The following is a 57671-nucleotide window of genomic DNA, read 5'->3' on the forward strand; positions in this document are numbered from 1 at the left end:
CCCCCGCGAAGTCGATTGTCTCCGCTATCTTTTTGCTGTAGAAAGTCTGATAATCAATGACCTTGCCTTCAACGGCTATCGAACGGAAGAAATTTTCCTCCGAATGATCTCTCTCGGCCAGCGTCGGAATGCCAGCCGTTGTCAGCGTCACTCCGGAATCGTTCCACGCCGCTTGCAGCGCCGCGTCGGTCCCGTACTTGGCGGTCAGCCATTGCCGGAACGCCGCGACCATCGGAGGCGAATAATCCTCTCCCGCACCGATTCTGCCCTCGCTATTGGAGTCGAAGTACCATTCTCCGCTGTCCATATTCATAATCTGAAAGCCCAGAATCCGGTCCGCATAGGGCTGCTGCTTCAGCCAGGCAATATAGTCGACGACCAGGTCGTCCAGTTGATCCCGCCAATCCTGGGACGCCAACGACGGCCACCCGGAACGCAGCCCCCGCTCCGTCACCGCGTGCTGATCGGCCGCCAGATCGAAAAGCTGCCCGTCGGCGATGCCGATGCGCAAAATGCCGTAGGCTTGGGAGTCGCGAGCGAACACATCCTCATTAACCTGCTCGTTCCAGGCCATGTCGTCCAGCACGTTGATCCAGAACGTCACGTGCACGTCGCGCGATTCGGCCATCGTAATCGTATCCAGAAACGGACCGTAGTTCGGATGGATTTTCATCGTGCTGCCGTAGTTAAACTGCGGAACGACGGGCGTTCCGTTAATTTTGAACACCGGCCCGCCGTTCTCATTGGAGATCGTAGCGGTGACGGGCCAACCGGCCGAGGCGCTGGCCCGGGAAGAAGGCTTCGATGAAAGCGATAACGTTCCGGTCAAACTCAAAACAATGGCCAAGCAGATTCGAAGTGCCGCGGACAAACGGTTCATGTTGTTTCCTCTCCTCATCTTGGATTGTCGAGCGTTGTCAGCCTTTGACCGCGCCGGACATCAGTCCGGACACGAAATGCTTCTGCCCCGCGATAAACAAGACGACCACGGGCAGCGAAACTAAAATTAGAAACGCATACACCAGATTCCAGTTCCGCACGTATTGACTAATAAAATTGTAAACGAGCATCGGGAGCGTCCATTTGCTGCTGTCGTTCAGGAAAAACAGCGGCATGCTCAGATCGTTCCACACGCCGACCAGCATCAGAATCGATTGTGTTGCGATAACCGGCGCCAGCAAGGGCAGAATGATCGACCAAAAAATTCTCGTCGTGCCGAAGCCGTCCACGAAAGCCGACTCGTCCAGCTCGCGCGGAATGCCTTTAATAAAGCCGGTAAACAGAAAGACTGCGAACGGAAGATTCGTCGCGACGACGACCAGAATCAAGCCGGTGAACGTATTCATCAGGCTCAGAAATTGCAGCGTTTTGATCGTTGGAATGTACATCAGAGGAGCGACGAGGCCCGCGATGAACAAAAAATACGCTCCCGACGCAAACCGGCTTTGCCTTCTCGCCGTGACGAAGGATGCTACCGCCGCCAGTACGACCGTCAGCACGATCGAGAACAAAGAGATGATCACGCTGTTGCTCAGCGATTGCAGCATCCTCTCTCCGGACAGCACTTGCCGGAAGTTTCCGAACTCCCACACCTCGGGCCACAGCCGATCGAAGGCGGACGCCTCCATGCTGCTCTTGAACGAACCGAGAATCATCATCAGCACGGGAAAAAAGTAGAAGAAGGCGGCAACGGCGAGCACGAGCTCCAGTAGAGGCTTTCCTATCCGTTTTCTCATGCTAGATGTCCACTTCTTTTCTTTTGAAATAGGCCAGCATCAGGAAGGAGATGGCCGTAATGAGCAAAAACAGGATCAGGTTCATCGCCGTGCCGAGTCCCCAGCGGCCGTCCCCGAACATTTGGAAGGCGATCGAGTTCAGCACCGAGGAGGCATAACCCGGCCCGCCGTTCGTCAGCACGAACACCTGCTCGAACACCTTGAAGCCGGCGATCAGGCTGAGCACGACGTTGACGCTGACCGCCTGCATCATAAGCGGCAGCTTGATGCGGAAAAACTCCTGAAACGGATTCGCTCCGTCGATCTGCGCCGCTTCTCCGTAATCGCGCGGGATCGCGAGCAGACCGGCCATGAAAATAATCATGTGAAAGCCGGTGCCCTTCCACACGTCGACGAAGCTGACCGTATACATGACAATGCTTCGGTCCACCAGCCACTCCAGCCGTAGTCCTCCCAGTCCGATGAAGCCGAGAAACTGGTTAAGGAAGCCGTCGGGATGCAGCAGCGCCGTGAATAGTACGCCGACGACAATAAAGCTGAGCACGGTCGGAAGGAAAAAAACGGTGCGAAACAGCCGCTTGAATCCGATCCGGCTGCATAAGGCGACTGCGAGCAGCAGGCCAAGCACGTTTTTCCCGATGCTGGTCGCGAAGGCGAACAGAACCGTGTTGCCGATCGCCAGTCTCAGGTCGGCGTTGTTCGCGATTTTGAAGAAGTTGTCGAGCCCGGTAAACCGGATCGTATCGCGATAAGCGTTCCAATCCGTAAACGAGTAGACGAAGCTGAACAAGGTCGGAAAAATAAACAGCGCCAAATAAATCAGCATAGCGGGATACAGATAAAAAAGCGGGTAAAGCCGTCTAGCATTCATAGCGTCTTCCTCCGAGTCTGTGAATAAAGGAAGAAGAGGCTTCCTTGTCGTCGGCCTCTTCTTCGGCGGCTGCGCCTTATCGCTTACCAGCCCGGCAGCTCGGCGGCTTTGGCCAGCTCGGCGACTTTCTCGTCCCAAGCCTCCAGCACCTGCTTAGGCGTCTTGCCTTTGCCGAACATGTCCTGATAGAGCCGGAACAGCTCGGACGTATCTACGGCGATCAGATCGTTATATTGACGCACGACCTTGCCTTGGGAGATATACTCGTCGTATTCTCCTTGCATCAGCGGGTTAAAGCTGACCTGGACGTCCTTGAACGCCGAGAATCTCGGATCTTCCGCGTATTGAATGCCGATAATGTCCGGCTGGCTCCAGAAGTCCAGAAACTTCTTCGCTTCTTCGATGTTTTTGGAGTTTTTGGAGATGAACCAGCCGGTTACAGTGCCGACGGTCAGGTCGGGATTATCCACGCCAGGCGTGGCGAAAATGCCGTAGTCGCCCAATTGCTCTCCCGCTTCGATAAAGTCTCCAAGCACGGTCATGGCCGCTTTCCCCGAATTCATCGCCGCCCCCAGACCGTCGAATCCGACGGAGAGATGGTCTTCGTTCACGTAGCCTTTCTCGAACAACTGCATGATTTGTCCCAAAGCCTCTTCGAAGCCCGGAACGTCCGCATGCTTGAGCTGGTTGGCGTTGATCTTGTCCATGATGTCGGTGTCCTTGACGACTTCCGAGAACGTGGTCAATCCCCAGATTTGCGCGACCCAGCCGTCCTTGTTCCCCAGGTAGAACGGCGTAATGCCGTTCGTCTTCAACGTCTCGCTGACCTGCAACAGCTCCTCGAACGTTCTTGGCACGCTCAGGTTGAGATCTGCAAATATTTTCTTGTTATAGACGATGCCCAGCGCGGAGCCGGAAGCGGCGAAAGGCAGATTGTAAATCTTGCCGCCGATTTTGAGAATGTCGGGATTAACGAGACGGGCGACCCACGGTTCGCCGGACAAATCGACGAAATTGTCGGCCGGGTTGTATCTTCTCGCCATGTCGGAGACGTTATGTCCGATGATATCCGGCAAGTTCTTCGTCGCGATGCGCGTTCTGAGCAGCGTGTCGTACTGGCTTCCGTCGACCGTCTGCAGATCGAAGGTCACATGCGGATTGCGCTTTGTGTATTCCTTAGTAATCGTTTCATAAAATTTGTTGTTGCCTCCGACCATGATCGAAAGCGTCACTTTCTCCGGCGCCGTCTCCTGGCTGGCCGACGGCGTTTCGGATGCGGGCTGCGAGCCGCTGGCAGTCGGTTCTGCCTTATTCCCCGATCCGCATGCCGCGAGCATAATCAAGACGAAGCTCGTTAGAAGAGCTATCGCGGGTTTCCGTAGACGTAAATTCACTTGCCGATTCCCCCGTTCATATGGATGTCTGACTGTTTTTGTCGAGCTTCGGACATGTCCCGATTTCTATTGTAAACGCGTTCAGCGGGAAGAAGAATGGACTCGTTAGGAAAAACGCATGTACGATTCGGCACAAAAATAACGCGCGGGCCGGGCGTTTGACGAATCGTCGAGTCGTCTGGTACATTAGGCAGAAAAGTCGGAGCATTGCGAAAGCGAGGGCGGGCGGATGCTGAAAAACTGGAGCCTTCAGACGAAAATTTTCGTCACGTATTCGATTCTAATTCTGTTGATCATCGCCGGCTTTGTCGCCGCCTTGGCCGTGTACGCCTCGAAAATGGTCCAAAAAGAGGTGTATACCGGAACCGAACGCCTGCTTCAGAAAATAACGGAGCAGTTCGACGGGCGCGTGAAGGATATGGAACGGATCAACGTCAGCTTGTTGCTGGACGAAAATCTGGCCAAGCATCTCTATAACCCGGCCAGCCTTCCCGACCTTGGGGTTCAAGAGACGAGGAAGCTGGCCAATACGATTTTCTCGATCAACGGTCCTTTCAGCTCCGCCTATAAAATCGTCGCTTTTAATTTCGAGCATCGGTACGCCCTCTCCCCTCAGTCGGTAGACAATGCGGAAGCGCTCTTCCAAGCCGGATTGGAAAGCATCCCGGTCTTCGCACCGCTGGCGGACGGGGACGGCAGCTTCACGCTGCTTCCCCCGCATCTCGACAATTGGTCGCAGCTTCAGGTTCCGGTGTTTTCCCTTAGCCGCAAAATCAAGGATACGGCGGGCAAGGAATACGGCTATATCGAAGTGCAGCAAAGATATAGCGATCTGGCTCGCTTATATGAGCCCGACCCTGCGATCGATTCGGAGTTCTATATTTTCGACGCGAGCGGCGATCTGTTCTATCCTCGACCGTCCGTCGATGTCTCGGCCTCGGTCTCGGGTTCTGCCGAAGATGCTGCGTTTTACAAGCGTTACGTTGTGATAGGCTCCAGCGGGTCGGCAACGGTTCGCAACAGCGCGGGAGAACCGATGCTACTCGCCTACCGCCAATCTCCGCTGACCGGACATGTGCTGGCCATCGCTCAGTCTCGAGAGCAGGCGTTAGCTTCCGTTGGCCGGCTGAACGCGCTCATTGTCGGCGCAGGCTTGCTGTTCCTGCTGGCGACGCTGCTCGTCCTTCATCGCAGCTCGAAGCGGCTTACCCTCCCTCTTCGGACGCTGGGCAGCTCGCTTAAGCAGGTGACCTTGAGCAATTTGGCGCTGAATATTGATCATTCGGATAAAAACAACGAGCTTCAGCAGCTCGACCGGCTGTTTCGAAAAATGTTTTCGCGCTTGCAGCTTTCGATCGAGCAATTGACCGAGGCGGGCGAACGGGAGGCCAAGGCGCAGCTGCTGGCTCTCCAATCCCAGATTAATCCGCACTTTATCCATAACACGTTAGCGACGATCGGAGCCGCGGCCAAGCACGGCGAGCAGCCCGAGAAGGTCGCGGAAATGTGCAGGCAGCTCTCCTCGCTGCTTCGCTATACGACCTCCTCCTCCGACTTCGTTCGGGTCGAGGACGAAATCGAATATACGCGCAACTATTTGAATCTGTTGAAATACCGCTACGAGGAGCATTTCGAGTTTGAGATTGACATCGATTCCGAGCTGAAGAACATCGAGCTTCCGAGAATCACCATCCAGCCCTTCGTGGAGAATGCGATGAAGCATGCCTTCGCCTCCGTTCCCCCTCCTTGGCACATTCGGATCGAGGGACGAGTTGCGGACGGGCGTTGGGAAATTTCCGTCCTTGACGACGGGGCCGGAGCCGATGAGGCGGCTTTGGAGTCGCTTAAGGCGAGAATCGAGGCTCTGTTCTCCCGCGACGGGAGATCGGAGGAAGAGCTGCGAACAGGACCAGATAGTCTGGGAATCGTCAACACGTATGCGAGGCTGATGCTTCTGCATGGAGAAAGCGCAACGATGAAGATCGAGAACGCCCCAGAACGGGGACTGAAGGTAAGCTTTGGCGGAAAAATCAAAACGGGAACGGAGGACGGACATGTATAGGGTGATGGTAGTCGAAGACGAGCCGCCTTTGATTCGGGACATCCGGTATGAGATCGAACGGAATTCCACGCTATTCCGGGTGACCGCTACCGCGATCAACGGCGCCGACGCTCTGCGGAAGCTGGAGGAGGAAACCCCGGACGTTCTGTTCACCGACATTCGCATGCCGGTCATGGACGGCTTGGAATTAATCAAGGCGATCCGGCAAAAGCACCCCGAGCTCCCGTTCGTCATCCTGAGCGGCTACCGGGATTTCGACTATGCCAAGGAAGCGCTGAAATTTCAGGCCTACGACTATTTGCTGAAGCCGGTGTCGCCAGACGATGTGCGGGAGGTGCTGATCAAGCTGGAAGCGATGCTGGGGGAGCGGCGGGAGCAGAAAAAGCGGGCGGTGCTGCTCTCCTCGCTGCAGGGCGAGCCGATCAGCGGCGAATTTTCCGAAGCGTTGTTTGCCGACCAATCGCTGGCTCTGCTTGTGGCGCAATGCGACGGAACGTCCGGAATGGGGGCAAACGCTGTGGACTTGGAAGCGGAGCTTGCCTCCGCGCTGGCGGTTCCTGGCGCTGCGATCCGGGTATTAAGCGGGAGAACGCCCTTGGAGAAAATCGCGATCGTGGAACACAATAGTCGTGGTTACGGTGATGGTGATGGCGACTGTGATGGTTATGGTGACGGTGATGACGACGGGAAGTTTGCGGAAAGAGAGCAATTGGCGATAGCGATGCAGCATTGGCTGAGCGGGAAGTCGGGGTCGGCAGTTAACGTCGCGATTGGAGAGCCGAGGGCCCGATTGGCGGATCTCTCCGAATCGCTAGGATTTCTCCGGGATTTGCTGCGGCGGAGGGCCGAGCATGGGGTATCCAAGCTGATACGCGAGAGCGAAACGTTCGAAGCAGCGGTTGGCAGCTCACCTGTCGCCGTTCTGACGAACGAGCGGTTGAGCTCATTGAGATCGATGGTTCAATTGCAGCAGAAAAGCTTGTTCAAAGTCGAAATGTCCTCGCTAATCGGAGAATGGCTTTTAGCGCGACTTCCCGTTCCGGACTTCACGTCTCTTGTGAAGCGAACCCTCCACGCTGTAGGCGAAGGGTACTGGCGAAGAGATGCCGATATCGATTCCGTCGTCGACGAATGTTTGGAGGGCGTTACTTCGGGCGAAACTATGAGCGAATTTCTGGTTGCTCGGCTTGAGAATGCTTTGTTCGAGGAAAGCAGCGCTTCCCGCGACTCTCCGGAAGGAGTCGTCGACAAGCTCGACGATTATCTGATAGCCAATTGCCATCGCAATTTCGATCCGAAGGAGCTCGCCTCAGGCGTCGGCCTCACCGCTCCCTATTTGAGCAAGCTGTTCAAGCTGCACAGAGGAATGCCGCTGATCGAATATCTCGCATATCTAAAGATCGAGAAGGCCAGGCAACTGATCCGCTCCGACCCGGAGCTGCTGGCGAAGGAAATCGGCGAATTGCTCGGGTTCTCCGATCCTTTCTACTTTAGCCGTCTGTTCAAGAAGTTTGAAGGCTGCAGCCCGTCAGAATATAGGAAGAGGTTGGAGAAGCGGTAGTGTCGCACCAGTAAGCGAAACAAGCCGCCCAAGAGTCTGGGCGGCTTGTCGGTCTTAGAATGGAAGGCTCGAACCGTCGGCATGAATGAAGAAGCCGTTGTGATCCGGCTTGCGCAATGCGGAAGCCAGTTCATAGATTTGCTGCGCCGGCTCCGAGACGTCTAGCGGAGCCTCGGGCCCGCCTTGGTCGGTGCGAACCCAGCCGGGATGAATCGCGTAGACGGTTATACCGCTATCAGCCAGTTCATGCCGCAGCTTGCCGGTAAACATATTAAGCGCAGCCTTGGACATGCCGTAGGAATAGTCCGGGCTTCGAACGTCCTGAATAATGCCGGAAGCCGACGACATGTTGAGAATCATCGCCCGGTCGCTCTCCCGAAGAAGCGGAACAAAGTGCTTGCACACTCGCACAGGACCGAACACGTTCGTCTGGAACGTCGCCTCGTAGTCTTCCAATTCGGCACTCTCGACGCCATCCTTCCGGCCGATGGCGATGGCGGCGTTATTGATGAGAATGTCCACATGACCAAATGATGCCTTAACTTGCCCGGCAGCCGCCCGTACCGAACTCTCGTCGGCGGCATCCAGCTCTAGGATCGTGATTTTGTTGCCATGAGCCGCCTTCAAGCCCGCAAGCTTGTCCGCCGTCGCAGGATTGCGCACAGCTGCGATAACGTCGTGCCCCTGCTCGGCAAACTTCTTTACCAGCTCTAATCCAATTCCTCTGCTTGCTCCGGTAATCAATACCTTCATCGTTGTCCCTGCTCCCATCTTGTTGTTTATGTCAACTCCATTCCGGATTAGTTCTCCTGTAGTCACTGGCACAAACCGGCCGTATTGCCGTTCTCTTGCGATCACTAGGTGATCCCGGTCGCACATCCCAAGTCAAGCAAGTATCGCTTTTACGTAATCAGCAACTCGAGCATAAAATGTCGACCCCGGATCGACACCACCGATGACGATAGCATTTCTAGCGTGGAGATCGACCGATTTGGCATGATCCGGCAACGCAACGCCCTCCAATACGGTGATTTTAGGATGATCGGCCAGTTCGCCATGGAGAGGAATCGCATCGACGCCGGTCGGAGCCGGAACTTCGAACGGGGTATCTTTCGCTTTCGTTGTAATGGGCACGATGAATCAGAGCTTGCGGAGCTTCTCCACTTCGACTAGCGGAATTTCGAGGGTATCCGCCACTTGTCCCGGAGTAAATCCTTTGGCGATCATCCGACGGACAATAGAGGCGCGCTCTTCGGCAATTCCTTCGGCAATTCCCTCGCCTTTTCCTTTTTTCAAGCCTTCTTGAATCCCTTCCTCGTACCCCCAACGTTTCCAAGCGGGCATGAGCTCCATCATCTTCACCCTTTCCTCCGGATAGTCTTTCAATATTTCGTCCAACAGCTTCTCGTCCTCGGCCTGATTAGGCTCGAAATATAAATCCGCCACCGACATCAAAAGCGCCATTCGCGCGTCGTCGAGCTTGTACCTGAGCCGTAAAAGCATTCGCAAATAGGCCGAACGCATTTCTCTTTTCTCCTTCTCATTGTACCCCATCTTAGCTAAGAGCGCAGCAGCCACAGGATTATCCGAGGCGATAAACCGCCTCCAATCCATAGCTCTCAGATCGACTTTCAGAAACTTGAAACGGACGATCTCATGATCAGGCATTGCCATTACAAACGTATCCGGCTCCTCCGGTCCTTGCCCCGCAGTAAAAATGGCAATCGGGATAATCATCCGATGCTCCTTGCGATGCCTCTCGAACAAACGGCTGAAGTAGATGAACATCCGTTCGCGGAAGTCCTTTTGATGATACGACTGTGGCTCCATATGCACAAGAATATAAGCGTCGAGCGCTTTATATCGGGTTTCCAGCAGCAGGTCCAAGGTTTTAGCCTCTTCGCCTACGACATCGACAAGCAGTTCCTGCATCAATAATCGAGTATGACGATGATCAAGCAGCAAGCTCAGCTCCGGGAAAAAAAGCTCAATAAACTCCGCAAAAAACGTCTGTAGCAGCTTCTTGAACGCTTCGTCGTGAGGTTTGGCTTTTTTATCGTTCATTCGCATTCCTCGCCTTCTTCGACGGTCGTTTAAAACAAAACGCCGCCCACTCCCCAATAAGGGAGCAAGCGGCGTGTGCTTCACGACCGAATTTATGATATTGGCTTTATCTTACCTGATATCTCGGCTCATGAACAGGTTTAATTTTATTGGCTTTTCTGTTCGTACTCTTCCACCCATTTCGTTGTACGGGACAGCTCCGCTTCTGCGCGCGCGATAGCAGCTTCCACCTGAGGAGTCGCCGTGCCGCCGTAGACGTTACGAGCGTTAACGACCGCTTCCGGCTGCAGAACGGCGTAGATCCGGTCGTCGAACAAATCGGAGAACTGTTTGAACTCGTCCAGTGTAAGATCGAGCAGGAACTTGTTCTGCTGGATGCAGTACAGAACCGTCTTGCCGATAACCTCATGCGCTTGGCGGAAAGGCAGCCCTTTGCCGACCAGAAAATCGGCGATGTCCGTTGCGTTGGAGAAGTCCTGATCGACGGCACGGCGCATCTTGTCCTTGCGCACCTTCATCGTCTCGATCATCGAGGCGAACAGTTGGAGCGCTCCTTGCAGCGTTTTGACCGTATCGAACATGCCTTCCTTGTCTTCCTGCATGTCCTTGTTGTAGGCGAGCGGCAGCGACTTCAGCACGGTCAGCAGGCCGACGAGGTTGCCGTATACTCGACCGGTTTTGCCGCGAACGAGCTCCGGCACGTCCGGATTTTTCTTCTGCGGCATAATGCTGGAACCGGTGCAGAACGCGTCGTCAAGTTCAACGAACTGGAATTCGGTGCTCGACCAGAGGATCAGTTCTTCGCTCAGGCGCGACAGATGCGTCATGATCAGCGAGGCGCCGGCGAGAAACTCCACGATAAAGTCGCGGTCGCTGACAGCGTCAAGGCTATTTTCATAGACGCGTCCGAAGTTCAACTGTTCCGCAGTAAAATGACGATCAATCGCAAACGTCGTGCCGGCTAGAGCTCCGGCGCCCAGCGGCAGCGCGTCGATACGCTTATAGCTGTCCTGGAGGCGCTCGATGTCGCGGCCAAACATCGAAACGTAAGCCATCAGATGGTGCGCGAACAGAATCGGCTGCGCCCGCTGCAGATGCGTGTAGCCCGGCACGATCGTGTCGAGATTTTGCTTGGCTTGTCCGATCAGCGCCGCCTGGAGCTTGCGCAGCATCTCGACGAATTCGACAACGCGCTTGCGGAGATACAGATGCATATCCGTCGCCACCTGGTCGTTACGGCTGCGTCCCGTGTGCAGCTTGCCTCCGACCGGGCCGATCTCTTCGATCAGCGCTTTCTCGATATTCATATGGATATCTTCGTCGGCGATCAGGAACTGCTGCTCGCCGCTGCGGATTTTCTCGCGTACCTTCAGCAGACCTGCCTTGATCGTCTCTACATCCTCCGCCGGCAAAATGCCGCACTTGCCAAGCATCGTCACATGCGCCAGACTGCCTTGGATATCCTCCTCAGCCAGCTCTTTATCAAATGTAATCGACGCCGTATATTCTTCCACCAGTTGGTCCGTTTGTTTCGTAAAACGGCCCCCCCACAGCTTGCTCATAATCCGAATACCCCTCTCTTATCCTTATCGAGTAACCTCATCTGTTCCCTCGGCGTCCCTCTAGGTGCGGAGGAGCACGTTACGGTCTGACAGACCGTTATACCCTCGAAATCCCGCGTTCACGGACCTGTAACGGTCTGACAGACCGTTAGAGCACTAAACCCTCGTGTTCCCGGGCCTGTAACGGTCTGCCAGACCGTTAGAGCACCAAACTCCCGCGTTCCCGGACCTGTAACGGTCTGGCAGACCGTTAGAGCACCAAACTCCCGCGTTCACGGACCTGTAACGGTCTGACAGACCGTTAGAGCACCAAACTCCCGCGTTTACGGACCTGTAACGGTCTGACAGACCGTTATACCCTCGAAATCCCGCGTTCACGGACCTGTAACGGTCTTGCGGACCGTTAGAGCACTAGACTCCCGCGCTCACGGGCCTGTAACGGTCTGGCAGACCGTTAGAGCACCAAACACTCGTGTTCTCGGGCCTGTAACGGTCTGGCGGACCGTTAGAGCACTAAACTCCCGCGCTCACGGACCTGTAACGGTCTGACAGACCGTTAGAGCACCAAACCTCCCGCGTTCACGGACCTGTAACGGTCTGGCGGACCGTTAAAGCACTAGACTCCCGCGCTCACGGGCCTGTAACGGTCTGGCAGACCGTTAGAGCACCAAACACTCGCGTTCCCGAACCTGTAACGGTCTGACAGACCGTTAACCGATGCGCAAAGTCTCACGCTCAACGCCACCCGCCGATAAACGGCAAAAGGGGAGCGCCGCGCGGCGAAGGTGCCTCCCGTCATAGCCCCGGCTGGCGGGGGATGGTTCGGCAGGCTTCGGGCGCGGTTCTCCCTTTTACACTTTATCGATTAAATGCCGGAAGCTCCGTTGACGCCGGAAGAAACCTTCAGGCGCAGAGCGTTCAGGCGGATAAAGCCGGTAGCGTCGCCTTGATCGTACGCTTGCGTAGGATCGGCCTCCATCGTCGCAATGTGCGGGTTGTAGAGGCTGACCGGGCTTTTCAGTCCGGCGGCGATGATGTTGCCCTTGTACAGCTTAAGGCGCACGGTGCCTGTCACGTTCTGCTGGCTTTCGTTGACGAGCGCTTGGATGGCCAGACGCTCAGGAGCAAACCAGAAGCCGTTGTACACAAGCGTGCTGTATTTGGAGATCAGAGAATCGCGCAAATGCATCACGTCGCGATCCATGGTCAAAGACTCGATTTTGCGGTGAGCGGCGAACAGGATGCTGCCGCCCGGCGTTTCGTACACGCCGCGGCTTTTCATGCCGACGAAGCGGTTTTCCACCATGTCGACGCGGCCGATGCCGTGCTTGCCGCCGACTTCGTTCAGCTTCTCCATGACGTCAAGCGGGCTCAGACGCTCGCCGTTGATAGCCACGCAGTTGCCGGCCTCGAAATCCAGCTCGATATATTCAGCTTGATCCGGAGCTCTCTCCGGGGAAACGCTGAGCACGTACATCTCTTCCACTTCCGGAGCGCTTGGATCGAACCAAGGGTCCTCCAGCATGCCGCTCTCGAAGCTGATGTGCAGCAGGTTGCGGTCCGTCGAATACGGCTTGGCAGCGGATGCTTGAACCGGAATACCATGCTTCTCCGCATAAGCGATCATCTCCGCGCGTCCCGGGAACGCGGCGCGGAACGCCTCGTCGCGCCATGGAGCGAGCACTTGAATGTTAGGAGCAAGCGCAGCGGCCGTCAGTTCAAAACGAACCTGGTCGTTGCCTTTGCCCGTTGCGCCGTGCGCGATGTAGGTTGCGCCTTCCGCTTGCGCGATTTCAACCATGCGCTTAGCGATGAGCGGACGCGCGATGCTTGTGCCCAGCAGGTATTGCCCTTCGTAAAGAGCGCCTGCCTGGAACATCGGGAAAATGAAATCTTTCGCGAACTCGGCGCGAAGATCGTCGATGTACACTTTGGATGCGCCGGTTTTGAGCGCTTTTTCCTCAAGGCCGTCCAGTTCGTCCTTCTGGCCGATGTCGGCGGTGAAGGTGATAATCTCAGCGTCATACGTTTCTTTCAGCCAAGTCAGAATAACCGAAGTGTCCAAGCCGCCGGAGTAAGCCAGCACGATTTTGTTCTTTGCCATGGAAATTAGAAGCTCCTTTGAACTGAAAAGTGGATATGCAATAAATATTGCCGCTATCTCCCGGGTTCGGTCGACAGATTTACATAATGGCGGCCATGATCGCTTTCTGCGCGTGCAGACGATTTTCGGCCTCGTCGAAAATAACGGAGTTCTTGCCGTCGATGACGCCCTCCGACACTTCCTCGCCGCGGTGCGCGGGCAGGCAGTGCATAAACAGGTAATCCGGATTCGCGTACTTCACGAGTTCTTCGTTCACCTGATAATTTTTGAACGCCTTCTCGCGCTCCTTCTGCTCTTCCTCGAAGCCCATGCTCGCCCACACGTCGGTGTAGACGATGTCCGCTCCTTCGATCGCTTCGCGGGGATCGCGCAGAATTCGCACGCTGCCGCCGGTTTCCGCCGCAGCTTCAATCGACGACTGGACGGAGCGCTCGGACGGGTCATAACCTTCCGGAGATGCGCTGGAGAAATGCATGCCGAGCTTAGCCGCGCCCATCATCAAAGAATGAAGTACATTGTTACCGTCGCCGATGTAAGCGACCTTCAGTCCTTCCAGCTTGCCTTTGTGCTCCAGTGCCGTCTGATAATCGGCCAGCGCCTGGCAGGGGTGAGACTGATCGGACAGAGCGTTAATGACCGGAATCGTAGCGCCGCGCGCCAATTCCACGACATTGCGGTGACCGAACGTACGTAAAATCATGCCGTCCAGGTACCGAGACATGACTTGCGCCGTGTCGAGAATCGTTTCTCCGCGTCCCATCTGGATGTCGTTGCGACTCAGGAACAGCGCCTGACCGCCTAGCTGGTACATGCCAACCTCGAAGGATACGCGCGTACGCGTGGACGATTTCTCGAAGATCATACCGAGAGATTTGCCCTTTAGAGGCTGATACGCTTCTCCGGCTTTATGTTTACGTTTAATCTCGACCGCAAGATCGAGCAGGTACCTAATCTCTTCGGGGCTAAAGTCCACCAAACCGAGAAAATCCCGGCCTTTCAGTTGTGCCGCAATCTGTTCCAGGCTCGCTGCCGTAGTCATGGCAAATCCTCCTTCTCTATTTGCAAAGCTGCGGGCTCCGCCGCAACTTCTGTTATTGAGCCGCTTTCGCCGCCGCTTGCTCGGTCAATACGGCTGCAATCAGGTCGACCGCCGTATCGATCTCTTCGTTCGTGACCAGCAGATTCGGCAGCAGCCGAATGACGTTCGGTCCCGCCGGTACAACGAGCAAACCGCGCTTATGCAATTCGGCGATCGCGTCTCCCGCAGGAGCGTTGCACAAAATGCCGATCAGCAAACCTTTGCCGCGCACCTGATCGACGTTCGGCAAGCCCGCCAGCTTCTCTTGCAGTTGGGCGATCAAATATTCGGAAGCCGCTGCCGCCTTCTCGGCGACATTTTCCTTCAGCATCGTCTCGATCGTAGCCGCAACAACCGCCATCGCAATCGGCGTGCCGCCGAAAGTCGTCGCATGCGCGCCTGGCACGAACGCCGGCTTCACATGCTCTTTGGCCAGCATAGCGCCAACCGGGAAGCCGCTGCCGATGCCTTTAGCCAGCGTGAAGATGTCCGGTTCGACGTCATAGTGCTCGTAAGCGAACAGCTTGCCGGTCCGTCCCATGCCCGTCTGGACTTCGTCCACGATCAGCAGCAGACCGTGACGATCGCATAGCGCGCGAACCGCCCGCAGGAAGTCCTGATCGACGGGGATAACGCCGCCCTCGGCTTGAACCAGCTCCAGCATGATCGCCGCCGTCTTGTCGGTAATCGCTGCTTCGAGTGCCGGCAGATCGTGAAGAGGCACATGCACGAAGCCTTGCGGAAGAGGCAGGAAGCCTTCCTTCACCTTGTCTTGGCCTGTCGCGGTCAGCGTAGCGAGCGTGCGTCCGTGGAACGATTGTGTAAAAGTAATAATCTCGTAGCGTTCGTTGCCCTTGAGCTTCTGATGGTAACGACGGGCCAGCTTGATCGCCGCTTCGTTCGCTTCCGCGCCGCTGTTGCAGAAGAACACCGCATCGGCGCAGCTGTTGTCGACCAGCAGTCTGGCCGCCTTCTCCTGTCCAGGGATATGGAACAGGTTGGAGACGTGCCACAGCTCGTCAAGCTGGCTCACCAGCGCAGCCTTGACGGCATCCGGTACGTGACCGAGGTTCGCTACCGCAAGCCCGCTCATAAAATCAAGGTACGCTTTCCCTTGATCGTCCCATACGCGGCTGCCCTTCCCTTTCACCAAAGTAATGGGATATCTCGCATATGTCGAAAATAACGCGCTGTCACTCATACCCAATCGCTCCTTTTTCCACCGTGTGGCCTTACGCCCTTTATGCTCTTACGATCCGAGTGCCGATGTCGCCCTCCGTCAGAGCCCTGCTGAGAACCCGCTCCGCCGCGCCGTCCACGATCCGCACTTCCTTGACGTCGCCGTGCAGACAGCTCATTGCCGCTCGAACCTTCGGAATCATGCCGCCGTAAATTTCGCCGCTGGCAATCATCTCCTCGATGTCCGCAAACGTCACGACCGGAAGCACCTGCTTCTCGCCGTTCACGGTGCGCATAATGCCCGGCACATCGGTGACGACGATCATCGTCTCAACGCCGAGCGAAGAGGCAACCGCGCCCGCCGCCGTATCCGCGTTGATGTTGTAGCGCTGCCCCGACTCGTCGATGCCGATCGGCGCAATAACAGGCAAGTAGCCAAGCCCGATGACGCCTTCGACCAGCTCCGCATTCACACCGACGACATCGCCCACATGGCCGATCTCGTCCGCGTTCGCGACCGGTTTCGCCACAATCAGCTTGCCGTCCGTACCGGACAGGCCCAGCGACTTCGCGCCGTTCTGCTGCAGCTTGCGCACGATCTCCTTGTTGATGCGGCCCGCCAGCACCATCTCGACGACGTCAAGCGTCGCTTCGTCGGTTACACGCAGCCCATTGACGAACCGGCTCTCGATCCCCAGCTTGCCGAGCGTCTCGTTGATAGCCGGACCGCCCCCGTGCACGATAACCGGCTCGACGCCGCGCTCCTGCAAACTGCGCAAATCTTCGAAAAATACGTCGGGAAGCGCCGCTAAAGTGCTCCCCCCACACTTCATCACAAATCGTTGTTTACTCATACGCCCGTTCTCCTTACGTCCGATAAGCGGCGTTGATGCGCACGTAATCGTACGTCAGATCGCAGCCCCATGCCGTCGCTTTGCCGCTTCCCATGTTAAGATCAACATGAATGCCCACGGTATCGCCCTTCAAATATGCCAATGCAATTTCTTCGTCAAAAGGAACCGGACGGGACTGCTCCAGCACGACAATGTCGCCCAGACGAATGTCAACCGTGGCCACATTAACCGGCACTCCGGCGCGACCGACAGCGGCAATAATGCGTCCCCAGTTGGCGTCCGCACCGAAAACGGCCGACTTCACAAGGCTGGAGCCGATGATCGTCTTGGCAATCGCCTGCGCCGCATCGTCGCTGTCCGCGCCGACAACCGTCGTCTCGATCAGCTTCGTCGCGCCTTCTCCGTCGCGGGCGATCGCTTTCGCCAGCTCGGCGCACACATGGCGCAAACCGTCGACGAACGCCGCCAAGTCTGGATGGCTGCGGGTCAGCTCGCTGTTGTCCGCCAAACCGCTGGCCATCGCCACGAGCATATCGTTCGTGCTCGTATCGCCGTCCACCGTAATCATGTTAAAGCTCACGTTCGTCACTTCGCGCAGCAGCTCTTGCAGCAGAGAGGAGCCGATCTTGGCGTCCGTCGTTACGAAGCCGAGCATTGTCGCCATGTTCGGATGGATCATTCCCGAGCCTTTGGCCGCTCCTGCAATCGTCACTTGCTTGCCGTCTATCGTCAGCTCGACGCAGCTTACCTTTTTAACAAGGTCAGTCGTCAGAATCGCCTGGCAAAAGTCGTCGGAGCCTTGATTGTCACCTCGCAGCCGTCCCGGCAGCTTCTCGATGCCCGCGTTAACGCGATCCATCTTCAACAGCTCTCCGATGACACCCGTGGACGCTACAGCCACCTCGTCCTTGCTGATGCCCAACGCTTCCGCCGTATTCGCCTGCATCGCGCGCGCATCCGCTTCCCCTTGCGCTCCCGTGCATGCATTGGCGTTGCCGCTGTTCACGACAACCGCGCGCAGCACGCCGCTTCGTCCCAACGCTTCCCGCGTCACCAACAGCGGAGCCGCTTGGAATAAGTTGGTTGTATACACTGCGGCGGCCGAAGCCGGAACCTCGCATACGATGACTCCCAGGTCGTGGCGATCGGTTTTTTTCAAGCCGCAGTGTAGCCCTCCGGCCTTAAACCCTTTTGGCGTCGTAACGCCTCCGTCTTCCACGATCGCGTAGCTTTGTTTTCCCATGATATTCGGTCGTTCCTCTCATCCGTAAAATTGAGCCGCTCTATTATGGATAAACCGGAGTGAACTGAAGCCCGAGCGTCTCGTCCCAGCCCATCAGCAGGTTTAAGTTTTGAATCGCTTGGCCGGCCGCGCCCTTCACCAGATTGTCCGTGACGGAAATGATCGTCAGTCGTCCCGTCCTCTCGTCCACGGAGAAGCCGATGTCGCAGTAGTTCGTGCCGTACACTTCCTTCGTCGCCGGCCAATGACCGGCAGGACGAACGCGGACAAACTTGCGACCTTCGTAAAATTGACGGTACAGCTCGACGATCTCTGCATCGGAACGTTTCTCCGTTAGCGTAGCGTACATCGTCGCCATAATGCCCCGGGTCATGGGCACGAGATGAGTCGTAAAGGTCGTTACTACCGGACGTCCCGCCGCCTCGGACAGTACTTGCTCAATTTCTGGCGTATGTTGGTGCCTATTCAGTTTATAGGCTTTGAAGTTTTCGTTGATTTCCGAATAATGAGAGCTTAGATTGAGACCCCGTCCCGCTCCGGAAACGCCGGATTTCGCATCGATGATGATGCAGTTCGGATCGATCCAGCCGGATTTAACCGCCGGATACAGACCGAGCAAGGACGTTGTCGTAAAGCAGCCCGGGTTGGAAACAAAATCGGTCGTCTTGACCTGTTCTCCATACACCTCGGACAGACCGTATACTGCACGCTCTACGAGCGCCGGGTCGGCCGGCTCGTGTTTGTACCATTGCTTGTACGCGTCTCCCGACTTCAACCGGAAATCTCCGGAAAGGTCGATCACCTTCAGCCCCGCTTCCAGAAACTGAGAAGCCAGCTTCATGCTGACGCCATGCGGTGTGGCTAAGAAGACGACATCCGCCTTGTCTCGAATCAAATCCACGTCGACATCGTCGAGCAGATCGGTGCGGATCTCCGTCAAGTGCGGATAACCGTCAGCGATCGGAGCGCCCGCGCTGGATGAAGAGATGACGGACGTAACCGCCACATAAGGGTGAGACTCCAATAAACGAATGAGTTCGACGCCGCCATAGCCGGTGGACCCGACAATGGCCGCGCGGATTTGCTTAGCATTCATAATAGTATCCTCCATAGTTTAGAAAAGGATGAATCGCCAAGAAACGGCTTGCGCCGTTGTCAGGACTTTCGGTTGCGAATAGAGTTGCGGTTTGCCCAAACATTCTCAATTGTAACGGATTACGCTAGGGAATGAAAGATGTACTCTTGAGCGGCTTCCGCCATTTTTCGTCCGGTTCGGTTGTGTATTATTATACATTCGATGTATTATTTATGCAATGGTTATATTCGCTCGTCCCTAAACCCCTCGCCCAACACTTCCGCCGCATTCGTAATAATGACGAAAGCATCGGGATCGGCGTCTCGAACAAGCAATTTAAGCTTTAGCACTTCGTTCTGCCCGACGACGGTCAGCAGCACCGGACGATCGTCGCCCGTAAACCCTCCTGTGCCTTGCAAACGCGTCAGCCCCCGATCCAGCTCGTGCAAAATCGCCGCAGATACCCGTTCCGGATCGCGGGAGATAATGTAGGCGGCCTTCGAGGTTTGCAGCCCGGTTTGGATGACGTCGATTGTTTTGCTTGTCGTGAACAGAGCGATAAGCGCATATAGCGCGTTCTCCAGAGAGATGAATAATCCTGCGGATAAAATAACGAGACCATCCAGCATCGCAACCGCGAGGCCGAGACGAATGCCCAACACTCGATGAAGAATTTGCGCCGCAACGTCCAGCCCTCCGGTAGAGCCCCTTCCGCGAAAAACAAGGCCCAGTCCGATCCCCACGCCGAGCCCTCCATAAATGGCAGACAAGAGCGGATCGCTAGTAGGCGGTGTCCAATGGGAGGTAAGAAGTACGAATAGAGGCAGCACGATAGAGCCAACCGCCGTCTTCACGCCGAATTGTTTGCCAAGCACAAGCACGCCTGCAATAAACAGCGGAATATTGAGCGCCCACTGCGTATAAGCGGCCGGAATGTGCGTTAATGTATTCAAAATGATGGAAATCCCCGATACGCCTCCCGAAGCGATTCGGTTGGGCAGCAGGAATAGATTGAAGCTGGCCGCTATGAAGAAAGCTCCGGCCAGCATAGCGACGTAGCTGAATACTGTACGGGTGTTTTGGGAGAAGCGAGGGGCTCTCCTCTTGTTCGGAAGAGCGGGGACGATAGGTTTCCGTTCGTCGATTGTACTCATGGCTCTGCCTCTCTTTTACGATTTACCTTCATTATGTACAAGGAATTAACGGATTACCGCTACTTTCCTCACATTCTCTGCATCGGTTTTGCCGAGCCGTTAAACGACATGGGAAAGGGGCTGTCTCATAAGCAGAGTTGCTTGAGAGGTTCGATAGACAAAAAGGTGTATGTACCTTCCCGGAGACTGCCTCATACGCTCCTGAGATTACCTTGTCACGGGTTTACCCATTCCCATTTCAGGAGCGTATAGCATCGGAAGGAGGTACATACACCTTGCACCTTGTTCATCGATTATCTTTCACAGCAACTTGGTTGGCTTATGGGACAGCCCCTTAGTCGGATGCTGCGCCTCGATTATTGCGCTTCCTGCTTGATCTGGCTGCGAAGGTAGCCGTCGATGAAGGAATCGAGCTCGCCGTCCATGACTGCGCCGACATTGCCGGTCTCCACCTGTGTGCGATGATCTTTAACCATGCTGTACGGATGGAAAACGTAGGAGCGAATCTGGCTGCCCCAGGCGATCTCCATCTGTTCGCCGCGAACCTCGGCCAGCTCGCGCTGCTGCTCCTGAATTTTCAGCTCGTAAAGCTTGGAGCGCAGCATCTGCATCGCTTTCTCACGGTTCTGAATCTGGGAGCGCTGCGTCTGGCAGGCTACGACGATTCCCGTCGGCAAGTGGGTAATCCGGATCGCGGAATCCGTCTTATTGATGTGCTGGCCGCCCGCGCCGCTGGAACGGAACGTATCGACCCGCAAATCGTCGGGACGGATCTCGACTTCGATCTCATCGTTGATTTCCGGCACGACATCGCAGGAAACGAAGGACGTATGCCGCCTTCCCGAAGCGTCAAACGGAGAAATCCGGACGAGCCGATGCACGCCCTTCTCCGCTTTCAGATAGCCGTAGGCGTTGTGACCGCGAATCTGGATCGTCACGCTCTTGATGCCCGCCTCATCGCCAGGAAGGTAGTCAAGCAGTTCGACCTTAAAGCCGCGTTTCTCCGCCCATCTCGTGTACATGCGGTACAGCATTTGCGCCCAGTCCTGCGACTCCGTACCGCCCGCGCCGGGGTGCAGCTCGAGAATCGCGTCCAGCTTGTCGTAAGGCTGGTTCAGCAGCAGCGTCAGCTCGAAGGCGTCCACTTTGGCGGAAAGCTTCCCGACGCTCTCGCTCCACTCCTCGCCAAGCGCCTCGTCCGCTTCCTCTTCGAGAATCTCGAGCATGTCTTCGAGATCTTGGCACTCCGCGGCCAAGCTCTCGTATTGGTCGACGACCGATTTAATCGCGTTCATCTCGCCGATTAGAGCTTGCGCCTTCTCGTTGTCGTCCCAGAAATTCGGATCGCTCATTTTGACTTCATAGTTCTCGATCTGTTCCTTCTTCAGATCTAAGTCAAAGAGACCCCCTAAGTTGCTGTAATCGCTTCGCGTTGGCGCGAAGGTCTTGCTTAACAGATGGGTCTAACTCGAACATCGTTGTATCACCTCGTTGAAATCTTAGGCCCTGCGCGGCGCTGCCGCCCCGCCTTCTAGGCGCAGGACGGCAGCATCGGGCAGCTCTCTATTCTATGCGACCATGGCACATTTTGTATTTCTTTCCGCTGCCGCACGGGCACGGATCGTTGCGACCGACGACGCTGGCGCTGCGAGTTTTCGGCTTCTTCGGTCCCTCTTCCGCCTTCGTGTCCACGGCTTGGCCCTCGGCAACCGCTTCGCGCTTCGGTGCGGCCTGAACTTGCGCCTTCGTAATATACAGCGTAACTTCTTCCTCGATCCGTTCAATCATGGCGAGGAACATGTTATGACCCTCGAACTGATATTCTCTGAGAGGATCGTTGCCGCCGTATGCGCGCAGATGAATGCCTTGGCGCAGATGATCCATGGAATCGATATGATCCATCCATTTGCTGTCAACGGCGCGAAGAACGACGACCTTCTCGAACTCGCGCATCGTCTCTACGCCGATCGACTCTTCACGCTCGTCGTAGAGCTTGTCGACCAGACCGACGATCAGTTCGATCATCTCGTCCTTTTCCTTGCCCCACAGATCGTCCTTCGTCAGGCGATCTTCCGGCAGGTAATGGGAATGCGCGTAAGCGACCAAACCGTCCATATCCCAATCTTCCGGGACGTCGCTGTCGGGACAATGATTCTCGACCGATTTCGCGATAACGGAACGAATCATGCCGGAGACGATATCGCGGATGTTCTCCGCATTAAGAATCGCGCGACGGTCTCCGTAAATTTTCTCCCGCTGCAGGTTGATTACGTCATCGTACTGCAGGACGATTCGGCGTGTGTCGAAGTTGCTGCCCTCAACCCGCTTCTGAGCCGATTCAATCGCACGCGAGATCAGCTTGCTCTCGATCGGGGATTCCTCGTCAAAGCCGAGGCGTTCCATCATCCCCATAATGTTGTCGGCGCCGAACCGTCTCATCAATTCGTCCTGCATCGACAGATAGAATTGCGAGGAGCCCGGGTCGCCTTGACGTCCTGCGCGGCCGCGAAGCTGGTTATCGATCCGGCGAGACTCGTGGCGCTCCGTGCCGATAATGTGTAGGCCGCCCTTCTCGGCAACGCCTTCGCCCAGCAGGATATCCGTACCACGGCCGGCCATGTTCGTCGCGATCGTGACTCCGCCGTACTGTCCCGCGTTGGAGATGATCGCCGCTTCCTCTGCGTGATACTTGGCGTTAAGCACTTGGTGGGTTATGCCCTTCTTCTTGAGCAGCTCCGAGATGCGCTCGGAGTTCTCGATCGAGACGGTGCCGACAAGTACTGGCTGACCTGTCGCGTGACGTTTGACGATCTCTTCAACGACCGACTTGTACTTGCCATTCTCGGACTTGTACACGACGTCCGGTATATCGTTGCGGATCATTGGACGGTTCGTAGGCACTTGAACGACTTCAAGGCCGTAAATGCGCTTGAACTCCTCTTCCTCCGTCTTAGCCGTACCGGTCATACCGGCCAGCTTGCGGTACATCCGGAAGTAGTTCTGGAACGTAATCGTCGCGAGCGTCATGCTCTCGTTCTGTACGGTGAGCTGCTCCTTCGCTTCGATCGCTTGGTGAAGACCTTCGCTGTAGCGGCGGCCGGCCATCAGACGTCCGGTGAACTCGTCGACGATAACGACTTCGTCTTCCTGAACGACGTAATCGACGTCGCGCTTCATAATATAACGTGCGCGCAGCGCTTGATTGACGTGGTGATTCAGCGTCACGTGCTCGTGCGAGAACAGGTTGTCGATGTTGAAGGCCTTCTCGACCTTCGTTACGCCAGTCTCGGTAAGAGCAATCGTGCGCAATTTAATATCGACCGTGAAGTCTTCGGTGTCCGTCAGCTTGCTGACCAGCCGGTCTGCCGCATAGTACAGCTCGGTCGATTTCTGCGCTTGTCCGGAAATAATAAGCGGCGTACGCGCTTCGTCGATGAGAATGGAGTCGACTTCGTCGATGATGGAATAGTGAAGCGGACGCTGAACCATCTGCTCCTTGTACAGAACCATGTTGTCGCGCAAGTAGTCAAAGCCGAACTCATTGTTCGTGCCGTAAGTGATATCGCAAGCATAAGCTTCCTGTTTTTCCTCATGCGAAAGCCCATGAAGGTTACAACCCACCGTCATGCCAAGGAATGTATAGATCTGTCCCATCTGAGCGCTGTCGCGCTGGGCCAGATAGTCGTTGACCGTAATTACATGAACGCCTTCGCCCTGCAGCGCGTTCAAATAAACCGAGAGCGTACCGACAAGCGTCTTGCCTTCGCCGGTTCTCATCTCCGCGATTTTGCCTTGGTGAAGCACCATGCCCCCGATGAGCTGTACGTCGAAATGACGCATGTTAAGCACGCGTTTGGACGCTTCCCTCACGACTGCGAACGCTTCGGGAAGAATGTCGTCCAAGGACTCGCCTTTGGCAATGCGTCCACGGAACTCGTCCGTCTTCGCGCGAAGCTGATCGTCGCTCAGCGAGGAAATGGAGGATTCAAGTCCATTAATTCGCTCGACGGTTTTGAGAAGCCGTTTCACCTCACGTTCATTGGCATCTCCGAATATTTTTTTGACAAGTCCCATCATAATCGAATGTACCCCTCTCTCTCGGGCTAACTATATCTTTACATTTTAACAGTTTGGGGGTATTGGAGCAAGAAAGGACAGCTGGAAACGGAAGTCATTAGATATAAAAAAATGCTGCCCGGGCGGGCAGCGTGGAGATGGATTAGATCAGGGCTTGTTAAGTTGGAGGTCTCGCACGATGTTTTCTTGTTCTAATGAACGAAGGCATAACGTTTCGAGGAGACGCATTTGCCTCAATTGGCCGTTCTTTAGTTCGTCCGAATCTGATTTTAATGAGGCTGTGGTAGTCTTCAGTTCGGCTACACCTGACTTCAGTTCCGCTACGTCTGTCTTCAGTTCCGCTACGTCTGTCTTCAGTTCGGCAACATCGCGTTCCATCCTGGTAATCTTGGCATCCATCATTTCTACGCTGTGCTTAATGGCAAGCAGAATCTCCTTTGTTTCATCCATTTCGTTTCCCCTCCCCATTAATGAAACTTATATCCGAACTCGTGCAACTTGTCCCTTTATTATACCTCACCTTGTCAGGGAGTGCAGTACCGATAATAACGCCATGAGGGACATACGCATCGTGAAAACAAAACGCCGCCCAACTCCATAGAAGAAGTCGAGCGGCGCGTGCTTCGCGTCCGAATGTTATTTAATTGGATTATATCATGTGCAGGCTCAGACATCAAACTCATCCCTTCGACACTACAAAACGCTTAATCTCCTCTACCATATACCGAATCTCCTCCGTGCCCAAGCCCGGGTACACCCCCAGCCAGAAAGAACGATTCATGACCTCGTCCGTATGGGTCAAATCCCCAATGACACGATATCCTTGCCCGGAGGCCCGCATCTCGTCAAACAAGGGCTGTCGCAACAGATTTCCCGCGAACAACATGCGCGTTTGTATGCCCCTGCTTTCTAAGTGTCGAACGATCTCCTCTCTGGTGAAGGGCGCGTTATCCCTTACAGTCAGTAGAAAACCGAACCAGCTTGGATCGGAGTTTTCTGTCGCTTTTGGGAGACAGAACAGATTAGCTAACGGGAGCAGGCCTTCGTGCAGCATCCTCCAGTTGCATTGTCTGGCAGCGACAATAGTCGGAAGCTTCTTCAATTGCGCGCACCCGATAGCAGCCTGCATATCGGTAATCTTGAGATTGTAACCGAAATGCGTGTACACGTACTTGTGATCGTAGCCTGCCGGGAGCTCGCCGAATTGCTGAGAAAACCGCCGCTTGCACGTATTGTCCTTACCGGAAGCGCACCAACAATCCCGTCCCCAGTCACGGAACGATTCGATGGCTCTTTTCAACCGGGGATCGTTCGTGTACACCGCTCCGCCCTCTCCCATCGTGATGTGATGCGGGGGATAAAAGCTGGACGTGCCGATATGGCCGACCGTTCCCGTCAGCCGCCATTGCCCTTCGTAAAAATATTTTGAACCCAGAGCATCGCAGTTATCCTCAATCAGCCACAGCCCATGCTTGTCACAAAACGCACGAACACGCTGCAAGTCGAACGGATTGCCCAGCGTATGCGCGATCATAATCGCTTTCGTTCGGGCGCTTAGCGCCGTTTCCAGATGGACAGTGTCGATATTGTAGGTTTCCGGGTCGATATCGACGAATACGGGCACGGCACCAAACTGCACGATCGGGTTCACCGTCGTCGGAAAAGAAGCCGCAACCGTAATGACCTCATCGCCTTTCCGAATTCTTCGATCCTTCAGCATCGGAGAGGTTAGCGCCATAAAAGCCAGTAAATTGGCGGAGGAACCGGAGTTCGTCACAAGCGCATACCGTACTCCGAGATAGTCGGCAAGCCCTTTTTCAAAGCGCTCTACATACCGGCCGCCGGTCAACCAGAAATCAAGCGACGAATCGATTAGATTAAGCACCTCGCGTTCGTCAAAGAAGCGACCTCCATAGGAGATTGCTTGACCAGGAGAAAAAACCTTCTTCGGGGAGTGTTTCACCCGATAATGGCGAGCCGTCTCCAGCAGAACTCGTTTTCTGAGGACTGCTTCGAGAAGTCGGCTCTCCGCCTGGGCCAAGAAGACCTCGACCTGATCTTCGGAGAGCGTGTAGGTTTTGCCCGCAACAATGTCCGATTCAGTTGCACTACTTGGGTTCGCCTCAGGCTTCAGCATCATAAACTGTGCTTCACCGCTGTCGTCGCTATCGGTTACAGCAATCGCCGACCGCAGCTCCCCTTTCCATTGAACTTGCCAAATCGAGCCCAGTGTAATCGTCATCTCGCCTCCCCCTCCTCATACTCGGCAATCTGGCGAAGGCATAGCTCAGCGACGTTTGCTCCTTTCAAATAGGCTTTGTGCCACTCTACCGTTTTGAGGAGTGCCGTGTGCAGATCCCAACGCGGACGCCAGCCAAGTCGAATGGCAGCTTTGGAGCTGTCGAGCTTCAAGGCTTGAGCCTCCGGCCAGCCCGGTTTCTCCATATCAAACGTTAAAAGCCCCCCGCCCGCTCCCCACAATTGCCGAAGCCGCTCCGCAACATGGCCGACTGTCTGTACATCGCGGTCATCCGGCCCAAAGTTCCAAGCCCCTCCGTACGCAGATCCCTCTTTGTATAAACACTCCGCCAATCGCGAATACCCCTCTACAGGCGCCAACACATGCTGCCAAGGCCGTGTCGCATGCGGGTGCCGCAGAGTCATTTCGCTTCCTTGCTGTAGAGCTTGCAGACAATCCGGGACGAGACGATCTTCGGACCAGTCGCCCCCGCCGATAATATTGCCGGCCCTCGCGGTAGCCACGGCTACTCCATGTTCCGTGTAACGCCCCGCCGGAAAAAACGACTCCGAATACGCATGAGTCGCTAATTCTGCGCACGCCTTCGAAGCCGAATACGGATCCTTACCTCCAAGGCGTTCATTTTCCCGGTATCCCCATATCCACTCCCGGTTCTCGTATACCTTATCTGTCGTCGCAACGACAACTGCCCGAACCGAAGGGCAGCGCCGAACGGACTCGAGCAAATTAACCGTACCCATTACATTCGTTGCGAAGGTAGAGACCGGATCGGCGTACGAACGGCGTACGAGAGGCTGGGCGGCAAGGTGGAAAACAACCTCCGGCTCGGATTGAAGCATAGTTTTCTTCAGATCGTCCAGATTTTGAACGTCTCCGTAGTTGTCGGTGAGTAACTGATCAATCCCACCCAGGCTATATAAGCTTGGCTCTGTATCCGGCCTTAACGCATAACCGTTCACCACTGCGCCTTGCCGAATCAGCGTTAAAGCTAGCCAGCTCCCCACAAAGCCCGTATGCCCGGTTATCAGCACTTTTCGGCCACGCCAAAAAACCTCCATTGCAGAACCTCCTTGCTTGCATAGCTGCCAGGTTGGCAGTTATGCGTTCCGTTCTTCATCATATGGAAAAGGGGGCTGGGAGGATTGTACTTCGGGGCGGGCGGCGAGCAGATGGAGACAAAATGAAAAGCCCCAGCGAGATCGCTGAGGCTGAATTGTTATTGTTATGGATTATTGCGCTTCAATCAGTCCGTACCTGCCGTCGTTCCGACGGTAAACTACGTTCACTTCTTTCGTCTCGGTATTGGCGAACACGTAAAAGTTGTGGCCGACAAGATTCATCTGCAGAATCGCTTCTTCGACATCCATCGGCTTCAAATTAAACCGCTTCGTTCTGACGAGTTCCATATCTTCGTCCTCGTCGCGGGCCAATGTCGTTACGCTGTTCCCGACGCCGAAATCTTCTATGAACAAAGCTCTCGCCGAGCCCGGTTCGCGGAATTTGCGGTTGATCTTCGTCTTATGCTTGCGAATTTGTCTTTCCAGTTTGTCCACTACGAAATCGATCGCAGCGTACATATCGTCCCGCTTCTCTTCGGCGCGAAGCATTGCTCCCGGAAGTGGAATCGTAACCTCGACGGCCTGATGGCCTTTCGTAACGCTTAGGGTTACGTTAACATCGGATTGTGGAGGTGTTTCAAAATACTTATCCAGACGACTCAGCTTTTTCTCGACGTACTCTCTTAATGCATCTGTGACTTCCATACGCTGACCTCGAATGTTGTATTTCATGGGGCAACTCCTCCTTTGCTTACCTCTATAATATCACATCCGCGATGGGCGTTTCAAAACATTCCGTTAATAATTTTGAATTTTTTGAAAACTTGGCTTATTAACTGCAAATGCCTTTTAGAAAAAGAAAAACCCTGGATTGCTCCAGGGAAGCGCTACGTTGCTTGTATGTGAGTTCGGCGATCGCGCCGGTAGGATTACGATTTGGTAACGTTAGCTGCTTGAGGACCGCGTGCGCCTTGCACGATGTCGAATTCGACCTCTTGGCCTTCTTCAAGAGCTTTGTAACCGTCCATTTGAATAGCCGAGAAGTGAACGAACACGTCGCCACCTTGCTCTGTTTCAATGAAACCGTAACCTTTTTCTGCGTTGAACCATTTTACTTTACCTTGCATGTGTTAAACATTCCCTTCATATTCAAATGACGTTAGACATAGGCACCAGTACCCAGCCCACAATTCGAATATAACATTAGGTAAAGATTGGTGTCAATTGTTTTTTGTAAGCGGTGTCAAACCGATTATACGAACAGTCTTGTCACATGATGCTCAAATTAATCCACAAACCGTTATCATTTTCTCAATGGATTTGTGAATAGTGAGCGACAGACTGTCCCGCTGCCCACATCACAGGTTGCTGTATAAGGCAATGATCCGACTGGTCCGCTCTTGTCGCGAAGTGGCCCACGAACTGCAAACATTAGTCATACCGTCTTCGAACCATGTCTACTAGCCGACCTGATTATAGACTTAGAATTCATAAACTCGGAACAGCCCTTAAACTGCATACAGTACCGTTTCATTATCGGCAAAACTATAATGTCTGATATAAAACTGATAATCCGGCACTAGGCTTTGTAAAAACAACTGAATTTCCAACATATCCTCCGGCTTGTGGTATACACATATTGCCAATCTAGGACGATACTTGACGATCGTTTCACGTGCTCCCTTCAAGGCTTCCAGTTCTGCGCCTTCGATATCCATCTTAATAAACGTGGCACGTGCTCCCTGCAACACACTGTCTATGCTTCGTACATTAATCGAATTTACTCCTTCAGAATCAATCGAAGAAGCCGAATCTCCCCTAGCGTCAAACTGCAATCGATCGTCGCGGCTCCAAACCCCTGCATTCAGAAGTTCAATATTACGAATCTCTTCTCGATAGATAATAGACTGACAGTTACGGTAGTTCGTCGTGTCAGGCTCAAATGCATAAATTTTGTCATAATCCCCCCCGCACCACTCTTTAAAAAGCAATGCTGTCCCACAATCATAACAACCTGCGTCAATAAATACTTCATTGGGTTGAGGAGTTATAATAGGAGCTTCGAAATACTGGCTCTCATCCCATGAAAGTCTTATATCCTCAAAAACAATATGATCCGCAGGGAATCCCAATATCTGCAATTCTTTGAATACCTCTTCATAGATAAACGGAGAGCCTATGATAACATAATCGTTCTTATGATTGATTATCAATTCCTCAGGTGAAATAACAGGTAGATTGCAATAGGTCGTTCCTTGCTTGGTAGTATCCTTGTCGCAAAAAGCATACCAATTAAATTCCTTAAATGCAGGAATCCATAGTCTCCCAAACACACCGGCGCCATAAACAATTAGTCGCGCATTACTCTGCTCGCTTATCCGCCGCAACTCCCCACTTAATTCTATCATTTTTTGGAATTTAAGGGTCAATTCCAACATCTCATATAAATATTTGTAATCGTTTGTTAAATTATAGTTCATTCGAGCTGTATAAAGTGCTTTCGATGTAGGATCCGCTAAGTTCGCATAAGCTTCCTGAGACAACTTAAAAAAACGATTTATTTCGTTTACTTCTGTCATAAAACTACCCCCAACCCCTCTAATATGGTTAGTCCCCACACTATGTCTTGGCAAACGCATCCATGATCAAATTATCAAAAATTTGCAATAATCTACTTGATTGGATTTTGCACCATCTGAACACATTAGAATAAAGGAAATGTCTTTGTTCGGATATTCAGATTGAATAACTCTTAAACCGCATATAGTACTGTTTCACACCAGAAATTACTGTAATGTCTGATGTAAAACTTGTAATCTGGTATGAGGCTTTGTAAATATAACTGAATCTCCAACAAATCCTCAGGCTTGTGATATACACACACTGCCAACCTAGGACGATGTTTGACGATCGTTTCACGCGCTCCTTTCAGCGCTTGCAACTCCGCACCTTCGATATCCAATTTAATTAAAGTAGCACGTTCCCCCTTCAACACGCCATCAATGCTGCGTACATTAATCGAGATAGCCCCTTCAGAATTAATTGAAGACGCCCCATCCCCTGCGGAATTAAAATTCAATTGATCATCGCAGCTCCATGCCCCAGCATTCAGAAGTTCAATATTGTGGAGCTGTTCTTGATTAATGGCGGATTGACATTTGTCATAGCACTCCGGGTCTGGCTCAAATGCATAAATTTTGTCGTAGTTCCCCCCACACCACTCTCTAAAAAGCAACGATGTTCCACAATCACAACAACCAGCATCAACAAATACTTCATTGGGTTGAGGAATCATTATAGGAGCTTCGAAGTACTGATTTTTAGTATCACATTGAAATCCAGAAGAACTTTGAAACTGTGCGAGTATATCCCCAAAAATAATTTGATCCACAGGAAACCCTGACCTCTGTAGTTCCTTGTAAACCTCTTCATAAATAAACGGAGAACTGATAACCACATGATCACTCTTATGATTGACTATCAATTCCTCAGGTGAAATAACGGGGAGATTGAAATATGTAGTTCCTAGCTTGCTACTGTCTTTGTCACAAAATGCATACCAATCCACTTTATCGAATAGTTCGAGCAGCGCGCCCCCAAACCAACCTGCCCCATAGATGATTAATCGAGTGCCATCCTGCTTGTTTATTCGTTGTAATCGCTCCCCAAGCAACTTCCGTCCTGAATCTTTTCCTGCAAAACTAGGACTCAATTCAACCATATCAAATAAAGACTTATAACTATTCGTTAAATTATATTGCATTCGAACCGCAAAAAGAGCTTTGGACAGAGGGTCCGCCAAACTAGCATAAACCTCCTGAGACAACTTAAAAAAACGATTCATTTCATTTTTTTCTACCATCAAATTATCCTCCGCTTTTCCTTTGAGCAATAAGGTTAGTTCATTACGATCAGACCTACTCATTTGTCGTCGAATACTCACAGTCGTTATTCGGCATAACCCCAATATCCCCCAATGCGTAGTTACTCCAACGAGGATAATAACTCAGCAGTCACGTCCTTAGAAGCTTCCTGCAAAATCGAAGCATACCTAGACTTTGGAATTTGAGCGAATTCTATTTGTTTCACCACTTCTTCATCGTTGAGGAGAGTTATCAGAATAAAATTATTTTCTGTCGCCTCTTGTAGATAGTCGTCCCAAGAACAGATCGAAATCCCCTCGAAGCTTGAACCTTGTTTGGAGGAATAATTGTCAATCACCTTCGCCACACGAATCCCTCGTTCCTGCAGAAAAACGGTGACATGCCGACCAACCTCGCCAGCGCCAAATACATATATCTTTCTTTCCCGCAACACTTCAAGCTGATTCGTGCAGTAATCTCTAACATAGTTCACTACGTTATGTTGTGCCCATCTCCATTTGGCGACTAGTGTATCTTCAAGACTCACCGAGTCATAGAACGCAATTCGTTTGTTCGATTCCCATATCCTTTGTAAAATAAGCTTCAAGCGTTCCAACATATTCTCCCGCTTATCTACATCCGATTCTTGTTGAAAAACATTTCTCCAGCTATTGAACAGTTCATGGTCCTCTTGCGAAATGGAAATATGGAGATTCCGCAACAAAGAGTTAGCAACGATCAAACCACTTTCAATTTCCAAAGCTTCTTTCTTTTGTTTTGTTATGTTATTTTCCCCGTGACGGTACTCGCCCAGCACTTCTGGAATATTAACAATATCCGCAACGACTAATACACGCGTCCATAACTCGAAATCCTCATTCAAATATGTATTGTCGTAGAACAAATCATGATCAATTATCATCTTTTTTCTTAACATTAGCGTAGAATGACACAGATCGCATTTGAATAGCAAATTAGTTCGTGTTTGCTCTGCCTTAACTGGCGGCCTATGAACCCAATTTATACCAGGACCGAAATGGTTCTGATACGTTCCGCATATGGCTACATTGGGGTTGGCATCCATTAGTTCCACTTGTTTAGCAAATCGCGTGGGATGCGAAAGATCATCCGCATCCATACGAGCAATGTACTGCCCTTCAGCTAGCCTTATGCCTTTGTTCAATGACTCCCCTAATCCTAAACGTTGATCATTCTGAACCAACCGAATCCGCTTGTCGCCCTTAGCGTACATCTCCACAATTTCAGCAGATCCGTCATTAGATCCGAATTCGTTGATGATAATAAACTCCCAATCTGTAAACGTCTGCCGCTGAATACTCTCAATGGATTCATGCAAATGTTGAGCGCCATTATAGACAGGCATCACAACTGAAACCTTAGGCAATTGGTAACACTCCCTCACAAATAATGCAGCCTACTCAATCGTCTCTTTCAGCATTATTCCATTATTTTCACTGCCACCTGCCAACCTCTCGGAATGAATCCTAAATATTCGAACTTAAATCCAGTTTCTTCGATAAACTCCATAAACGCTTTATATTCCCCATTCTTCCAATTGGGGTAATTGAAATACTCGTCGAATACAATAATCGTTCCGCTCACAATTCGATCTTTCAACTCATTGAATACCGTTCTAGTCGAAGAATATAGGTCACAGTCAATATGAATGAACGTACATTTCTGATCATTATTTTCCAGGAACTTCGGGAGCGTTTCGTCATACCAACCTTTAACAAGCTGTATATTTGGACGAACATTAGGAAGATGCGGCACTGCAAATATTCCTTTTTCGAATCCCGGATACCAATCCTCGGGCAAGCCTTCAAAAGAATCAAATCCATAAACCACTTCAGTCGGAACAAGCGAGGCAATCTGATTTAAGGACTCACCCTTGAATACACCGAATTCAAGATAAAGACCATTAACTAATGGATTGCGAAGAACGGATTGAAACAACATTTCCCGAGAATTGAATTGCGGGACGTGAAACATATTCTCCTTCACAAATGCAGCCGTTTCGAATATTGCCTCTTTCTGCATTTGAAGGTTGATATCCGTATATTCCGCATAAAGGTCTTGTAAGACATCTTCTGTCGTATACTTTAGAGTGGAATCGTACGTATAAATGGAATCGTACCTATACTGGGAAATCCCCGCATCATCTAGCTGACGAATGACTTGTCCCGCTTGGATAAGAGCAACTATAATAAAATCCTTGTCCATAGCTTGTGTCATATACGTATCCAACGAGTCGATTGAGATTCCTTCGAAGGTTAAACCCTGCTTGGAAGAATCGTTATCGATAATCATGTGTACATTGAGACCGAATGCCAATAAAGCCTCAACAGTATGTCTTCCAATCTCTCCAGCACCAAACACATAAATCTTACGTGTTTGCAAGAAAGCAAACCGCTCCAGGCAATATTTCTTAACTTTCATGGGGTCTTCTCTCCTCGTGCCGTCCGCACTCTCATAATTAGTTTGTCATCGATTAGATATTAAGATAATCCTCACACTTTTTCGCTCGAATAACGATATGAAAACAATCCGGATAGATCTCAACAGTTCCTTAATACGGAATGGGGTGGTTCGTTCCGCCTCTTGGAAGGTCTAAAGTATGAATGATCTCCGAGCACACTTCAAAGCCAAACTGCTCACGCTTCTCCACCCACCATTCATAAGGCCTGACAGTCACATATCAATTAACACCGGTGTCCGGATCAATATCATCCCAATTAGCAACAAAAGCTGACATCACATTATGGAAAAACATCTCCAGATCGCATTCCCGAGTGTGTTCCAACACTTCCCATGCGGTAATTACATCAAAAAGCTGCTACGTTCCAGTTTCTCGATCCACCAATGCATAAGACTTCGTTATATCGCATGTAAACAGGTTGTCCTTGAGCAGGCGCCATTCCGCGGACGCATCGCTTCCTTCTAGGTCCACCCTAAGATGTCCACGCAATACGGCATCTAACACCATGCCTCCACCAGAGCAACCTGAATCTAAGAAAGCGAGCTCCTTCTTGTTCAAGAACAAGGTTTCACACTTCTTAATCAGCCATTCATTCACTTATTCGTTCCTTTCTCTCTCGTTAGCTAACGCGTTCAGAGTAATGCAGAACAAATTCAGTAGGTTAAATTCGCGAAGAATAGCTTCGACTTTTTTTAATATGTTGCAACGGTCTCTGGCTTAGCGTCTCACAGCGTTATCAAATTATTTTTACCGCCACCTGCCAACCTCTCGGAATGAATCCTAAATATTCAAAGCTAAATCCACTTTCTTCAATAAACTCCATGAACGCTTTATATTCCCCATTCTTCCAATTGGGGTAATTGAAATACTCGTCGAATACAATAATCGTTCCGCTCACAATTCGATTTTTTAACTCATTGAATACCGTTCTAGTAGAGGAATACAGGTCACAGTCAACATGAATGAACGCACATTTCTGATTGTTATTTTCCAGAAACGTCGGCAATGTTTCATCAAACCAGCCTTTAACCAGTTGTATATTTGAACAAACGTTCGGAAGTTGCGTTACAGCAAATGTGCCTTTTTCATTTCCCGGATACCAATCTTCAGGCAACCCTTCAAAAGAATCAAAGCCATAAACGGTCTCAGTTGGAACAAGCAAGGCAATCTGATTTAAAGAATTACCCTCGTATACACCGAACTCAAGATAAAGACCATTGGCTACTAGGTTATGAAGAACAGATTGAAACAGCGCTTCTCGAGAATCAAATTGCGGGACGTGAAACATGTTTTCTTTCACAAATGCAGCCGTTTCGACTAGTGCCTCTTTCTGTATCTGAGCGTTGATATCCATGTATTCCATTACATACAGTTCTTGTAATACACTTTCTGTCGCAGCCTTTAGAATGGAATCGTACATATAATGAGAAATTCCCGCATGATCTAGTTGACCAATAACTTGTCTATCTTGAACAAGCGCAACTAGGATAAAATCCTTGTCAGTCACTTCTGTCATATACTTATCCAACGAGTCGATAAGGATTCCTGCGAAGGTTGACCCCTGTTTGGATGAATTGTTATCGATAATCATGTGTACATGGAGACCGAATGCCGACAAAGCCTCAACAGTATGCCTTCCAATCTCTCCAGCACCAAATACATAGATCTTACGTGTTTGAAGAAAAGCAAACCGCTCCTGACAATATCTCTTAATTTTCGATTTAGCCATTATTGGGATCCCCCACCTTTTTCGCTCGAATAACAACATGGAAACAATCCGGATAGATCTCAACAGATGGTTCCTTATATGGAATCGGGTGATTCGTACCGCCTCTTGGAAGATCTAAAGTATGAATGATCTCTGAGCATACTTCAAAGCCAAACCGCTCACACCTCTCCACCCACCATTCATAAGGCTTAACTGTCACGTGCCAATTAACACCAGTGTCCGGATCAATATCATCCCAGTTAGCAATAGAGGCTGCGAATATACCATTTGGTGCTAGATGTTTCATTACATTATGAAAAAACATCTCCAGATCGCATTCTCGAATATGTTCCAGCACTTCCCACGCAGTGATTATATCGAAAAGTTGCTGTGTGCCGGTGTCTCGATCCACCAATTCATAAGGCTTCGTTATATCGCATGTAAACAGATTATTCTTGAGCAATCGCCATTCCGCTCGCTGTAGAATAAGAGACGTATCGCTCCCTTCTAGGCCCACCCCAAGATGTCCACGCAATACGGCATCTAACACCATTCCTCCGCCGGAGCAACCTAGATCTAAGAAAGCGAGCTCCTTCTTCCCCGGGAAAAAGGTTTCACACTTCTTAATAAAGCGAGGATACCTTGTATTATCTCTAATTGTGCCATGTGGAAAAAGATGATCAATACTTTCGTAGGCAATCGGATGATCCGTAACAAGCTTTACATCATGCCCCGCCACGAAAGCCATTTGTTTCTCCAGCACTACCATAATATCACGATACGTGTAATCGATATGGGTATGAATTTCTTCAAATAGCCCTTGTAATACATCTTCTGTCGCAGCCTTTAGAATGGAATCATACCTATACTGGGAAATCCCTGCGTCCTCAAGCTGACGAATAACTTGTCTATCTTGAACAAGCGCAACTAGGATAAAATCCTTGTCAGTCATTTCTGTCCTATACTTATCCAACGAGTCGATAGGAATTCCTGCGAAAGTTGACCCCTGTTTGGATGAATTGTTATCGATAATCATGTGTACTTGGAGACCGAATGCCAACAAAGCTTCAACAGTATGCCTTCCAATCTCTCCAGCACCAAACACATAAATCTTACGTGTTTGCAAGAAAGCAAACCGCTCCAGACAATATCTCTTAATTTTCGATTCAGCCATTATGGGGATCCTGCTTTCTTTATGATGTTATATTCAACGAGTCGGCTACGAATCTCCAGATCTTCTCTCCGCTCGTGCCGTCTGCATTTTCTAGGCAAGCGTTAATTTCCTTGCGTTGTTTTTCACCCCAACTTGCGTTGTTGCCTCGGACGACCATATCCGTGAATACCTCCAAGGGAAGCAGATAATCATAAAAGGTGCTCCTCAAATCTATTTGCCCCTCAAAGGGAACAAGCCAGCAAGTCTCAATATACGTCTTCTCGTCGTCTGCCCGATCTAGGTTTACATTTAGCTTCCGCACCTCACCTGTACTCCGGTGAAAACCTATCATTTCAGTAGCTGTAACGGGATAGAACCAAATCCACTCTCCCTGTATGGCCGCTCCTGAAAATAAACGATCATCTGCATCTTTGTCATTATTTCTACCTTCATAACAAAATGGGTACCACGCTTGAAGTCTGGCCCATTTGGATTTAACCAAGCCCGAATGGGCAGCAACAACCTCGCCACTGGGCACATGTATTCTGACAATTTGGTTCGCATCTTGCGGAACAAGCCATATCCATTCCCCATCGAACAGTGCCTCCATGAACGGCTTCTTACCGCCTTTGAACCCCTTCGGCCATTTGTCGTATACAGTTTGTTCCCCTGTTGTCGGATTCCAGCGGATTACAGCAGCATTCGCTTCCGGAATAAGCCACAGCGCTGTCCCATCTGAAACGATTGCCCGAACAGGCTTCTGCAGAAAATCCAGTTTATGCAGACGCACGTCCCCAGATGCAAGGTCTCTTTCCAACAACGTTGCGCGTTCATATACCGACATCCACAACTGTCCAGCATGGATTGTACCGTCTGAGAACCTCAAGTCTGCTCCTTCATATGCATCATCGCTTATGCTTTCTTCCACCATCTCTCCTGTTTCCATGTTCAATTGTACTAGAGAGTTGCCATGTACAGGAAGCACCCATAAGTGAGACTCATGCTCTACAGCTGCAACAAAACCATCCCCTATTTGTTCGCCGCCCGCATGGGGAAGCTCATGTTTAATCAGTTTCCCTGTATTTCTGCTGTAGCGAATCAACGATGAAGAACGACCCGGGACAAACCACACATCGTCTTTCCAAGCTACGGATCGAATAAAACACCGAGCCAAGTCATAATTGTCAGGAGAAAAACCAGTAAGAGCAGACAATTCCTCCGTCTTTAAATCTAGCGTATAGATATGTCCCCTATTTAACGCAGGGAATAGCAACATATTCTCCTTGATCACCCCGGGAGCAACAGCAATAGGAACATATAACTCACTGTTAAAGTTCGATAACAATTGCTCCCCCCTTGACCTCGAATCCATCGCTGCTTTCCTGTCAGCGCTAGGACTCATTTTCAAAATCGGTTTGCCTGATAAAGCGTACGGAATAAGCACCGAGCTATAATCTCCAACATAGGCATCTGAACAGATTATGGCCGTATACATATCTTGAGATTCATCATAGACGGCATTAGGCATCCGTTTAAACTCGGTCACAAGCGTGAGATACGCGTTTACCATGTGGGGTCTCATTGATTTCAACGTCTGCAAGCTTAGCGGATGTGGTCTCCAAATCACTGAGGTATCGGAACGAGATGTTAAATAGTTAAATATATTTCGCATATCTCTTATGCACTGATCATCATTCAACAATCGATTTAACGTCGAGTTATAGAGAAACACTTTTCTCCCCTTAAGCACAGGTTCCCATTCCGGTGGCATTGGGGCCAGTTCCGACATCCGATTAATTAAGTAGTCCAGCTTCGGAGACCCAAGAGCTACCACCTTATCAGCTGGTATCGTTCCTTGCATCAAGTACTCCTGCCTAATAAATTCAGACTCAACGATTATCTTCCAAACATTTTTCATGGATGGGAACTGCGTTAGGCCTGCATTAATCTTTCCGAGCGAGACAAAATAAGGAATGTATACAAGTCTTCCCGTATATTGCGCCAACACTTGGCTGAAATATCCCGGATGCACCCGTGTTACTGTATTGTACCCATCATAAGGGTTGTGAATAAAAATCGCATCTGGCCTACTCTGACTTACATCATAATCCGCATAATGCGTGATATCCACATAAGAAGGAAACTTCTCTCCATCGTATTCTTCCGCAATAACTGCCAACCCCGGGCCTAAACTTTGATAAGGAATCGGCACCACGCGCACGTCGCACATGGGATCAGCTGTCGCTGCTCGCCAAACACTATCCAGTGCATCCCACATCTCTGCTTTATACGGCATAAAGACGACTTCATATTTTGCCATCACTTCCGCTTCAATCCACCGATATAAGTTATCAACCTGCTGCAACGCCTTTACATAATCTGAATTATTAATCGCTGAAGCGGACATATCACAATACTCAACATACCGTTTAACTTCTAATGTTTCTAATTCAATTGAAATTCTAGCAATACAATCAAGACAGTCACTACGCAGATAATCAGCTACACTCCCCTCCGGTGTATTCAAGTATTGCAGTGCCTCTATTAGCGTTTGAGTGAGTTCTAATATTTGTAATTTTCTACCTTGCCGCAAAGCTCTCATCCTCTCTTATCCCCTAGGAAATCACTTCTTCTTTTTTCGACACTTTGCACCTGTTATTTTACTCATTATATAATGTTTCTTCCGACCTTTTTCGATAATATAAGAGAAGGCTATGAAATAGCAGAAAAACCGCAAGGAGGGACTTACTTTGATAATTACTAGAACGCCATTCCGCGTAAGTTTCTGCGGCGGCGGGAGTGATCTCGCATCATTTTACGAGCAACACGGCGGATGCGTATTAAGCTCCTCCATCAATAAGTACATGTATATTTCTGTACACCCATACTTCGACGAAAAATACACTTCCCTTAAATATTCAGAGAATGAGCTTGTAGATGATCTTTCCAAAATCAAACATCGAATACTCAATAGCGTGCTCAATCAAAGAAAACTGTCCGGAGTTGAAATAAGTAGCACAGCAGATGTCCCTGCGGGAACCGGCCTCGGATCATCCAGCACCTTCACAGTGGGTCTTCTCCATGCGATCTATAGCTATAAAGGTCAGTATGTCTCGAAGGCTACACTTGCCGAAGAAGCCTGCGAAGTGGAGATTAATCGCTTGGGTGCTCCCATTGGCAAGCAAGATCAATACGCCGCCGCTTTCGGCGGTCTTAATTTTATTCGCTTTAAACGGAATGGCAGTACGTCAGTTGAACCAATCATGATGAAGCCAGAAACGTACAACAAACTCCAAAACAACCTTATCATGTTCTATACGGGAACGTCTCGTTCGGCAAACACCATTCTTAGCGAGCAGAAAAACAATATTTCTCAACAAGAAACCACCAAAAATCTTCAGCAAATGTGCACTCTTGCTGAAGAAATGAAGGCCGCTCTCCAAGAGGACGATCTATCCTCCTTTGGAGAAATTCTGAATCGCGGCTGGCTGCTGAAGAAGACCCTAGCCTCCGGTATTTCCAATCCGGATATTGACCACGCCTACGATGTCGCTATGGAGAACGGCGCGCTGGGCGGAAAGCTACTAGGTGCTGGGGGCGGCGGATTCTTCTTGTTCTACTGCGAGCCACATAATCAAGAGAAGCTAAGAACCGCTATTGGGTTAAAGAAAATGGACTTCAAATTGGAGTACGACGGTTCATCCGTCGTGCATGTTGGCGATAAATATTGGAACTAACTGTTCATCTGGAGGGATAGTCATGAAGATGCTCGTAGCCGGAGGTGCCGGCTTCATTGGAAGCCACCTCATTGATGCACTCTTAGAAGAAAACCACGATGTTGTTTGCATCGACAATTTTTTTAACGGAACATTGCAGAATATTGACCACCTACGTGAACATCCCCGCTTCCGTTTCTATGAACAAGATTTATGTGACTTCGAGACATTGTCAGATACTTTTAGGCAAGAACAGTTCGACTTTGTGTTCCACCTCGCAGCTAACTCAGATATTCAAGCCAGTGTAATAGATCCGAAGATCGAATACAGCAATACATATGGCACTACATTTAATCTTCTAGAGTGCATGAGAGTTCACGGCGTCTCAAAGTTCTTCTTCGCCTCTACTTCCGCCGTATACGGAGAAAAGATGGGGGTACGGATGGACGAATATTCGGCACCTCTAGAACCCATTTCGTATTACGGCGCTGCCAAGCTCGGCAGCGAAGCATTAATATCGGCGTATAGCTTCATGAATAGCTTCTCTACACTAATATTCCGCTTCCCCAACGTCATTGGACCCCGACTGACTCATGGCGTTATTTATGACTTCATCAAGCGTCTGAGGGCGAATCCGAAGGAACTGCTGATACTCGGAGATGGGACACAGGCCAAGCCGTATATGCATGTGTTTGACCTGATTAACGGTATTGCCACCATGAAGGATACATTGCAAGAAGGAGTTCAACTATTCAACATTGGCGTTGAAACTCAAACGACAGTTACTCGTATCGCAAACATTATTTGCGAAATGATGAACCTAGACAATGTTATTTACAACTATACCGGTGGACGCGGAGGCTGGCGAGGCGATGTGCCTGTGTTTTCCTACAGCCTCGACAAAATTCATTCGACTGGTTGGAAGGCAAGATGGACTTCGGATGAAGCGGTCTCCAAAACCGTCGCGGAGGTCATATGAAGCAAGCCGTCATTATGGCCGGAGGGAAAGGCACCCGTCTTCATGCCATCACGAATGATGAGATCCCAAAGCCTATGGCCCCCATTCTCGGAAAGCCCATTTTGGAGTGGCAGATTGAAATTCTGAAATCTAACCAAGTGTCACAGATCCTCATCGTAACCGGACACCTTGGGGAGCAAATTGAAAAGCACTTCGAGAACGGCGCAAAATATGGTGTGAATATTTCCTACTACCGGGAAGAACAGCCTTTAGGCAGCGCCGGTGCTCTAGGGGAAGTCAAAGAATGGCTTTCCGAGAATCATTTTCTCTTGGTTTATGGAGACGTCATCTTTGATATAGATGTGAGTAAAATGGAACGGTTTCACCGAGAGAAGCAGTCCAGCGCAACGCTGTTTGTCCATCCGAACTCGCATCCCTATGACTCCGATCTTGTAATCGCGAATGAGGCTAGACGAATAACGGGCTTCAACGCCAAAACGAATAAGCGAGACGATTGGTATAACAACTGCGTAAATGCCGGTTTCTATATCTTAAATAAGGAAATTTGTGACTTAGTGAAAAAGAAGCAAAAAATGGATCTTGAAAAGGATTTATTAATGCCTCTTGCTGCACGAGAAGCTGCAATTTATGCCTATTCTTCCCCCGAATATATCAAGGATGTAGGAACACCCGAGCGTATTGCCGCGGTTTCTGAGCAATTATCGAAAGGGCTCGTCGCCGCCCGGAATCTGAAAAACAAACAGAAATGTGTGTTTCTTGACCGCGATGGGACGATTAATCAACATAAAGGGCTTATAAGCAGAGATCTTGATTTTGTTCTTGAGGTTGGCGTAATTGAAGCCATTAAGCAGCTAAATGATTCCGGATATCTCGCCATTGTCATTACCAACCAGCCCGTCGTCGCACGTGGACTTTGCAGCTTGGAGGATTTAACCCAAATCCACAACAAGATGCAGACACTTCTGGGTGAGCACGGCGCCTACCTTGACGACATTCTATTCTGTCCTCATCATCCGGACAAGGGATACCCCGAAGAAAATCCCGTTTACAAAATGAATTGTACTTGCAGAAAGCCATCTACCGGAATGATCGATGATTGTATTCGAAAGTATAATATCGATGCCGCTTCTTCATGGATAATCGGGGATACTACGATTGATATTCAGACTGGAAGAAATGTCGGACTACTGACCGCTCTTGTTTTAACTGGAGAAGCTGGGAAGGATGGGAAGTACGATGTGCAGGCGGATATGAGCGCAGAGAATTTACTTGAGGCCGTCAATGCTATATTAAAACCCAAAACACCGTGATAGGAGGCAATTACAATGGATTACAGAGTGGATATCCAAGCGTACATCGAGCATGAAATCAATACATTACGAGCACTAGACATCAATGCTATTAACGACGCGATTCGTTTAATCTTGGAAACCTATGAGAAGGGGAACACAATATATATCTTTGGCAACGGGGGCAGTTCGGCAACGGCTTCCCACTATCAGAACGACTTCAACAAAGGAATATCTGAGTACACAGAAAAGAAATTCAACTTTTACTGCCTGAATGACAATGTAGCCACGGTGATGGCGATCGCTAACGACATTGGTTTCGAAGAAGTCTTTCGCTTCCAACTACGGGGACGTATCAAACCTGGCGACCTGGTTATGGCGATTTCTGGTAGCGGTAATTCAAAAAATGTAATCAATGCTGTAGAGTACGCCAAGGAACAAGGAAACCAGATCATTGGTCTCACTGGATTCGACGGCGGAAAGCTGCGAAAATTGTCCGATATTTCCTTACATGCACCGATTCAAAGTATGCAGGTTACTGAAGACATTCATATGATTTTAGACCATCTAATCATGGCTGTGTTATCCGAGAGGATGTGTGGCATTAATCATATTAAAGAGGTGGAGCTGGTTTGAACCGGCTTAGGCAATACGGTTGCGTGTCCTCAAAGCTGGACATACAGCTTCTTGGGCGAATCGAAGAGATGAACGGCGTGTGGGGCAATTATCCATTCTCTGATGTTTTGCAGGTTTATCTTGAACTCGATTATTTGTTAAAACGTAGTTTTCTATTACTTATACAACAGATGGAACACTCTGAGGCCTACGCCATTCTGCATGAGATTTGGACAAACGAAACAGCTAGCTTATACACTTACTATGAAGATCGCCAGTTGTTCAGTAATGCCAAGGAAGCTGTTAAACTGAAAGATCTTGTAGAGTTGTGCTTTTTCTACGCTGAGGAGCTGTTGAAGCGTCCTGCTCATGTATATACTGACGGCATTCCGCCTCTTATTAGCATCATCTTGCCTGTCTATCGTTCGCAACGCTACCTATGGGAAGCACTCCGTTCTATATATGAGCAGACCTATCCACATTTCGAATTAATTATTGTAAATGGTTACCGAAACGATGACCCTTTGGATGTAATTCTTTCTATATTCGGTGACAATCGGACGATTATTGTGCAAGAATCCAAGAAGGTTCTATTAGGAGCCTCGCTTAATATGGGCATAAAGCAAGCACAAGGCGAGTTCATCGCCCGAATGGATGCGGACGATATCGCACATACGGATCGCCTCGCGAAGCAGATTGACTTTATGCAAGAACATAAAGACATTGACTTATGCGGAACGATGTTTCGCGCCTTCGGAACGACAAACCAGTGGAACTATGCTCCATTTCCATTGACGCACTTGGAGCTACAGTGTCGATCACTAAAATACTGCAATTTTTTGCATCCAACTGTAATTTGGCGCAGGGAGAAATTTTTATCCGAAGGACTTTGGTATAACGAGGAGGTATTATCCGAGGACACTGACTTATTCGCACGTGCTGTCTTTGCTGTAAAGACGGCCAATTTGCAAGAGTCACTTCTGTTATATCGCCGTGAAGGCCATAACCTATCCATTGAAAATTTGAAGAAGCGCGACCCAAACCGTCAGAGCCTTGCCGTCGGTCAGAGCCTACAACTTGAGCAACGCAATTTAGCAGCATTGCATCGAACTCTTAGCGAAAACGAGAAACATTTAGTTGGTTACAAAGATGTCGAGGCCTTCACTTATGGAGATGCCTTACAAATATACCGTTCAAGACTAGCGCGCGAGGATCTATCCAATTTGCTACCCTCCGACACTAACAACTCTGCTACTATTTTCGCCGCCAACACACATAATCGTACTCCCGTTATATGGGGATACGGCTGGAACGGTCAAGTATTAGAGTACATCTTGCAGCGACAGGGCTTTAAAGAATATAAAATTGTAGATCAGTTCTGGCAGAAGCTAAGTATTAACTCCGATATGCCAAACTTAATGAACATAGAAGATCTCGATAGGAGATCCGATACATTCTATATCCTCATCTCTATGGACAAGCATTATCCGGAGGTTACGGAACGGCTGCACCGTTATGGCTACGCTCTTAGGCAAGACTACATCGAATATTTCGTTTAAGGAGGAGCCGCTATGACAAAAGCAATTCTTATGGCCGCAGGTCGTGGTACCCGCATTAGCCGGGACATTGACGGTAACTGTAAATGCACATTAGATATCAGTGGAACTACTCTCATTCGTCACACGGTGGAAATGTTGCTCAAGCATAACATCGAAGTTCATATCGTAGTCGGTTACCATAAGGAACACATCGTCCAGGCACTTCAGGGCCTACCGGTTCTTTTCCATGAAAATGTGTTCTACTCCGTAACAAACAGCCTTTCGTCTCTGTGGTTTGCAAGAGAGGCCCTTTGCGGCGATTCCATTATACTAGGTAATGCCGATGTATTCTGGGAAGAGCAGTTGCTCCCCCTACTTCTAGAGGACGAGCGAGATTGCGTCATGCTTTGTGATTCTAGTCGCGTGGAGCAAGGCGACTACCTTTTCCACGTCATAGATGGATCGGTACGGGAATATGGCAAAGGGTTAGACAAGAACCATGCCAATTGTGAATATGTTGGATTGGCTAAAATACAAGGCCCATTTATTCAAGAGTGCCGCGCAGAATTGGAATATATGGTACAAACGCAGCGTCATAACGCTTGGTGGGAACAAATTCTATACAACATGATTCCTGGACGAAACATTTGGACTACCGATATTGCTGGCCACTTCTGGGCTGAAATCGATTTTATCGAAGACTATCAACGCATTTTGGAGTATCGCAGAAAGAGGCTGGCATAATGACACCGCCTAAAATCAGTCTTATTATTCCGACCTGGAATTCCGAACCGTATTTAGAAAGATGCCTGGAGTCTATCCACAAGCAAACGTTCACTTCATTTGAGGTCATTGTTCTGGACTCGGAATCGACGGATAGGACTTCTGAAATTGTCCATGATTATGTTCGCCGAGACAGCCGTTTTCGCTATTTTCGCCATGCCTCCGTTCCGCCTGGAAGCGCCAGAAATATTGGGTTAGAATTTGCGAGCGCTCCCTATATCGGCTTTGCCGACTCGGATGATACGATGGCTGAGGATATGCTAGAAACAATGTACAATGTTGCAACCGAGAGAGATGCCGACATTGTTGTGTGTGACTTCAACATGGTATACCCTGATCGTGATATTCCTGACTTCTCGCATATGCAAGATGAAGACTTTAATCTTTCCGCCTCAAATCTAGCCGATTATTATTTTCGTTATAACGCTGCGCCGAAGCCAAATAATTATTTATGGTCTCGCTTATACCGCCGGGAGTTTCTTCAGCGTAGCGGTGTCCGTTTCGCGGATACGCGTTATAGTGAGGACCACCTCTTTAACTTGATGTTGAATTGTCATATGCCGCGCATCGCACATATTGGCAAGTCGCTCTATAACTACATCCAACGTGATGATTCAGCCGTCCGTCAAAGTGCGCGCGACAGTAATCATGGTGAACTTTACTATACAGTCTTCAAAGCAGCGAGAACCTATCTTGAGAGCCATAAGGAACCTTTCGTTACGCCGATCCTTAGTATTTATGCTTTTACTCGCATAAGAAGCATCGTTTTCTATGGACATTTAGCGAGACTCTCCGAGGACAAGCTCCAAGAATCGCTTTCGAGTTTTTTGGAGGGTGACAAAGTCGAATATTATTTATCTCTTTGTTTAAGTGATGGCCACCTATCGGACTATTGCCAGCTCCATGAAATCTCATTTGAACAAGTACAGATGTTTCAACAGCTTCTTGCATTATGTATGGCCAAGGAGCCGATTCAGCTCGACAAAGGATGGTTTGCATGAAACCGGTAGTAAGCGTTATTGTACCCATTTATAATAACGAGGAGTATTTGCCACGGTGCTTGAATTCTCTATACAGCCAATCTCTGCACCACTTAGAGATCATACTAGTTGTGGATGCTGGCTCAAATGCTGCAAGCCGCCGAATCGCATTCGAATATGGTGCGAAGGATAGTCGGGTCATCATCATTGAGAGCGAGGCACGAGGAGCAAGCGCAGTTCGCAATGTCGGTTTACGTCATTCAACAGGATCCTATATTGGGTTTACCGATTCCGATGACTACCTGCTTCCTGATATGTTTACTTCTCTCTATGCATTCGCCGCTGAACAATCGCTTGACATTGCGGTAAGCGGGATTTGGAGGGACAACAATATTGGCGAGCCGCCGTATTCGCTTATGCGTTATCCAGCAGAGATAACGCACGTTCCTCAAATAAACCGGCATCAATTTTTATATAAATGGGTGTTGTCCAATCAATCCTACTTTGTGTGGAACAAGCTATATCGCAAGTCATTTCTTGATCAGCACAGCTTACGTTTCGATGAGCAGATTAAAATGGGCGAGGACGCTGTTTTCAATTTGTGCTGTTTTGCGAAGGCGGATTCAGCAGGCTCAATCGATCAAGCTCATTATATTTATTTTAATCGTCCCGGCTCTCAACAATATGCAGTTAATACGACGGAAATTGTGCATGACTTTCAACAGCGATGGAACGCATTTCAGGAGACCGCATCTTCTCTTCCTTCTATTGCCGATAGGGACTCTCTACTCGCCATTGCCGCACTCCGTCTAGTTACAAACGCACTCTTTCTCTATAAAATACGTGGCTATGCGTTGGAAGATGCCTGCGAATTCACGGCGTTTATTATCGCTAATCTTGAGCTTCAACGCTACCTCGAAGCTGCGTTGTTGCCTGATGTTCTGACTATATTTGCAAGAGTATCCCATATGGATGAACGCTCTCTACTCCATTTCCGCAAGCTTGCTGAAGCGGTCAGTCACGGGAAAGAAGCTTTGCTAGAATGGCAGCTGTACTTTAAAAATGTCATCGAAAAGAAGGGCTAGTCAATGAAATACGCACTTGTTACGGGTTCAACATCAGGCATTGGGCTTGCTATTGCCTCCAAACTTTTAAAAGAAGGGTACTTCGTTTTTGCTAATTATGCACACAATAATGAGAACGCTCAACAAGCTGCGCAGGTATTTGCCTCGATAAGCACTAACTATACGATCGTTCAAGCGGATATGTCTAATCTTGACGGTATCCTTAAGTTATGCGAAGCCGTAAAAAATCAATGTCCTCATCTTAACTATTTGGTACTCAATAGTTATGCTACCGATAAAACCGCTTTCGAACTTGTTACGCTTGACAACTGGCACCACGTAATGGATATGAATGTGAATATGCCATTTTTCCTGATGCAGCAGTTGTATGACCAAATGGCTGAACACGGGGCTGTAGTCTGTATTGGGGCAATGATGGGGATTCATCCACACGCCATCTCTATTAGCTACAGCGTCTCCAAAGCAGCGCTTCATATGTTGTGTCAAAGTATGGTTAAAGTGTATGCAGCGAAACGAATTCGGATCAATGCCGTATGTCCTGGTTTCGTCGAAACACCCGCACAATCGAACAAAGCCCCCGATCATCGACAGCGTATCGAGAATAAAATTGCGCTTCAACGATTTGCTGAGCCTGATGAAATTTCAGATTTCTGTTACAGCGTATTGTCAAACTCTTATATCAACGGCTCGATCATACCGATATCTGGTGGCTATGACATGGCTTAACAACAGCAAAATCCCTTCCCTATCTGTCTGGATGGATTCTGAGAGGCTGTGTTCGTACTTTCTTTATATCGTGGGTCTGCGTCTGTTTTTCGTTTCCAGATGACCGCATTGGCCACTAAGGTTGCTTGGCTCATGCCAGTGCACATTACAAATTGCAGTTATCATGGGCGATTGCAAAGCAAAAGAGCCATCTCAATGGCTCTTTTATTCAACCTTTCGCTCTCTCAACAGCAGGCTCATACCCATACGAAGCAGATAGCGCGTAATACCGCTGCGCCTCAGACCTGTTCCCTATGGACTCATAAAACACAGCCAGATTATAAGCCGCCAAGAAAGTCGAAGAACCAACTACAGTTTCAGGAACTCCCCGACGCCCCAGCTCTAGACACTTCAAGTAACTGTTTTCAATGTTTTCGATAACCGAGTAATCTTGCGAATCAATCGCATAGTCAAGTAAAAACTGCCCAACCGCAAAACAGAAATCAGGGGAGTATTCCAAGCGTGCCACCTCATCCCCGGCCAGCTCCATCGCTTTATCATAACGCTTGCATTTTGTGTAGGCTTGAAGCAACTCGGTAATATTTTCTAGCGCAACTGGATCGGTTTGTCGAAACAAAGCATACGCTTTTTCCAAGTATTGCACAGCGAGTTCGTGCTGCTTCATGCCCTGATATTGCCTACCTAACTGGAAATTCAAATATGCACTGCCAGGCTTGTCTTTCAACGCTTTCAGCAATAACGGAATATTGCGGTCAGACTTATCAGTCATATAGTAACCGTCATGCAACAACCTCAGCCCTGTCTCTACCATTGGTAAGATCGGGGTCGGTTGCTCATGAATACGCCCTTCATAGGTGACTCCTCGGGGAAACAGTCTTGGGTTAGAATGTATGCCTTCGAATGTGTGTCCATCCTCTACGAATTTGGATACAATCTCGATCAAGCCAATTCGGCGAGAAGTCGATCTCGTAAATGCCCTGATCGCATCCGCGCTTTCTTCCACAAAGTACTCGTCGGCATCCAGTACGAGTAGCCAATCTCCTGACGCTTGCTTAAGCGCGTAATTTCTGGCTGCAGAGAAATCGTCGCACCATTCAAAATGAAACAACTTTGCCCCGCACTCTAAGGCTATTTCTCTTGTTTGATCCGTTGATCCCGTATCTACAACAATGATCTCGTCAACCATCGCAGCGGCGCTGCGCAAACACCGAGCCAGATATTTCTCCTCGTTCTTAACAATCATAGCTAACGATATCACGGTTACACGCCCCATTGTGTTCGGATAGACTGTGTAATGCTCAATTAAACAATACTTTCTGTCCATTTGTTATAGTAATCATACAGAGCAGCTTGAAAAAAGTCGTAATGCCTTCTGTTAAGATAGGCTTCATACTTGAAATCCAGCATTGCGTTCTTTAATTCATTCGTCTGATACTTCAAGTCTATATTGTCGAATAGCATGTAATACTGCGCGATCAGCACCTCTGCCCGACTCATCCCTTCGATTGCGCAATCTATGCTTGTATGCCATTCGTCTTGTTGAGATATTGGGTAATTGGACAAGACATACTGTAAAGCCTGAAAAACTTCTTGATTATAGGAATGAATAAGGTCCATTACTTGTTCTTTCAGACTCTCCTTATATGAAACTGCAGACGACTCTTTGGAACCAAAACTGGCTATAAACCCTTCCGTCCCAAACGGATATAGTCTAAGATCATCCGCTGATAATAACTGATTCAACTCTACTCCATACATTCCCGAACCGTACAAAATCACCTGGCCGTTCTTGGCCGCCAAACGATTGCATTCGTACAGCATGCTTTCAAATTGGTCTCTGAACAGGTCAACGTTAATTAGTACTGCAACAAAAGCCTTGTCAGTTAAAACCTCCAAATCCTGAAAGCTTGTGCCGATGATGGAGACCCTATTATCGGAGCTGTTGGGCCTATAGTTATTCTTATCGCATAGCTCGTACAATAGATTGTCTTTACCGAACATGCCAACCACATTTGCATATGCGCTGTTAAGCAAGCCGCCGCCCACGCTCAGCAATGCAACAGAAGCATTTCTGGAAGACATCGTCTTAAAAATCTCGGCAAAAATAACCATCGTTTGGGCCTGGATGATTCTCGGAAGATCAGACTCGTAAATCTGCTTAATCAACTGACAATAGACTTGAGCTTGCTGCTCCATCCCCATCGAAGAGATGTTCCCGTACCTATCATTAAAATCGTAAATTACGTTACCTTCAAAAACTAACCTACCTCCAGTAAAAGCAAGTGATTGCCCATACAGATAGATGTCTTTTATAGAATCAGTCAATTTACATGTCCCCTGGCGAAAGATTTATTAAATGATTCAACTTGTAAACAATTTTTTCATAGCTAAAAAATCTTTCACGATACTCTTGAATATCATAGCATCCTCTGGCAAAGTAACTTTCATCATTGCAACTCTCCAACAAAATTCGCGATAATTGCCTGATGTTTCCGACCTCAAAACTTTTGCCGCATTTCCCCCAGTTGGTGGCGTCGTCTACTGCATCAATTTCACTACATACTATGTAACATCCGTTTCTCGCAGCTTCAACCCATACATTGGGGGTTCCCCCTTCAAACTCGGAGGTCAGTGCAAATATTTTTGCATTTTTATATTCATTCTCAAGAATATCCTTATCCATGATTTTTCCGGTAAAGATCACTCTGTCTCTAAGATGCGGGGACTCGCTGAAAAAATCTTCAATATACGGTCTAAAAGCTTCTTCAATTCCACCTACCAATTTCACTTTCCAATCGGGAATGGAATCCGCGATTAATCGGAAGGATTCCATTAATATTTCGTTCGCCTTTTGCCGTGTTCCGATCCTGCCCACTGTTAAAATCGTATTCTCTTTTTCCGAATACTCGATTCGTTTGCGAGGGACAAAATCAGCAGATGCGTTAGGTACATAATCAATGATGTACGGCCATTTTCGGGAAAGGTGCTGCTTCATTTTTTTGGACTCGACAGTGATTAAGTCACAATTACCCAAAAATTCCTCATAGCCAGCCTCTCCAAAAGCTATTCTGTCTTGCCAGTAAAGGTTAGCATCCAGCTTCAAAATAACTTTGCCATCGGGTCGCAATTGTTTATATCGCCGGACCATTTCGATGTGGGAAGGGTAGGCTCCGAAACAAAACATCACATCAATTTTAAGAAAATGTTCAGAAATATATTCGCAGCACATTTCCACCCATTCGTTTAAATCTTGAGGTGTTCTCAAGATCTCCAACTCAAGCCCGCTTAACAGTTGCTGATAGGTGTATTCCTCTTTTTGGGCAGTAACGATGACCGTCCTATACCCTAAATATCTATGGAACATATAAGGGACAAGGCAACAATCCTTCATTAGTTGCTCATTTCTATAGTAAATATAAGGTGAAAAATTGTATATTCCCTTTGCCATATGCGTGCCGTCCTTGTCTTATAGTTTAGCTTATATTAGAGTATATCGGCCTATTTCATTCACACTATTAGAAAGTCACAAATATTCCTTACACCCCCTGATTGTCTATTGGACTTTTCAGTAAACTGTATTAATATTTAATCACGTGCATCCCCAATAAGCTCGTACCCGGAGGCCTTATGAACAAACTGATATCTTTATGTATGATAGTCAAAAATGAGGAGCAATTCCTTGAACGTTGCTTAAGAAGTGTAGAGAAGTGGGTAGACGAAATCATTATTGTGGATACAGGATCTACAGACCGAACGAAAGAGATTGCTCAAGCTTTTACCAATAACATCTATGATTTCAAATGGATTAACGACTTTGCTGCAGCCCGCAATGAAGCGCTTAAGCATGCAACCGGCAAATGGATTTTGATTCTGGATGCCGACGAATATATGGAAGAAAAAGATATTCGCGGATTAAGAGACTTCCTGGCTGGCGAGAAGCCATCGACTGAATTCGTCTATCGCGTCACCGTACGCAACTTTATGGACTCCTCGAATCATACCGGAATATCCGAATCTCCTATTCTCCGGATATTTCCTAATCGAGTGGGCTTCGAATATTATCGCCCGATTCATGAACAAATCCGGCTGGCTAGCGGTTCCTCCTATCAGATTATTGCATTGCCATTCCAGATTCTTCATTCCGGGTATCTTGAAAACGTCGTGGCTTCTCAGAACAAGCATGATCGCAATATGTCTATTTTTGAGCAAATGATGAGTCATACTAAGCTTAATGCCTACGATCATAGCATGATCGGCCAACAATTAAGCATGATGAGGAAAAGCGAAGAAGCTCTACAACATCTAAAAATCGCCTTTACCTACGGGGACAAATCCTCGCCCTGGTTCTTAAATAATCTCTGGACAATGCTCGACGTTTACCTGCAATCCCAGAAGCATATCGAAGCATGGAACTTGATTGATCAGCATATGACCGAATATACTGACTACCCTGATATTCGCTGCGTACGCGGTATCATCCTGATCTCTCTGGGACTTCGCGAACAAGCTAAACAAGAGTTGATGCTAGCACATCGCGAAGCGGAAAATCGTGCTCGACTGCAGAAAAATATAACCCTCGTCAGCCCAAATTTAGGCATGCGCATGCCTCTATGGCTTCTTGCTGTCATGTTTGAAAACGAAAATAATTTTCAATCATGCATCCACTATCTAACGCTCTTACTTAGAGCAGACGATCAAGACATAGAAGCTTGGGTTAAAATGGTTGAAATATTAAGTTTGAACGAATCGGCTGCGAATATTGCTGCTTTTCTGAACAGGTTACTTGATGTCGATGCAGTTCCACAAAAAGTCGTCGCAATGGCGAAAATCTCAATTAGCCTCGGAAATCAGCAACTTGCACAATATTATGTAGACCGCTTGCCGTCCATTGATCGATTAAGCTTAAGCGAGCAACTGCGATATGCATTATTAAGCAAAAATCCGATCACTTTCGAACAATTCCTTAAGAACAGAACCGTCGAAGAATTAGCTGAATCTGCTGCAGTTAAGATGATCATTCTCGGCTCCATCGTATGGTCTCGTCCAGAATGGATAGAGCTGTGCAATCAGGGGCATACAGATGAAAGCGTTGGATTGCAGTTTGCCAAGGATCTTCTTCAACCCGCTTTGACCAAGGAACTAGATTCTTCTCTTGAACCTGTAGCGATCGATATCTTAAGCCAACTCTACTTTTTGAAAGCATGGGATACATTCGACTCACTCATTGACCAGTTTAGTTCAGCGGCCGTCATCAATCATTTGGCTAATGTTTTTCTATCTAAGCATTTTGTGCAACCCGCCATGCAGTTTTACCAACACTTGCTCGATCACAACGAATTAGATGCCACAAGTTGCGAAAACCTTGCCTTATTGCATATCATTGATGGGAAGACCGATGAGGCGCTTGAGTTCTGGGAACACGCCATTTTGCTTCAACCTGAAGCTCCCATAAGATTATTTATTCAGTATTGCTACTATTGTAGTGACGCCTCTGCCAAAGCAAAAATGAAGGCTAAGCTTGCTTCACAATATCCCGATGACGCCAATTCTCCATTAATTAAAGGTATATAGTCAACAGAAAGGCCTGCGGATATCCGCAGGCCTTTCTGTTAACCTGAATACTATTCAAATCTGCTGGGCTTCAGCCTGAGCCGATTTTCTAATCGCTGTGATCCAGGTTGCCTTCAACTCTAGCAGATGATTCAATGCCTCTTGAGCAGGCGCGGTCTCTTTGCGAGTATTGGCCGTAATTAATTGATGAATCATATATTCGTAGATTTGAACAAGATTGTGGGACAGTTCATATTCAAAATTCAGGGAGGCCACTAGCTCATGAATGACTTGCTGCGCCTTGATTAAATTGGTATTGGATTGCTGCATATTCCGCTGTTGAATACCCTCAATCCCTGCACGCGTAAACCGAATGGCTCCATCGTACAGCATTAACAACAACTGCGGGCCGGATGTCTGTACTGCTGTCTGTTGATACTTCATAAACGGGTTCGTGTTCATCCTTATACCCCTTTGTCGAACATGATGCTTTCATGAGTACCTGTATACCCATATCCTTCTTTTAGCTTTCTGGAGCCGATAATCCGCTGAATACCTGATGCAGCTTCTTCTTTTAGCATCTGCATATGACTAAGGAGTATCTCGTCATACTGCCCTATGCTGCTCAATAATGCTTTCTCTGCTTCGGATACAGTACTTCTCGCTTGCACTTCTTCCGCTAATGCCTGTCTACGCTCAGTCAATCTCACATAGACTTCATAGTCTGCCGGTTCCGCTAACCTTGCCAAGCGGTCACTCTCTGCCAAAACCTCTTGAACAAGCTGATTCATCTTATCCATTAGGAGAACAGGCCGGATTGTGCTTGATAACGATTCATAGCCTTCTCCATTGCAGTAAATTGCTTGTAATAAGAAGTTTCCCAACGATCCATTCGCACATTGAAGTCGCTGATGCGCGTACTAAGCGTTCTTAATTGTTCACTGATCAGGCTGGATTCCAAGAACGCTGCATCCTTGCTTGTACTCACCTTGGATGTACCTGCTTTTGAGGACAGACTTTCAATACCTGTCATTAAAACGTTCGACAGACGGTTAAACAACCCGCTATCGGGGTTAGTCGCTGAAGTTTTCTTTGCAGGGTCTGTTTCCTTAGTTTGTTGAATAAAAAGTTTCTCGAAAGCGTTAGGGTCTGCCTCTATTGCAGCACGAAGCTTAGCTTCATCTTTAATAACTAATTTGCCACGTTGCTGCCAATCCCCAGTTTCGATGCCAAAAGAGGCTAAATTGACGCTTTTCCCATCAATTGTAACGCTTGTCATCATCGAAAGTCTCAAGTTATCAACCATAGTCGTAAGCGTCGGATCGCGACGCAGTAGACCACTCCGTGCTTTCTCCTCCCAGAGCTTGATTTCGTCATCTTTCATTTCTTCTTTCTGGGCGGTCGTAAGTGGAGCGTAGGTGCGGTATCGCTCTTCATTCAGTTTATTGTTAACCGACTCCAGTAAATCGTTGTAATCCTTAATAAAAGACTTGAGCGAGTCCACAATACTGTCCGTATTGGACTTAATGGATAAGTTGCTTACCGCCCCATTCGACTTTGCATTTAAAGTGATTTCAACCCCGTCTTCTGTAAACGTATTGCTGTTTCTCTCTACTGCAATTCCATTGATCACAACTTTAGCCGTACTTCCTGACCTCGTATCTACATCTGCAGGCAAAGTTGAAGGAAGAAACTTCTTCAGTAGCGACCCTGTTGAACTGTCCCACGTAATCGTTGTCGCTTCCATCGTTTTGGAGGTTAACGAAAGCTTGCCGGAAGCGGCATCAATGTACGCCGTTACATTCATTTCTTTATTTGCGTTAATCTTGGCGACCATTGAATTGAGCGTATCCGTATTCTCGTCCAACTGAATCGTCTTATTGTTGATAGTTATGTTCACTTTTCCGCTGTCCAGCGTGTAATCCAAAACTCCCGCAGTCTTTAGTTCCGCGAGCGTTTTGGTTTTATCAACCTGTCCAACACCCGTCTTACTTGCGACAGACGCATTGACTCCCAATTCCGTAACCTCTATCGTCATCGCGCCAGTGACAGCAGATGAAGAAGCTTTGGCGCTGACCGCTGACGAATTGCCGGATACACTGACCTGCTTTGCATTTAAAGAACCTTCGAGTCCGTAGTTGAACAACTTGTTATTGCGCAAATCAATCATCTTAATGTTCAGGTCGCGATACTGCTCCCGCTGCCACTCCAGTGTCGTCTTTTGTTGTGTCAGCTTATCCAGAGGCGCCCGCTTCGCCTTCATTAAGTCTTTGACAAGACTGTCAATATCCAACCCCGATGTAAATCCTGTAATCCGTGTAACCATGTCTTTGACCTCCTCTATACCTTTTCATCAACCAAAATACCGGCAATTTCTTTCATTTTGACTACAAGATCAAGCGACTTCTCTGGAGGAATTTCCCGAATCAGTTCGCCGGTTTCCTTATTGAATACTTTTATCGTAACGACGTTTGTTGCGTCATGAACCTTCATCTCGAATCTTGTCTCCGGTCCTTCAAGGGACTTGATTGCACGATCGATTGCCCGGATCAATTGCTCTTCTCCTACCGACAGCTTTACACCTTTCAATTCTGCTAATTGCAATTGTTTCCCGCTACGCACTTGCAGAATCTCCGATTGATTTGGCTGTTCAAACCCCTGCCTCACAGGTTCAGCAACGGGATTACTTGTGATCGGTGAATAACCAGTTGACTGAACATGAGTCGAAGATTGCACGTTCATGGTATCACTCCGCTCCGATAATATTGACATATTATTTATATCGACTGTTCTGCAACCAAATATTAGCTTGAACGCAAAAAAAGACCCTTGAAGATTTCCAAGGGTCTTTTTTGTGCATTCGTTAAGCTTAACGGAGCAAGGACAGAACGCCTTGCGGAGCCGAGTTCGCTTGTGCAAGCATAGCTTGCGAAGATTGCAACAGGATTTGGTTCTTCGTGAGCTCGACCATTTCCTTCGCCATATCCGTATCGCGAATACGGGACTCGGAAGCCGTCAAGTTCTCGATTGTCGTACCCAGGTTGTTGGAAGTGTACTCCAGACGGTTTTGCATAGCACCCAGTTTAGCACGCTCTTTCGCTACCGTTTCAATAGCCGTTTCAATCGTGCTAATAGAAGTAGCGCCTGCCAAGCCTTGAATGTTCGAAGTCGTAATGCCTGCAATGCCAATCTTAACGGAGTTATCGTCAGCTTGGATCGATACCGTTCCGCCGGAGATGGAAATACCGTTAAACTTGGTGTTTTGAAGAATGCTGTCGATTTGATTCGACAGATTTGTCAACTCAACCTCAATGCTGTCTGCCTTCTGAGTCGTAGTGTACGTACCTGTAGCATATTGAACGTTCAATTCTTTCATACGAGTAAGCATCGAGCTGATTTCGTTCATCGCGCCTTCAGCCGTTTGGATGAAAGAGATACCGTCTTGAACGTTGCGCTGCGCTTGCTCCAGACCGCGGATTTGGCCGCGCATTTTCTCGGATACAGCCAGACCTGCCGCATCGTCGCCAGCACGGTTAATACGAAGACCGGAAGACAGCTTCTCCATGTTCTTCCCTGTTGCTACGTTGTTCAAAGTCATGTTGCGGTGGTTGTTCAAAGCAGTAATGTTGTGGTTAATACGCATAATGATATTCCTCCCTGAATTATACAAATTGAGACCCGCATCCTTGCAGATCTCCTATTTACCGATAACAAGTCGGCCGCCTCGTTCCGGTCATAATTTATATATCGGTACGAAGATTCGGTAACTTAATACTGCTGTCATTATTTTTTTATTTTTTTTAATTGCTCTGATAATGCTGCGATGTCCGTCGGCTGCGCAACGGAATCAATAT

At 49.2% G+C, this 57671-nt stretch carries 50 protein-coding genes (2 of these 50 only partly in view); 12 read left to right on the forward strand and 38 right to left on the reverse strand.

Features of this window, described 5'->3' with window-relative positions:
• From J4772_RS33010 to J4772_RS33025, 4 genes are all read right to left on the reverse strand, one after another.
• On the reverse strand, positions 1 to 880 hold the beginning of the coding sequence (locus J4772_RS33010; protein WP_209073110.1) for a DUF4082 domain-containing protein. The gene continues 3275 nt to the left of window position 1, outside the view; the window shows 880 of its 4155 coding nt (coding positions 1-880); the start codon lies at positions 878 to 880; its stop codon lies off the left edge, out of view.
• 37 nt (positions 881 to 917) lie between these two features.
• On the reverse strand, positions 918 to 1736 hold the full coding sequence (locus J4772_RS33015; RefSeq protein WP_209073111.1) for a carbohydrate ABC transporter permease: 819 nt from the start codon (positions 1734 to 1736) through the stop codon (positions 918 to 920).
• A gap of 1 nt (position 1737) precedes the next feature.
• Complete coding sequence (locus J4772_RS33020; protein ID WP_209073112.1) at positions 1738 to 2607, reverse strand: carbohydrate ABC transporter permease; 870 nt, start codon at positions 2605 to 2607, stop codon at positions 1738 to 1740.
• Positions 2608 to 2690: 83 nt separating this feature from the next.
• Positions 2691 to 4001, reverse strand: coding sequence for an ABC transporter substrate-binding protein (locus tag J4772_RS33025; protein WP_209073113.1), 1311 nt, complete (start codon positions 3999 to 4001; stop codon positions 2691 to 2693).
• 229 nt (positions 4002 to 4230) lie between these two features.
• Here J4772_RS33025 and J4772_RS33030 point away from each other — a divergent pair, with 229 nt between their 5' ends.
• Together J4772_RS33030 and J4772_RS33035 are read left to right on the forward strand one after the other, a co-directional pair.
• Positions 4231 to 6063, forward strand: coding sequence for a cache domain-containing sensor histidine kinase (locus tag J4772_RS33030; protein WP_209073114.1), 1833 nt, complete (start codon positions 4231 to 4233; stop codon positions 6061 to 6063).
• Positions 6056 to 7624, forward strand: coding sequence for a response regulator (locus J4772_RS33035; RefSeq protein ID WP_209073115.1), 1569 nt, complete (start codon positions 6056 to 6058; stop codon positions 7622 to 7624). Before J4772_RS33030 ends, J4772_RS33035 begins: the two co-directional genes overlap by 8 nt.
• Positions 7625 to 7678: 54 nt before the next feature.
• Here J4772_RS33035 and J4772_RS33040 read toward each other — a convergent pair whose 3' ends face one another.
• From J4772_RS33040 to J4772_RS33160, 25 genes are all read right to left on the reverse strand, one after another.
• Entirely contained in the window at positions 7679 to 8377 is a 699-nt protein-coding gene (locus J4772_RS33040; RefSeq protein ID WP_209073116.1) for an SDR family oxidoreductase, read from the reverse strand.
• 132 nt (positions 8378 to 8509) lie between these two features.
• Positions 8510 to 8758 carry a putative type II toxin-antitoxin system PemK/MazF family toxin gene (locus tag J4772_RS33045; protein ID WP_209073117.1) on the reverse strand — a complete coding sequence of 83 codons (249 nt, stop codon included), beginning with the start codon at positions 8756 to 8758 and terminating at the stop codon, positions 8510 to 8512.
• A 6-nt stretch (positions 8759 to 8764) separates the two neighbouring features.
• Positions 8765 to 9688: an Rpn family recombination-promoting nuclease/putative transposase gene (locus J4772_RS33050; RefSeq protein ID WP_209073118.1), complete on the reverse strand. Its 924-nt coding sequence runs from the start codon at positions 9686 to 9688 to the stop codon at positions 8765 to 8767.
• A gap of 146 nt (positions 9689 to 9834) precedes the next feature.
• On the reverse strand, positions 9835 to 11250 hold the full coding sequence (argH, locus tag J4772_RS33055; protein WP_209073119.1) for an argininosuccinate lyase: 1416 nt from the start codon (positions 11248 to 11250) through the stop codon (positions 9835 to 9837).
• An 865-nt stretch (positions 11251 to 12115) separates the two neighbouring features.
• The gene (locus J4772_RS33060; protein ID WP_209073120.1) at positions 12116 to 13354 is read right to left on the reverse strand and encodes an argininosuccinate synthase; all 1239 of its coding nucleotides are present in this window, start codon (positions 13352 to 13354) and stop codon (positions 12116 to 12118) included.
• A gap of 79 nt (positions 13355 to 13433) precedes the next feature.
• Positions 13434 to 14393: an ornithine carbamoyltransferase gene (gene argF / locus J4772_RS33065; RefSeq protein ID WP_116060594.1), complete on the reverse strand. Its 960-nt coding sequence runs from the start codon at positions 14391 to 14393 to the stop codon at positions 13434 to 13436.
• A 52-nt stretch (positions 14394 to 14445) separates the two neighbouring features.
• Positions 14446 to 15633: an acetylornithine transaminase gene (locus tag J4772_RS33070; protein WP_209073121.1), complete on the reverse strand. Its 1188-nt coding sequence runs from the start codon at positions 15631 to 15633 to the stop codon at positions 14446 to 14448.
• A gap of 40 nt (positions 15634 to 15673) precedes the next feature.
• Complete coding sequence (argB, locus tag J4772_RS33075) at positions 15674 to 16465, reverse strand: acetylglutamate kinase (RefSeq protein WP_116060596.1); 792 nt, start codon at positions 16463 to 16465, stop codon at positions 15674 to 15676.
• Between the two features lie 13 nt (positions 16466 to 16478).
• Positions 16479 to 17708, reverse strand: a complete 1230-nt coding sequence (gene argJ / locus J4772_RS33080) for a bifunctional glutamate N-acetyltransferase/amino-acid acetyltransferase ArgJ (RefSeq protein ID WP_209073122.1) — start codon at positions 17706 to 17708, stop codon at positions 16479 to 16481.
• A 43-nt stretch (positions 17709 to 17751) separates the two neighbouring features.
• Positions 17752 to 18804 carry an N-acetyl-gamma-glutamyl-phosphate reductase gene (argC, locus tag J4772_RS33085; RefSeq protein WP_247740920.1) on the reverse strand — a complete coding sequence of 351 codons (1053 nt, stop codon included), beginning with the start codon at positions 18802 to 18804 and terminating at the stop codon, positions 17752 to 17754.
• Positions 18805 to 19025: 221 nt separating this feature from the next.
• Entirely contained in the window at positions 19026 to 19937 is a 912-nt protein-coding gene (locus tag J4772_RS33090) for a YitT family protein (RefSeq protein ID WP_209073123.1), read from the reverse strand.
• Between the two features lie 356 nt (positions 19938 to 20293).
• Positions 20294 to 21413, reverse strand: a protein-coding gene (gene prfB, locus J4772_RS33095) for a peptide chain release factor 2 (protein ID WP_247740921.1) whose coding sequence is annotated in 2 segments (ribosomal slippage) — positions 20294 to 21334 and positions 21336 to 21413 — 1119 coding nt in all. Because the reading frame shifts where the segments join, the coding sequence is not laid out codon by codon here.
• 87 nt (positions 21414 to 21500) lie between these two features.
• A complete protein-coding gene (gene secA, locus J4772_RS33100) occupies positions 21501 to 24014 on the reverse strand; it encodes a preprotein translocase subunit SecA (protein WP_209073124.1) in 2514 nt (837 codons plus the stop codon).
• A 147-nt stretch (positions 24015 to 24161) separates the two neighbouring features.
• Positions 24162 to 24464, reverse strand: coding sequence for a hypothetical protein (locus tag J4772_RS33105; protein WP_209073125.1), 303 nt, complete (start codon positions 24462 to 24464; stop codon positions 24162 to 24164).
• Positions 24465 to 24693: 229 nt separating this feature from the next.
• Entirely contained in the window at positions 24694 to 26256 is a 1563-nt protein-coding gene (gene rfbH, locus J4772_RS33110) for a lipopolysaccharide biosynthesis protein RfbH (protein ID WP_247740922.1), read from the reverse strand.
• On the reverse strand, positions 26253 to 27332 hold the full coding sequence (gene rfbG, locus J4772_RS33115; RefSeq protein WP_209073126.1) for a CDP-glucose 4,6-dehydratase: 1080 nt from the start codon (positions 27330 to 27332) through the stop codon (positions 26253 to 26255). The genes rfbH and rfbG overlap by 4 nt, the downstream gene beginning before the upstream one ends.
• A gap of 171 nt (positions 27333 to 27503) precedes the next feature.
• Positions 27504 to 28064: a ribosome hibernation-promoting factor, HPF/YfiA family gene (hpf, locus tag J4772_RS33120; RefSeq protein WP_116060604.1), complete on the reverse strand. Its 561-nt coding sequence runs from the start codon at positions 28062 to 28064 to the stop codon at positions 27504 to 27506.
• Between the two features lie 197 nt (positions 28065 to 28261).
• Positions 28262 to 28459, reverse strand: coding sequence for a cold shock domain-containing protein (locus tag J4772_RS33125; RefSeq protein ID WP_116060605.1), 198 nt, complete (start codon positions 28457 to 28459; stop codon positions 28262 to 28264).
• A gap of 381 nt (positions 28460 to 28840) precedes the next feature.
• Complete coding sequence (locus J4772_RS33130) at positions 28841 to 29911, reverse strand: FkbM family methyltransferase (RefSeq protein ID WP_209073127.1); 1071 nt, start codon at positions 29909 to 29911, stop codon at positions 28841 to 28843.
• 173 nt (positions 29912 to 30084) lie between these two features.
• Positions 30085 to 31194, reverse strand: coding sequence for an FkbM family methyltransferase (locus tag J4772_RS33135; RefSeq protein WP_209073128.1), 1110 nt, complete (start codon positions 31192 to 31194; stop codon positions 30085 to 30087).
• 122 nt (positions 31195 to 31316) lie between these two features.
• A complete protein-coding gene (locus tag J4772_RS33140) occupies positions 31317 to 32600 on the reverse strand; it encodes a glycosyltransferase family 2 protein (RefSeq protein WP_209073129.1) in 1284 nt (427 codons plus the stop codon).
• A gap of 53 nt (positions 32601 to 32653) precedes the next feature.
• A complete protein-coding gene (locus J4772_RS33145; protein ID WP_209073130.1) occupies positions 32654 to 33655 on the reverse strand; it encodes a class I SAM-dependent methyltransferase in 1002 nt (333 codons plus the stop codon).
• Positions 33656 to 34431: 776 nt separating this feature from the next.
• Positions 34432 to 35424, reverse strand: coding sequence for a class I SAM-dependent methyltransferase (locus tag J4772_RS33150; protein WP_209073131.1), 993 nt, complete (start codon positions 35422 to 35424; stop codon positions 34432 to 34434).
• Positions 35417 to 36577: a class I SAM-dependent methyltransferase gene (locus J4772_RS33155; protein ID WP_209073132.1), complete on the reverse strand. Its 1161-nt coding sequence runs from the start codon at positions 36575 to 36577 to the stop codon at positions 35417 to 35419. Before J4772_RS33155 ends, J4772_RS33150 begins: the two co-directional genes overlap by 8 nt.
• Positions 36578 to 36596: 19 nt before the next feature.
• The gene (locus tag J4772_RS33160; protein ID WP_209073133.1) at positions 36597 to 39158 is read right to left on the reverse strand and encodes a CDP-glycerol glycerophosphotransferase family protein; all 2562 of its coding nucleotides are present in this window, start codon (positions 39156 to 39158) and stop codon (positions 36597 to 36599) included.
• Positions 39159 to 39306: 148 nt separating this feature from the next.
• Here J4772_RS33160 and J4772_RS33165 point away from each other — a divergent pair, with 148 nt between their 5' ends.
• The 9 genes from J4772_RS33165 (at position 39307) to J4772_RS33205 (ending at position 48267) form a co-directional block, all read left to right on the forward strand.
• A complete protein-coding gene (locus J4772_RS33165) occupies positions 39307 to 40293 on the forward strand; it encodes a GHMP family kinase ATP-binding protein (RefSeq protein ID WP_209073134.1) in 987 nt (328 codons plus the stop codon).
• Between the two features lie 22 nt (positions 40294 to 40315).
• The gene (locus J4772_RS33170; RefSeq protein ID WP_209073135.1) at positions 40316 to 41251 is read left to right on the forward strand and encodes an NAD-dependent epimerase/dehydratase family protein; all 936 of its coding nucleotides are present in this window, start codon (positions 40316 to 40318) and stop codon (positions 41249 to 41251) included.
• On the forward strand, positions 41248 to 42561 hold the full coding sequence (locus J4772_RS33175) for an HAD-IIIA family hydrolase (protein ID WP_209073136.1): 1314 nt from the start codon (positions 41248 to 41250) through the stop codon (positions 42559 to 42561). Before J4772_RS33170 ends, J4772_RS33175 begins: the two co-directional genes overlap by 4 nt.
• 15 nt (positions 42562 to 42576) lie before the next feature.
• Positions 42577 to 43176, forward strand: coding sequence for a D-sedoheptulose-7-phosphate isomerase (locus J4772_RS33180; RefSeq protein ID WP_209073137.1), 600 nt, complete (start codon positions 42577 to 42579; stop codon positions 43174 to 43176).
• 68 nt (positions 43177 to 43244) lie between these two features.
• Positions 43245 to 44714, forward strand: coding sequence for a glycosyltransferase (locus J4772_RS33185; RefSeq protein WP_209073138.1), 1470 nt, complete (start codon positions 43245 to 43247; stop codon positions 44712 to 44714).
• A gap of 12 nt (positions 44715 to 44726) precedes the next feature.
• The gene (locus tag J4772_RS33190) at positions 44727 to 45437 is read left to right on the forward strand and encodes a phosphocholine cytidylyltransferase family protein (protein WP_209073139.1); all 711 of its coding nucleotides are present in this window, start codon (positions 44727 to 44729) and stop codon (positions 45435 to 45437) included.
• Positions 45437 to 46477 (forward strand): glycosyltransferase family 2 protein, encoded by a 1041-nt coding sequence (locus tag J4772_RS33195; protein WP_209073140.1) that lies wholly within the window; start codon positions 45437 to 45439, stop codon positions 46475 to 46477. The genes J4772_RS33190 and J4772_RS33195 overlap by 1 nt, the downstream gene beginning before the upstream one ends.
• The gene (locus J4772_RS33200; RefSeq protein WP_209073141.1) at positions 46474 to 47541 is read left to right on the forward strand and encodes a glycosyltransferase family 2 protein; all 1068 of its coding nucleotides are present in this window, start codon (positions 46474 to 46476) and stop codon (positions 47539 to 47541) included. The genes J4772_RS33195 and J4772_RS33200 overlap by 4 nt, the downstream gene beginning before the upstream one ends.
• 3 nt (positions 47542 to 47544) lie before the next feature.
• Positions 47545 to 48267 carry an SDR family NAD(P)-dependent oxidoreductase gene (locus J4772_RS33205; RefSeq protein ID WP_209073142.1) on the forward strand — a complete coding sequence of 241 codons (723 nt, stop codon included), beginning with the start codon at positions 47545 to 47547 and terminating at the stop codon, positions 48265 to 48267.
• A gap of 208 nt (positions 48268 to 48475) precedes the next feature.
• Here the strand turns inward: J4772_RS33205 and J4772_RS33210 are convergent, their stop codons facing one another.
• From J4772_RS33210 to J4772_RS33220, 3 genes are read right to left on the reverse strand one after another with little or no spacing between them, the layout of a single operon-like run.
• Positions 48476 to 49525, reverse strand: coding sequence for a tetratricopeptide repeat-containing glycosyltransferase family 2 protein (locus J4772_RS33210; RefSeq protein WP_209073143.1), 1050 nt, complete (start codon positions 49523 to 49525; stop codon positions 48476 to 48478).
• Between the two features lie 44 nt (positions 49526 to 49569).
• Complete coding sequence (locus J4772_RS33215) at positions 49570 to 50592, reverse strand: hypothetical protein (RefSeq protein ID WP_209073144.1); 1023 nt, start codon at positions 50590 to 50592, stop codon at positions 49570 to 49572.
• A 1-nt stretch (position 50593) separates the two neighbouring features.
• The gene (locus J4772_RS33220; protein WP_209073145.1) at positions 50594 to 51715 is read right to left on the reverse strand and encodes a glycosyltransferase family 4 protein; all 1122 of its coding nucleotides are present in this window, start codon (positions 51713 to 51715) and stop codon (positions 50594 to 50596) included.
• 179 nt (positions 51716 to 51894) lie between these two features.
• Here J4772_RS33220 and J4772_RS33225 point away from each other — a divergent pair, with 179 nt between their 5' ends.
• Positions 51895 to 53838 carry a glycosyltransferase family 2 protein gene (locus J4772_RS33225; RefSeq protein WP_209073146.1) on the forward strand — a complete coding sequence of 648 codons (1944 nt, stop codon included), beginning with the start codon at positions 51895 to 51897 and terminating at the stop codon, positions 53836 to 53838.
• A gap of 54 nt (positions 53839 to 53892) precedes the next feature.
• Here the strand turns inward: J4772_RS33225 and fliS are convergent, their stop codons facing one another.
• From fliS to csrA, 6 genes are all read right to left on the reverse strand, one after another.
• Entirely contained in the window at positions 53893 to 54279 is a 387-nt protein-coding gene (gene fliS / locus J4772_RS33230; RefSeq protein WP_209073147.1) for a flagellar export chaperone FliS, read from the reverse strand.
• A 2-nt stretch (positions 54280 to 54281) separates the two neighbouring features.
• On the reverse strand, positions 54282 to 54617 hold the full coding sequence (locus J4772_RS33235; RefSeq protein WP_209073148.1) for a hypothetical protein: 336 nt from the start codon (positions 54615 to 54617) through the stop codon (positions 54282 to 54284).
• Entirely contained in the window at positions 54617 to 56143 is a 1527-nt protein-coding gene (gene fliD, locus J4772_RS33240; protein WP_209073149.1) for a flagellar filament capping protein FliD, read from the reverse strand. Before fliD ends, J4772_RS33235 begins: the two co-directional genes overlap by 1 nt.
• Positions 56144 to 56157: 14 nt before the next feature.
• A complete protein-coding gene (locus J4772_RS33245) occupies positions 56158 to 56559 on the reverse strand; it encodes a flagellar protein FlaG (protein ID WP_209073150.1) in 402 nt (133 codons plus the stop codon).
• Between the two features lie 127 nt (positions 56560 to 56686).
• On the reverse strand, positions 56687 to 57460 hold the full coding sequence (locus J4772_RS33250) for a flagellin N-terminal helical domain-containing protein (RefSeq protein WP_116060626.1): 774 nt from the start codon (positions 57458 to 57460) through the stop codon (positions 56687 to 56689).
• A gap of 140 nt (positions 57461 to 57600) precedes the next feature.
• Positions 57601 to 57671, reverse strand: partial view of a carbon storage regulator CsrA gene (gene csrA, locus J4772_RS33255; RefSeq protein WP_209073151.1) — the end only. 163 nt of this gene lie beyond the right edge of the window; only the last 71 of its 234 coding nucleotides appear in the window; its start codon lies off the right edge, out of view; the stop codon is at positions 57601 to 57603.

Origin of the sequence: Cohnella sp. LGH (assembly GCF_017671885.1) — a bacterium.
Lineage (GTDB): Bacteria > Bacillota > Bacilli > Paenibacillales > Paenibacillaceae > Cohnella > Cohnella phaseoli.

Bases quoted from the DNA above. Each gene is read 5' to 3' on its own strand.
- rfbG (WP_209073126.1), bottom strand. From the start codon at position 27,332: ATGGAGGTTTTTTGGCGTGGCCGAAAAGTGCTGATAACCGGGCATACG.
- J4772_RS33070 (WP_209073121.1), bottom strand. From the start codon at position 15,633: ATGAGTGACAGCGCGTTATTTTCGACATATGCGAGATATCCCATTACT.
- J4772_RS33220 (WP_209073145.1), bottom strand. From the start codon at position 51,715: ATGGCAAAGGGAATATACAATTTTTCACCTTATATTTACTATAGAAAT.
- J4772_RS33040 (WP_209073116.1), bottom strand. From the start codon at position 8,377: ATGAAGGTATTGATTACCGGAGCAAGCAGAGGAATTGGATTAGAGCTG.
- J4772_RS33175 (WP_209073136.1), top strand. From the start codon at position 41,248: ATGAAGCAAGCCGTCATTATGGCCGGAGGGAAAGGCACCCGTCTTCAT.
- J4772_RS33245 (WP_209073150.1), bottom strand. From the start codon at position 56,559: ATGAACGTGCAATCTTCGACTCATGTTCAGTCAACTGGTTATTCACCG.
- J4772_RS33130 (WP_209073127.1), bottom strand. From the start codon at position 29,911: ATGACAGAAGTAAACGAAATAAATCGTTTTTTTAAGTTGTCTCAGGAA.
- J4772_RS33155 (WP_209073132.1), bottom strand. From the start codon at position 36,577: ATGGCTGAATCGAAAATTAAGAGATATTGTCTGGAGCGGTTTGCTTTC.
- J4772_RS33195 (WP_209073140.1), top strand. From the start codon at position 45,437: ATGACACCGCCTAAAATCAGTCTTATTATTCCGACCTGGAATTCCGAA.
- J4772_RS33185 (WP_209073138.1), top strand. From the start codon at position 43,245: ATGAACGGCGTGTGGGGCAATTATCCATTCTCTGATGTTTTGCAGGTT.
- J4772_RS33250 (WP_116060626.1), bottom strand. From the start codon at position 57,460: ATGCGTATTAACCACAACATTACTGCTTTGAACAACCACCGCAACATG.
- J4772_RS33050 (WP_209073118.1), bottom strand. From the start codon at position 9,688: ATGAACGATAAAAAAGCCAAACCTCACGACGAAGCGTTCAAGAAGCTG.
- argF (WP_116060594.1), bottom strand. From the start codon at position 14,393: ATGACTACGGCAGCGAGCCTGGAACAGATTGCGGCACAACTGAAAGGC.
- argJ (WP_209073122.1), bottom strand. From the start codon at position 17,708: ATGGGAAAACAAAGCTACGCGATCGTGGAAGACGGAGGCGTTACGACG.
- J4772_RS33190 (WP_209073139.1), top strand. From the start codon at position 44,727: ATGACAAAAGCAATTCTTATGGCCGCAGGTCGTGGTACCCGCATTAGC.
- hpf (WP_116060604.1), bottom strand. From the start codon at position 28,064: ATGAAATACAACATTCGAGGTCAGCGTATGGAAGTCACAGATGCATTA.
- secA (WP_209073124.1), bottom strand. From the start codon at position 24,014: ATGATGGGACTTGTCAAAAAAATATTCGGAGATGCCAATGAACGTGAG.
- J4772_RS33030 (WP_209073114.1), top strand. From the start codon at position 4,231: ATGCTGAAAAACTGGAGCCTTCAGACGAAAATTTTCGTCACGTATTCG.
- fliS (WP_209073147.1), bottom strand. From the start codon at position 54,279: ATGAACACGAACCCGTTTATGAAGTATCAACAGACAGCAGTACAGACA.
- J4772_RS33105 (WP_209073125.1), bottom strand. From the start codon at position 24,464: ATGGATGAAACAAAGGAGATTCTGCTTGCCATTAAGCACAGCGTAGAA.
- J4772_RS33145 (WP_209073130.1), bottom strand. From the start codon at position 33,655: ATGAAAGTTAAGAAATATTGCCTGGAGCGGTTTGCTTTCTTGCAAACA.
- J4772_RS33090 (WP_209073123.1), bottom strand. From the start codon at position 19,937: ATGAGTACAATCGACGAACGGAAACCTATCGTCCCCGCTCTTCCGAAC.
- J4772_RS33235 (WP_209073148.1), bottom strand. From the start codon at position 54,617: ATGGATAAGATGAATCAGCTTGTTCAAGAGGTTTTGGCAGAGAGTGAC.
- J4772_RS33125 (WP_116060605.1), bottom strand. From the start codon at position 28,459: ATGCAAGGTAAAGTAAAATGGTTCAACGCAGAAAAAGGTTACGGTTTC.
- J4772_RS33225 (WP_209073146.1), top strand. From the start codon at position 51,895: ATGAACAAACTGATATCTTTATGTATGATAGTCAAAAATGAGGAGCAA.
- J4772_RS33135 (WP_209073128.1), bottom strand. From the start codon at position 31,194: ATGGTAGAAAAAAATGAAATGAATCGTTTTTTTAAGTTGTCTCAGGAG.
- J4772_RS33020 (WP_209073112.1), bottom strand. From the start codon at position 2,607: ATGAATGCTAGACGGCTTTACCCGCTTTTTTATCTGTATCCCGCTATG.
- J4772_RS33035 (WP_209073115.1), top strand. From the start codon at position 6,056: ATGTATAGGGTGATGGTAGTCGAAGACGAGCCGCCTTTGATTCGGGAC.
- J4772_RS33200 (WP_209073141.1), top strand. From the start codon at position 46,474: ATGAAACCGGTAGTAAGCGTTATTGTACCCATTTATAATAACGAGGAG.
- argB (WP_116060596.1), bottom strand. From the start codon at position 16,465: ATGAGTAAACAACGATTTGTGATGAAGTGTGGGGGGAGCACTTTAGCG.
- J4772_RS33015 (WP_209073111.1), bottom strand. From the start codon at position 1,736: ATGAGAAAACGGATAGGAAAGCCTCTACTGGAGCTCGTGCTCGCCGTT.
- rfbH (WP_247740922.1), bottom strand. From the start codon at position 26,256: ATGACGATTACACTGGGCTCGATTTGGCAAGTTCAATGGAAAGGGGAG.
- J4772_RS33180 (WP_209073137.1), top strand. From the start codon at position 42,577: ATGGATTACAGAGTGGATATCCAAGCGTACATCGAGCATGAAATCAAT.
- J4772_RS33150 (WP_209073131.1), bottom strand. From the start codon at position 35,424: ATGGCTAAATCGAAAATTAAGAGATATTGTCAGGAGCGGTTTGCTTTT.
- argC (WP_247740920.1), bottom strand. From the start codon at position 18,804: ATGAATGCTAAGCAAATCCGCGCGGCCATTGTCGGGTCCACCGGCTAT.
- J4772_RS33060 (WP_209073120.1), bottom strand. From the start codon at position 13,354: ATGGCAAAGAACAAAATCGTGCTGGCTTACTCCGGCGGCTTGGACACT.
- J4772_RS33205 (WP_209073142.1), top strand. From the start codon at position 47,545: ATGAAATACGCACTTGTTACGGGTTCAACATCAGGCATTGGGCTTGCT.
- argH (WP_209073119.1), bottom strand. From the start codon at position 11,250: ATGAGCAAGCTGTGGGGGGGCCGTTTTACGAAACAAACGGACCAACTG.
- fliD (WP_209073149.1), bottom strand. From the start codon at position 56,143: ATGGTTACACGGATTACAGGATTTACATCGGGGTTGGATATTGACAGT.
- J4772_RS33170 (WP_209073135.1), top strand. From the start codon at position 40,316: ATGAAGATGCTCGTAGCCGGAGGTGCCGGCTTCATTGGAAGCCACCTC.
- J4772_RS33160 (WP_209073133.1), bottom strand. From the start codon at position 39,158: ATGAGAGCTTTGCGGCAAGGTAGAAAATTACAAATATTAGAACTCACT.